47 protein-coding genes and 1 pseudogene are annotated in these 48,392 nt (G+C 68.9%); 17 read left to right on the top strand and 31 right to left on the bottom strand.

Going from position 1 to position 48,392, the window contains the following annotated elements; genetic code table 11:
• Positions 1 to 16 precede the first annotated feature (16 nt).
• Positions 17 to 1,294: an Rv3212 family protein gene (locus tag GOHSU_RS13200; RefSeq protein WP_005942635.1), complete on the top strand. Its 1,278-nt coding sequence runs from the start codon at positions 17 to 19 to the stop codon at positions 1,292 to 1,294.
• A gap of 65 nt (positions 1,295 to 1,359) precedes the next feature.
• Here GOHSU_RS13200 and GOHSU_RS13195 read toward each other — a convergent pair whose 3' ends face one another.
• Complete coding sequence (locus GOHSU_RS13195; protein WP_005942633.1) at positions 1,360 to 2,151, bottom strand: ParA family protein; 792 nt, start codon at positions 2,149 to 2,151, stop codon at positions 1,360 to 1,362.
• Positions 2,152 to 2,258: 107 nt separating this feature from the next.
• The gene (locus tag GOHSU_RS13190; protein WP_024332971.1) at positions 2,259 to 2,684 is read right to left on the bottom strand and encodes a membrane protein; all 426 of its coding nucleotides are present in this window, start codon (positions 2,682 to 2,684) and stop codon (positions 2,259 to 2,261) included.
• Positions 2,685 to 2,749: 65 nt separating this feature from the next.
• On the opposite strand from GOHSU_RS13190, the gene GOHSU_RS13185 reads away from it, so the two are divergent.
• Positions 2,750 to 3,706, top strand: a complete 957-nt coding sequence (locus GOHSU_RS13185; RefSeq protein WP_005942628.1) for a diacylglycerol/lipid kinase family protein — start codon at positions 2,750 to 2,752, stop codon at positions 3,704 to 3,706.
• A 301-nt stretch (positions 3,707 to 4,007) separates the two neighbouring features.
• Positions 4,008 to 4,262 carry a WhiB family transcriptional regulator gene (locus GOHSU_RS13180; protein WP_005942626.1) on the top strand — a complete coding sequence of 85 codons (255 nt, stop codon included), beginning with the start codon at positions 4,008 to 4,010 and terminating at the stop codon, positions 4,260 to 4,262.
• Positions 4,263 to 4,372: 110 nt separating this feature from the next.
• Here GOHSU_RS13180 and GOHSU_RS13175 read toward each other — a convergent pair whose 3' ends face one another.
• Both GOHSU_RS13175 and GOHSU_RS13170 read right to left on the bottom strand, forming a co-directional pair.
• Positions 4,373 to 5,905: a sensor histidine kinase gene (locus tag GOHSU_RS13175; RefSeq protein ID WP_005942624.1), complete on the bottom strand. Its 1,533-nt coding sequence runs from the start codon at positions 5,903 to 5,905 to the stop codon at positions 4,373 to 4,375.
• Positions 5,905 to 6,123, bottom strand: coding sequence for a biotin/lipoyl-binding carrier protein (locus GOHSU_RS13170; RefSeq protein ID WP_024332970.1), 219 nt, complete (start codon positions 6,121 to 6,123; stop codon positions 5,905 to 5,907). The genes GOHSU_RS13175 and GOHSU_RS13170 overlap by 1 nt, the downstream gene beginning before the upstream one ends.
• A 92-nt stretch (positions 6,124 to 6,215) precedes the next feature.
• Between GOHSU_RS13170 and GOHSU_RS17420 the strand changes: the two genes are divergently transcribed.
• Entirely contained in the window at positions 6,216 to 6,290 is a 75-nt protein-coding gene (locus tag GOHSU_RS17420) for a 50S ribosomal protein bL37 (RefSeq protein WP_428829743.1), read from the top strand.
• A 98-nt stretch (positions 6,291 to 6,388) separates the two neighbouring features.
• Here GOHSU_RS17420 and rsrA read toward each other — a convergent pair whose 3' ends face one another.
• Both rsrA and GOHSU_RS13160 read right to left on the bottom strand, forming a co-directional pair.
• A complete protein-coding gene (gene rsrA, locus GOHSU_RS13165) occupies positions 6,389 to 6,691 on the bottom strand; it encodes a mycothiol system anti-sigma-R factor (protein ID WP_005942620.1) in 303 nt (100 codons plus the stop codon).
• Positions 6,688 to 7,407, bottom strand: a complete 720-nt coding sequence (locus tag GOHSU_RS13160; RefSeq protein WP_005942616.1) for a sigma-70 family RNA polymerase sigma factor — start codon at positions 7,405 to 7,407, stop codon at positions 6,688 to 6,690. Before GOHSU_RS13160 ends, rsrA begins: the two co-directional genes overlap by 4 nt.
• A gap of 150 nt (positions 7,408 to 7,557) precedes the next feature.
• Here GOHSU_RS13160 and GOHSU_RS13155 point away from each other — a divergent pair, with 150 nt between their 5' ends.
• Together GOHSU_RS13155 and GOHSU_RS16930 are read left to right on the top strand one after the other, a co-directional pair.
• A complete protein-coding gene (locus GOHSU_RS13155; protein ID WP_005942613.1) occupies positions 7,558 to 8,298 on the top strand; it encodes an SOS response-associated peptidase in 741 nt (246 codons plus the stop codon).
• Positions 8,295 to 8,879, top strand: a complete 585-nt coding sequence (locus GOHSU_RS16930; RefSeq protein WP_005942610.1) for a DUF5313 family protein — start codon at positions 8,295 to 8,297, stop codon at positions 8,877 to 8,879. Before GOHSU_RS13155 ends, GOHSU_RS16930 begins: the two co-directional genes overlap by 4 nt.
• Before the next feature lie 20 nt (positions 8,880 to 8,899).
• Here GOHSU_RS16930 and GOHSU_RS13145 read toward each other — a convergent pair whose 3' ends face one another.
• Together GOHSU_RS13145 and GOHSU_RS13140 are read right to left on the bottom strand one after the other, a co-directional pair.
• The gene (locus GOHSU_RS13145; RefSeq protein WP_005942606.1) at positions 8,900 to 10,435 is read right to left on the bottom strand and encodes a flavin-containing monooxygenase; all 1,536 of its coding nucleotides are present in this window, start codon (positions 10,433 to 10,435) and stop codon (positions 8,900 to 8,902) included.
• Positions 10,436 to 10,549: 114 nt separating this feature from the next.
• On the bottom strand, positions 10,550 to 10,807 hold the full coding sequence (locus tag GOHSU_RS13140; protein ID WP_005942603.1) for a GlsB/YeaQ/YmgE family stress response membrane protein: 258 nt from the start codon (positions 10,805 to 10,807) through the stop codon (positions 10,550 to 10,552).
• 103 nt (positions 10,808 to 10,910) lie between these two features.
• Between GOHSU_RS13140 and GOHSU_RS13135 the strand changes: the two genes are divergently transcribed.
• Together GOHSU_RS13135 and GOHSU_RS13130 are read left to right on the top strand one after the other, a co-directional pair.
• The gene (locus tag GOHSU_RS13135; protein ID WP_005942599.1) at positions 10,911 to 11,834 is read left to right on the top strand and encodes an NADP-dependent oxidoreductase; all 924 of its coding nucleotides are present in this window, start codon (positions 10,911 to 10,913) and stop codon (positions 11,832 to 11,834) included.
• Between the two features lie 309 nt (positions 11,835 to 12,143).
• Positions 12,144 to 13,166, top strand: a complete 1,023-nt coding sequence (locus GOHSU_RS13130; RefSeq protein WP_245551749.1) for a hypothetical protein — start codon at positions 12,144 to 12,146, stop codon at positions 13,164 to 13,166.
• On the opposite strand, the gene GOHSU_RS13125 is transcribed toward GOHSU_RS13130, so the two are convergent.
• Positions 13,144 to 13,335, bottom strand: coding sequence for a hypothetical protein (locus tag GOHSU_RS13125; RefSeq protein ID WP_005942593.1), 192 nt, complete (start codon positions 13,333 to 13,335; stop codon positions 13,144 to 13,146). The genes GOHSU_RS13130 and GOHSU_RS13125 overlap by 23 nt on opposite strands.
• 102 nt (positions 13,336 to 13,437) lie before the next feature.
• Between GOHSU_RS13125 and GOHSU_RS13120 the strand changes: the two genes are divergently transcribed.
• Positions 13,438 to 14,271 carry an aldo/keto reductase gene (locus tag GOHSU_RS13120; protein ID WP_005942590.1) on the top strand — a complete coding sequence of 278 codons (834 nt, stop codon included), beginning with the start codon at positions 13,438 to 13,440 and terminating at the stop codon, positions 14,269 to 14,271.
• Between the two features lie 75 nt (positions 14,272 to 14,346).
• Complete coding sequence (locus GOHSU_RS13115) at positions 14,347 to 15,516, top strand: aminotransferase class I/II-fold pyridoxal phosphate-dependent enzyme (protein ID WP_005942587.1); 1,170 nt, start codon at positions 14,347 to 14,349, stop codon at positions 15,514 to 15,516.
• 6 nt (positions 15,517 to 15,522) lie between these two features.
• On the opposite strand, the gene GOHSU_RS13110 is transcribed toward GOHSU_RS13115, so the two are convergent.
• The gene (locus GOHSU_RS13110) at positions 15,523 to 16,914 is read right to left on the bottom strand and encodes an APC family permease (RefSeq protein WP_005942584.1); all 1,392 of its coding nucleotides are present in this window, start codon (positions 16,912 to 16,914) and stop codon (positions 15,523 to 15,525) included.
• Positions 16,915 to 16,949: 35 nt separating this feature from the next.
• Positions 16,950 to 17,420, bottom strand: a complete 471-nt coding sequence (locus GOHSU_RS13105; protein WP_005942580.1) for an NUDIX hydrolase — start codon at positions 17,418 to 17,420, stop codon at positions 16,950 to 16,952.
• Between the two features lie 140 nt (positions 17,421 to 17,560).
• On the opposite strand from GOHSU_RS13105, the gene aroA reads away from it, so the two are divergent.
• A complete protein-coding gene (gene aroA, locus GOHSU_RS13100) occupies positions 17,561 to 18,877 on the top strand; it encodes a 3-phosphoshikimate 1-carboxyvinyltransferase (protein WP_005942577.1) in 1,317 nt (438 codons plus the stop codon).
• On the top strand, positions 18,874 to 19,932 hold the full coding sequence (rsgA, locus tag GOHSU_RS13095; RefSeq protein ID WP_005942574.1) for a ribosome small subunit-dependent GTPase A: 1,059 nt from the start codon (positions 18,874 to 18,876) through the stop codon (positions 19,930 to 19,932). The genes aroA and rsgA overlap by 4 nt, the downstream gene beginning before the upstream one ends.
• A 13-nt stretch (positions 19,933 to 19,945) precedes the next feature.
• Here rsgA and GOHSU_RS13090 read toward each other — a convergent pair whose 3' ends face one another.
• The 13 genes from GOHSU_RS13090 to GOHSU_RS16355 all read right to left on the bottom strand — a co-directional run bounded on the left by GOHSU_RS13090 (position 19,946) and on the right by GOHSU_RS16355 (position 36,344).
• Entirely contained in the window at positions 19,946 to 21,187 is a 1,242-nt protein-coding gene (locus GOHSU_RS13090) for a fatty acid desaturase family protein (protein WP_005942571.1), read from the bottom strand.
• A gap of 39 nt (positions 21,188 to 21,226) precedes the next feature.
• On the bottom strand, positions 21,227 to 22,519 hold the full coding sequence (locus tag GOHSU_RS13085) for a fatty acid desaturase family protein (RefSeq protein WP_005942568.1): 1,293 nt from the start codon (positions 22,517 to 22,519) through the stop codon (positions 21,227 to 21,229).
• A gap of 83 nt (positions 22,520 to 22,602) precedes the next feature.
• Positions 22,603 to 23,724, bottom strand: coding sequence for a ferredoxin reductase (locus GOHSU_RS13080; protein ID WP_005942566.1), 1,122 nt, complete (start codon positions 23,722 to 23,724; stop codon positions 22,603 to 22,605).
• A gap of 111 nt (positions 23,725 to 23,835) precedes the next feature.
• Entirely contained in the window at positions 23,836 to 24,333 is a 498-nt protein-coding gene (locus tag GOHSU_RS13075) for a DUF6912 family protein (protein ID WP_005942562.1), read from the bottom strand.
• Positions 24,333 to 25,814: a wax ester/triacylglycerol synthase family O-acyltransferase gene (locus GOHSU_RS13070; protein WP_024332969.1), complete on the bottom strand. Its 1,482-nt coding sequence runs from the start codon at positions 25,812 to 25,814 to the stop codon at positions 24,333 to 24,335. The genes GOHSU_RS13075 and GOHSU_RS13070 overlap by 1 nt, the downstream gene beginning before the upstream one ends.
• Before the next feature lie 83 nt (positions 25,815 to 25,897).
• The gene (locus GOHSU_RS13065; protein ID WP_155828524.1) at positions 25,898 to 26,446 is read right to left on the bottom strand and encodes an Rv3235 family protein; all 549 of its coding nucleotides are present in this window, start codon (positions 26,444 to 26,446) and stop codon (positions 25,898 to 25,900) included.
• A 402-nt stretch (positions 26,447 to 26,848) separates the two neighbouring features.
• Positions 26,849 to 29,605 (bottom strand): preprotein translocase subunit SecA, encoded by a 2,757-nt coding sequence (secA, locus tag GOHSU_RS13060; RefSeq protein WP_005942554.1) that lies wholly within the window; start codon positions 29,603 to 29,605, stop codon positions 26,849 to 26,851.
• A 144-nt stretch (positions 29,606 to 29,749) separates the two neighbouring features.
• On the bottom strand, positions 29,750 to 30,487 hold the full coding sequence (gene hpf / locus GOHSU_RS13055) for a ribosome hibernation-promoting factor, HPF/YfiA family (protein WP_005942550.1): 738 nt from the start codon (positions 30,485 to 30,487) through the stop codon (positions 29,750 to 29,752).
• A 284-nt stretch (positions 30,488 to 30,771) separates the two neighbouring features.
• Positions 30,772 to 31,476, bottom strand: coding sequence for a ComF family protein (locus GOHSU_RS13050; protein WP_005942547.1), 705 nt, complete (start codon positions 31,474 to 31,476; stop codon positions 30,772 to 30,774).
• Positions 31,477 to 31,568: 92 nt separating this feature from the next.
• Positions 31,569 to 33,296, bottom strand: a complete 1,728-nt coding sequence (locus GOHSU_RS13045; RefSeq protein WP_005942545.1) for an LpqB family beta-propeller domain-containing protein — start codon at positions 33,294 to 33,296, stop codon at positions 31,569 to 31,571.
• Positions 33,293 to 35,035 carry an MtrAB system histidine kinase MtrB gene (gene mtrB, locus GOHSU_RS13040; RefSeq protein WP_005942542.1) on the bottom strand — a complete coding sequence of 581 codons (1,743 nt, stop codon included), beginning with the start codon at positions 35,033 to 35,035 and terminating at the stop codon, positions 33,293 to 33,295. The genes GOHSU_RS13045 and mtrB overlap by 4 nt, the downstream gene beginning before the upstream one ends.
• Before the next feature lie 71 nt (positions 35,036 to 35,106).
• Entirely contained in the window at positions 35,107 to 35,793 is a 687-nt protein-coding gene (gene mtrA / locus GOHSU_RS13035) for an MtrAB system response regulator MtrA (RefSeq protein ID WP_005942539.1), read from the bottom strand.
• Between the two features lie 122 nt (positions 35,794 to 35,915).
• A complete protein-coding gene (locus GOHSU_RS16355) occupies positions 35,916 to 36,344 on the bottom strand; it encodes a hypothetical protein (RefSeq protein WP_005942536.1) in 429 nt (142 codons plus the stop codon).
• Positions 36,345 to 36,532: 188 nt separating this feature from the next.
• Between GOHSU_RS16355 and GOHSU_RS13025 the strand changes: the two genes are divergently transcribed.
• Positions 36,533 to 36,928: a hypothetical protein gene (locus tag GOHSU_RS13025; protein ID WP_005942532.1), complete on the top strand. Its 396-nt coding sequence runs from the start codon at positions 36,533 to 36,535 to the stop codon at positions 36,926 to 36,928.
• Between the two features lie 24 nt (positions 36,929 to 36,952).
• Here the strand turns inward: GOHSU_RS13025 and GOHSU_RS13020 are convergent, their stop codons facing one another.
• Together GOHSU_RS13020 and GOHSU_RS13015 are read right to left on the bottom strand one after the other, a co-directional pair.
• A complete protein-coding gene (locus tag GOHSU_RS13020; RefSeq protein ID WP_005942529.1) occupies positions 36,953 to 38,872 on the bottom strand; it encodes a dynamin family protein in 1,920 nt (639 codons plus the stop codon).
• Positions 38,869 to 40,296, bottom strand: coding sequence for a dynamin family protein (locus tag GOHSU_RS13015; protein WP_005942527.1), 1,428 nt, complete (start codon positions 40,294 to 40,296; stop codon positions 38,869 to 38,871). Before GOHSU_RS13015 ends, GOHSU_RS13020 begins: the two co-directional genes overlap by 4 nt.
• Before the next feature lie 207 nt (positions 40,297 to 40,503).
• Between GOHSU_RS13015 and GOHSU_RS13010 the strand changes: the two genes are divergently transcribed.
• The 4 genes from GOHSU_RS13010 (at position 40,504) to GOHSU_RS12995 (ending at position 42,775) form a co-directional block, all read left to right on the top strand.
• Positions 40,504 to 40,884: a hypothetical protein gene (locus GOHSU_RS13010; protein WP_005942525.1), complete on the top strand. Its 381-nt coding sequence runs from the start codon at positions 40,504 to 40,506 to the stop codon at positions 40,882 to 40,884.
• A gap of 64 nt (positions 40,885 to 40,948) precedes the next feature.
• Positions 40,949 to 41,542, top strand: a complete 594-nt coding sequence (locus GOHSU_RS13005) for a hypothetical protein (protein WP_005942523.1) — start codon at positions 40,949 to 40,951, stop codon at positions 41,540 to 41,542.
• Between the two features lies 1 nt (position 41,543).
• Complete coding sequence (locus GOHSU_RS13000) at positions 41,544 to 42,086, top strand: RNA polymerase sigma factor (RefSeq protein WP_005942521.1); 543 nt, start codon at positions 41,544 to 41,546, stop codon at positions 42,084 to 42,086.
• Between the two features lie 56 nt (positions 42,087 to 42,142).
• On the top strand, positions 42,143 to 42,775 hold the full coding sequence (locus tag GOHSU_RS12995; protein WP_005942519.1) for a dTMP kinase: 633 nt from the start codon (positions 42,143 to 42,145) through the stop codon (positions 42,773 to 42,775).
• Between the two features lie 226 nt (positions 42,776 to 43,001).
• On the opposite strand, the gene ahcY is transcribed toward GOHSU_RS12995, so the two are convergent.
• The 5 genes and pseudogenes from ahcY to GOHSU_RS12970 all read right to left on the bottom strand — a co-directional run.
• Positions 43,002 to 44,471, bottom strand: a complete 1,470-nt coding sequence (gene ahcY, locus GOHSU_RS12990) for an adenosylhomocysteinase (RefSeq protein ID WP_005942517.1) — start codon at positions 44,469 to 44,471, stop codon at positions 43,002 to 43,004.
• Between the two features lie 141 nt (positions 44,472 to 44,612).
• The gene (locus GOHSU_RS12985; RefSeq protein ID WP_005942515.1) at positions 44,613 to 46,256 is read right to left on the bottom strand and encodes an amino acid permease; all 1,644 of its coding nucleotides are present in this window, start codon (positions 46,254 to 46,256) and stop codon (positions 44,613 to 44,615) included.
• 37 nt (positions 46,257 to 46,293) lie between these two features.
• Positions 46,294 to 46,482, bottom strand: coding sequence for a MetS family NSS transporter small subunit (locus tag GOHSU_RS12980; protein WP_005942513.1), 189 nt, complete (start codon positions 46,480 to 46,482; stop codon positions 46,294 to 46,296).
• Positions 46,479 to 48,032 carry a sodium-dependent transporter gene (locus tag GOHSU_RS12975; RefSeq protein WP_005942511.1) on the bottom strand — a complete coding sequence of 518 codons (1,554 nt, stop codon included), beginning with the start codon at positions 48,030 to 48,032 and terminating at the stop codon, positions 46,479 to 46,481. The genes GOHSU_RS12980 and GOHSU_RS12975 overlap by 4 nt, the downstream gene beginning before the upstream one ends.
• 144 nt (positions 48,033 to 48,176) lie before the next feature.
• A pseudogene (locus GOHSU_RS12970) lies at positions 48,177 to 48,392 on the bottom strand (cation diffusion facilitator family transporter); the annotation flags it as partial.

Raw genomic sequence — 48,392 nt, 5'->3', positions numbered from 1 at the left:
CGAATAGTCAGCGCTGTTGGCCGGCACCCCGCCACCGCGCACCCGCGTGGCCCCCGAGCGGCGCACCCGCCTCGATCTCGCCGTGACCGCGGCGATCGTGGTGCTGGTGGTGGTCGCCGGGGTGCTGCTGTGGTGGACCGCGCCGGCACGCAGCACCGAACTGACCACCGCCGACGAGGAACCGTCGGCGCCCCTGCCCACCGAGTCGCTGCCGACCGAGCTGCACGAGCTGTGGCGGGCGCCCTCCCCGGCCACCGCGGTACCGGCGGTGGCCAGGGCCACCGTCCTCACCGGACACGAGGGCACCATGACCGGCCGCGACCCGCAGACCGGGCAGCCCCTGTGGCGCTACACCCGGACCGCACCGCTGTGCGCACTGGCCGCGGCCTGGCCCGGCGGTGAGAACGACGCTCTCGGGGTGTACCGCAACCGGCGCGGCTGCAGCGAGGTGACCGCGCTGAACGCCGGGACCGGTGCGCGCAAGGGCAACCGGACCTCCGACGCCGACTCCCGCATCGCCCTGTCCTACGACCGCTCCTATGCGCTGGCCGCCGGCGACACCCGGCTGGAGACCTGGGGCACCAATCTGGTGCGCGGGATCGAGTACGGGCGCATCGAGGCACCGGTGAATCCGGAGACCGCCCCCGACCGGCACGACTGCACCCTGCACTCGGCGATCTCCGGCGCCGACCGGGTCGCGGTGGTCGAACGCTGCAGCGGTGACACCGGCTACCGGCTGACCGTCCTGAGTAGCACCATGACCAGCGAAGAGAAGATCCGCCAGTGGGGGTCGGAGCTGATCACCGAGAGCACCGCGGCCGCCCCGCCGGCGGTCATCTCGGTCACCGACACCACCGTCACCGTCTACGACGGCGGCGGCGATCCCGGGTCGGGTCATCCCGGCCCGACCGTCCGGATGTTCGGGCACGACGCCCTGCAGCGCGCCGCCCGCTCGGTCAGCGGCGAGGTGACCCCGCCGCCGGGCAGCCGCCCGTTGACCGCCAGCGGTCTGACCACCTATTGGACCGGCCGGTCGACCCTGGTGCTCGACGCCAACTCCGGCCAGGCGCGGGTGCGGATCGAAGACACCATCGGCCCCGGTGAGGTCGCCACCGCGCTGATGATCCCGGTCCCCGGCGCCATCAGCCTGCGCGATCCGGTCAGCGGTGAAGAACTCCGGAAGCTGCCCGTCGACCGCGGCGACTACCGCGGCCTGGTGTCCCTGTCGGTGCTGGGCCCGTATGTGATCGAGCAGCGCGGCGACCAGATCGTCGTCCTGGGCCCCCGCGGCTGAGGCGGCACCGCGCCGGGCGCCCACCGCCTGGTTACCCGCACCTCCTGGTTACCCGCACCGCCTGGTTATACGCCCAGTTCGAATGTGCGCAGCGGTGCGCCGTTCCAGTACGACCACAGGTTCTGCGCGAGCTCGCGGTAGGCGGTCGCACCCTTGTTCTTGCGCCCACGCAGCACCGAGGCGCCCGAGGCCGAGGCCTCGGCGAAGCGCACGGTCCGCGGAATCGGCGGATCCAGCACCGGCAGGTCGTACCGGTCGGACACGTCCGAGAGCACGTCCCGGCTGTGCGTGGTGCGCGCATCGAACAGGGTGGCCACCGCTCCAAGCATCTTCAGCTCGGGGTTGGTGATCTGCTGGACCTCGGTGACGGTGCGCAGCAGCTGCCCGACGCCGCGGTGGGCCAGGGTCTCGCACTGCAGCGGAACCACCACCTCGTCGGCGGCGGTCAGGCCGTTGAGGGTGAGCACCCCCAGCGAAGGCGGGCAGTCCAGCAGAATCACATCGAAGTCCTGAGCCACCTCGGCCAGCGCCCGCTTGAGCGCGTATTCGCGTCCGGGCCGCATAAGCAGCAGCGCCTCGGCGCCGGCCAGGTCGATGGTCGCCGGCAGCAGCGTGATGTTGTCGTCGGTGTCCAGCAGCACATCGGCGATATCGTGCGCGCCCAGCAGCACGTCGTGCACCGATTTGGTGAGGGAATCGGGGTCGTGTCCCAGGGAGAAGGTCAGGCAGCCCTGCGGATCCAGGTCGACCACCAGCACCGAGACGTCCAGGTCGGCCAGTGCGGCACCGACGGAGGCGGTCGTGGTGGTCTTGGCCACGCCACCCTTCTGATTCGCGATGGCGAGTGTGCGCGTCATATCCCCACCCTAATGGGCCGCTCACCGGCGCCGCCGTTGCGGCGCGCCTAGTGAGGCCCGCGGCCGTATGTGCGGGGCCCGCCGTCCACAGTCACCGCGTCCAGGCGCTAGGCATCCGGGGGCAGCCCCTCGGCGGCCAGGTACTGCATCGAGACCGGCGCGAACAGCAGCCCGAGCACCAGCAGCGCCACCGCCAGCAGCGGAGCACCCAGCACCGGCAGGTGACTGTCGGTCAGCAGCGACCAGGCGACCGGAATCAGCAGGATCTGGGCGATCACCCCGATCGCCCGGCCCCAGCGCCGTCCGCGGTAGATCGCCAGACCGCCGGCCAGGACACCGCCGAAGATCAGCACGAACCACAGCGCGGTTCCGTAGCCGCTGATGAAGCTCTCCTGGTGTCCCCCGAGGGCGCGGATCACCAGGTAGATCGCCACGCCGATGCCGATCAGGCCTTCGCCGGTCACCACCCCGCCGGCAATACGCAGGGTCCGGGGCACCGCTGACAGGGCCTGGTCGGGGTCGGAAACGTTCACGGGGCACAGCCTATTGCCGATACCGTCACCGGTCACGTCCGGGTTCACGGGTAAGCTCACATCTCGTGCGCGTCATGCTGGTCACCAATCCGTTTGCCACCTTCACCACCCCGGCCGGCCGGGACACCCTGGCGAACACGCTGAGCGCCCGGTACGACGTCGACGTCGAGCACACCACCCACCGTGGTCACGCCGGCGAACTGGGTGCGCGGGCCGCCGCCGACGGCTACGACGCGGTGGTGGTGCACGGCGGTGACGGCACCGTCAACGAAGTGGTCAACGGCATGCTCGGCACGCCGGATTCGGTCCCGCGCGATCCGGCCTCGCTGCCGGCCCTGGGCGTGGTCCCCGGAGGCAGCGCCAACGTCTTCGCCCGCGCTCTGGGTATCGACCGCGACCCGATCGTGGCGACCGCCCAGCTCATCTCCCTGCTCGATGCCGGCAGTCGCCGCCCGATCAGCCTCGGGCACACGCTCAACCGCTGGTTTCTGTTCAACGCGGGCATGGGAATGGACGCGATCGTGGTGCGCCGGATGGAGGACAAGCGCCGGGCCGGCAAGCGCGCCACCGCGCAGCGTTACTTCTTCACCACCGTCAGTTCGTTCTTCTCCTCCTCGGTCACGTCGCCGGTGTTCACCGTGACAGTGCCCGACCGCGAACCGATCACCGGAGTGCGGTTCGGCTTCGTCAGCAATACCGGCCCATGGACCTATCTGGGCACCCGGCCGATCGCCACCAACCCGGGCACCGACTTCAACCACGGTCTGGGGGTGTTCGCCGCCACCAGCGTCGGCGTGATGCGCAACATCATGCTCGGTTCGCAACTGCTCAACGGGTCCGACGATCCCAAGGCCGCACACCTGTACCGCGACGACGACGTCGCCTGGGTCCGGTTCCGCAGCGAGGAGCCCGCCGACGTGCAGATGGACGGCGACTACCTGGGTCGCCACACCGCGATGGACTTCGGTTGCCGGCAGAATGTGCTGCATGTGGCCGCTCACACACCGGAGTCCCAGGCCTGAGACGACCATCACGCTTCTACACATAATGGCAGGTCAGACCGGTTCTACTGGCTGGTAAGCAGATATTCGCCGACTTGCCAACCCCCTGTGATGTATTCGGCAATCGCGAAATTACTCTAGCCAAAGCCGTGTGCAGGCTAGTACAACGGTTACAGACAGCAAAACAGCACCCCCCGGGTAGTCCCCACAGGATTACGTCTGATAGGTGAGGCACCTGCTGTTTCACAGCCCGTAGTGAACCCGCGAGCTCCAAGGCGCGCACCATCTGGTGCGCCTGGAGTCATGCCCGAAGGAGTAAGACATGGATTGGCGCCACAAAGCCATCTGCCGCGACGAAGACCCGGAACTGTTCTTCCCGGTGGGCACCAGCGGCCCGGCGATCGCTCAGGTAGCCGACGCCAAGCTGGTGTGCCAGCGCTGCCCGGTGACCGCCGAGTGCCTGGCCTGGGCACTGGAGACCGGTCAGGACGCCGGCGTCTGGGGCGGCATGAGCGAGGATGAGCGGCGCGCGCTCAAGCGTCGCAACGCCCGCACCCGTGCGCGCAGCATCGTCTGACCTCTTTCTCAGATTCGTCCGGCCCACGAGGCCGGTACGTCGCAAGACGCAGGAAGCCCGGCCGTTCTCTTCACGGCCGGGCTTCTCGCATCCCAGTCTCGGTCCCGGCCTCAGTGCAGGGGGACGTAGACGTCGACGCTCGTGCCCATCCCGTCGGGGCCGGGCCGGTACTCGATCCGCCCGCCCAGGTCGTTGGAGACCAGCGTGGACACGATCTGCAGGCCCAGACTGTTCGGCGACGCCGGGTCGATACCGGCCGGCAGTCCGACGCCGTTGTCGGTGATCCGCACGGTCAGCCCGCGCAGATCCCGCTGCCCGCCGACCACGATCGACGCGCCCTCGCGGTCGGCGGCAAAACCGTGTTCGATCGAATTCTGGATCACCTCGGCGAGCACCTGCACCAGCGGCATCGCCAGATCCGCGGGCAGCACCCCCAGTCGGCCGCCTCGGCGGACGGCGATCTGCGCTGCACCGCCCGAGGGAGCCCACACCTCGATCAGGGTGGGAACCAGCCGGTCCACCACCGCATCCAGATCGACCTCTTCGTCGACGCTGCCGGAGAGCATCTCGTGGACCAGCGCGATCGACGACACCCGACGCACCGCCTCGCCGAGAGCCGCCGCGGTCTCGGGGTTGTCGCTGCGCCGGGCCTGCAGCCGCAGCAGCGCCGAGACGCTCTGCAGATTGTTCTTGACCCGGTGGTGAATCTCCCGGATGGTGGCGTCCTTGCTGATCAGCGCCAGATCCCGGCGTTTCACTTCGGTGACGTCGCGGATCAGGACCACCGCACCGCGCCCGACTCCCCCGCTACGCAGCGGCACCACGCGCAGCAGCACGCTGGCCCGGCGCGCATCCAGTTCCATCCGCAACGGCAGCTCCTCCGGCATCGGCCCGGTCTCGTCGCCGCAGGCCGCCGCCAGCACCGCACCCACGTCGACGGCATCGAGCGGGTCGGCCAGCAGCCCGGCGATCAGATCGGCCAGGCGCACCGTTCCCAGTTCGGACTGCCACCCCATCCGGTGCACCGCCGACACCGCGTTCGGGCTGGCGTAGACCACCCGCCCGTCCCGGTCGAGCTGGATGAAACCGTCTCCGGCGCGCGGGGTGGACAGGCCCAGGGTGTTGGCCTCCTCCAGCGGGAAGGCGCCCTCGACCACCATCGTGCACAGCGCCTCGGCCGCCTCCCGGTAGGCCGACTCCAGCGGGGACGGGGGCAACTCGCCGCGCGCCGCCCCCGCCCGGGTCAGCACCGCGATCACCGCGCCGTCGACCACCACCGGCACCGCGATCGTCTCCACCGGCAAAGCACCGAGCTGTTGCCGAGCCGCTGCGCGCTCGATCCGCCCGCTGACGAAGGCCGCCTCCGCCGGCGCCCCGACGCCGGGTCCGCCGACCCCGTGCGTATCGCCCGCCGCATCGATCCGCCGGCCCACCTGGTCGTGCGGGAACAGTGTCGAGGCGGTGTTGGGCCGCACCTGGGCCACGTACACCAGCGCCCCGGTGGTCTCCCGGACCGCCAGCAGATAGTCCGCGAACGACAGGTCGGCGAGCAGTTGCCACTCGGCGACCAGCCGTTGCAGGTGCTGGCCGCAGCGGTCGGAGAGCCGGGTGTGTTCGGCGAGCAGATCGTGCAGGGTCGCCATCAGCGGCGATAGGTGGCCAGCACGTCTCCGGCCCGCACCTGATCACCGGCGACCACGGTCACCGTGTCCAGCACACCGTCGTACTCGGCCAGAACGGGGATCTCCATCTTCATCGAATCCAGCAGCAGCAACGTATCGCCGACGACGACGGGCTGACCCGGCCGCGCCGACACCTCCAGGACGGTAGCGACGATTTCGGCGACCACGTCTTCGATCATGGGCTCATGGTAGGGCATCGGATTACCGCTGATCGGTACGCGCGTGAGAGAATCGGCGATGAACTTATGCCTAGACGATGAGGAGGTCCGTCATGAGTAAGCGCGGACGCAAGCGGCGTGCACGTAAGAAGAACAAGGCCAACCACGGCAAGCGCCCGAACGCCTGATTCTTCGGCACTGCGCCAAGACTTCGGCCCGGCCCCCTTTTCGCAAAGGGAGCCGGGCCGAAATGCATCGGTGGTCCGGGCCTGACCGGCCCGGACAGTCAGTCGTTGTTCTCGATACGGATCGTGGTCTGCCGGACCACCACGGTGCGGCGGATCTCCACCCGCAGCCGGTCGGCCAGCCCGGCCGGTGCGGCCTCGGCGCACTTGCGGCGCAACAGCGCCTTCAGTTCGCGCTGCACGTCGTAATGCTCCAGGCAGGTCGGGCAGCGCTCCAGATGCAGCCGCAGCCGGGCGCGCGCGTCCAGGTCGCACTCGTTGTCCAGCAGCAGGAAGATATCGGCCAGGACGGCCGAACAGTCGAGCTGCTCGTCGTTGGTCGGGGTCAGATCGCCGGTGGTCATCGGCTCACCTCGCTCTTGGCGCGGCCGATACCGCGCTCGCGGGCCACATCGGCCAGCAGTTCGCGCAGTTGTTTGCGGCCGCGGTGCAGCCGCGACATCACGGTGCCGATGGGCGTATCCATGATCTCGGCGATCTCCTTGTAGGGCAGACCTTCGACGTCGGCGTAGTAGACCGCCATCCGGAAGTCCTCCGGCAGCTGCCCCAGGGCGTCCTTGATCTCGTTGTCGGGCAGCGCATCGAGAGCCTCCACCTCGGCCGACCGCAGTCCGGTCGAGGTGTGTTCGGCGCTGGCGGCCAGCTGCCAATCGGTGATCTCGTCGGTCGGATACTGCGCGGGCTGGCGCTGCTTCTTGCGGTAGGAGTTGATGTAGGTGTTGGTCAGGATGCGGTACATCCAGGCCTTCAGGTTGGTGCCGGCTTTGAACGACGAGAACGCCGTGAACGCCTTGATGTAGGTCTCCTGCACCAGGTCTTCGGCATCGGCCGGATTGCGCGTCATGCGCAGGGCCGCGCCGTACAGCTGATCCAGCAGTGGCAGCGCATCCCTTTCGAAACGGGCGGTGAGCTCCTCCGGAGTCTCCTCCGGGGTCGGCTCGGCTGGCGAATCGGCTGGCGACACCGCTATCCCTTCGCTGGTGATGTGCTCGACTAAGTCTAGCGAGCCGCGCAGCGCACCGTTGCGGGCCTCCCGTGGCAGGGTCTGGGCTTCCGCCATTGCTGAGCCACCTCTCCGTTTCGTTCCCTTCACCGATCCCAACAACCCCGGGCCCGGCGTTGTTCCATTCCGGCACCGATTCCTGCGGTCCGTCCAGGTGCCGAACGACGCCGTCTGCACCGGCCGCCGGTTGCGTGGGACAATCGAAGAATGTGCGGACGGTATGCGGTGACCACGGATCCGGTGAGACTCGCCGCCGAGATCGGGGCCCGCAACGAGGTCCCCGACGATGACGACCCGACACCGAACTACAACATCGCGCCGTCGACCACCGTGCTCACCGTCGTCGACCGGCACGAGGCCAATGATGTGCACCAGCCGATCGACCGGCGGGTCCGGGCCATGCGCTGGGGCCTGATTCCGCCGTGGTCCACCGAACCGGGCAGCGGGCCGCTGCTGTTCAACGCCCGGGCCGAGACCGCCCAGACCAAACCTGCCTTCCGCGCCGCCGCCGCGAACAAGCGCTGCCTGTTCCCGATGGACGGCTGGTACGAGTGGCGGACCGGACCTGCCGGCCCGGACGGTCGGCCGGTCAAGACCCCGTTCTACATGTCTGCGCGGGACGGCTCGCGCCTGTACATGGCCGGACTGTGGGGCGCCTGGCGATCCCCGCAGGCGCGGGCCGCCGGCGACGACACCGCGTGGATCTCCTCGGCGACGATGCTGACCACCGAGGCCGTCGGACCGCACCGGCAGATCCACGACCGCATGCCGTTGATCATGCCGGTGGAGCACTGGGCGGACTGGCTGGATCCGGACCGCCCGGCCGACCCCGCTCTGCTGGCTCCGCCCGACACCGTTCTGGCCGAGGCCATCGACATCCGGGAAGTATCCACCCTGGTGAACCGGGTCGCCAACAACGGCCCCCGACTGTTGGAGCCGATCTCATGAGCACCGCCCGCCCCGGACCCCTGCAGCGGATCGGCTACCTGCTGGGCCGACCCCTGCCGCCGCAGATGCAGGACTGGGTGGCCAACGACATCACCGGCAAGGGCAACTACCGCCGGTACCTGATCCGCGGTCTCATCCCGTTCCTGCCGATCATCATCGGCCTGTGCTTCCTGCCGGGTTCGTGGCTGCTCCGCGGCGGGATGGTCCTGATCCTGCTGATCCCGTACATCTACTTCCAGGTGGCGCTGGGCAGCATCTACCGTCGCCACCTGCTGCACAACAACGGTCTGGACCCGGCCCTGGCGACCAAGGTGAAGGTCATCCGGCTCTCGGAAGCCGAGGAGCTCTACCAGCGCACCCACCGTCCCGAACTGATGTCGTCGGCGCCGTACGACATCCCCGAACCGATCGGTCCCTACATCGTCGACGCGGCGGTGGTCGAGTCCCACGTCGTCGAATCACCGGTCCCCGACTCTCCGGCCGGTGCCGGATCGGAGGGCACCGAGTCGGCCGACGCACCGTCAGACGACACAGCGCCGAACCCGACCGATTCCGGCGAGCGCGGGGCCTACGGGCGGTAGCGCCCGGGCCGTCGCAATCATCAGGCCGTCGGGGCCGGTGCGGTGACCGGTTCGCTGACCGGCGCCGCGCGATAGGTGTAGTCCTCGAGCGGGAAGCTGCCCATCTCCCGCAGGGTCGACAGCGTCGAGCTGGGGCGCAACAGTGTCGCCTCCCCATGCTGGTTGAAGTAGTAGCTGCGCGAGCCGGTGCAGTCCCCGGCGTAGAACACCGACGAGTCCAGGGCCTTGGTGGAACGGTCCAGGTAGGCGGTGTTGGCCTCCTCGGTCACCTCGAAGGTGTCAGCCCCGCGCCGGCGCAACTCGCCGAACAGGCGAGCGATGTGCTTCATCTGGCCCTCGATGGTGGTGAAGTAGCTCAGGCCGCTGTACGAGTACGGGCTGTTCAGGCTCAGGAAGTTCGGCATCTTGGGCACCGCGATGCCCTCGTAGGCCTGGAACCGGCCCTCTCGCCACCATCGGCCCAGATCGCGGCCCTGGCGGCCGACGATCTGGAAGGCCGGGAAGTTGGTGTCCCACAGGTTGAATCCGGTGGCCAGCACCAGGGTGTCGACCGGGACCGAGGTGCCGTCGGCGCAGACGATCGCGTCGGCTTCCACGCGCTCGATCGGCGAGGTCTGCAGGGTCACATTCGGCTGGTTGAACACCCGGAAGTAGGTGTTGGAGAAGGTGGGCCGTTTGCAGCCGAAATCGTACGACGGCGTCAGCTTGCGGCGGGTCGCGGCATCGCGGACCTGCGCACGCAGGTGTGCTTTGGACAGCAGTGCGGCCAGTTTGTTGCCCGGTTTGGCCTGTTTGAAGTGCAGCACCCCGAAGACCATGAGCGCCTCGAGCGCCGCGGTGTTCACCAGGCGGGCCGCCTTCTGGGTCAGCGGCACCTTCTGGAACAGGGTCTGCACCGGCGCGGGGATGGCGAAATCGATCTTGGGCACCACCCAGATCGGCGTCCGCTGAAACACCGTCAGCGCTTTAGCCGTGCGGGCGATCTCGGGGATCAACTGCACCGCGGTGGCACCGGTGCCGATCACCGCGGCCCGCTTCCCGGCGAAGTCGTAGCCGTCTTCCCAGTCGGTGGTGTGGATGATCTTGCCGGCGAAGGTGTCCATGCCCGGAAAGTCCGGGGTGTGCGGCTGGGACAGGAACCCGGTCGCGGTCACCAGGTAGCGCGCGGTGCGCGAGCGGCCGTCGTCGGTGTGGACCGTCCAGTACTGCCCGTCGTCGTCCCATTCGGCGCGCTGCACGGCCACCCCGAACTCGATGTGCCGGCGCAGGTCGTACTTGTCGGCGACGTGCTCGGCATACTTCTTGAGTTCGGCGCCGGGTGCGAACAGGCGCGACCAGTGCGGGTTCGGCTCGAACGAGTACGAGTACGTCACCGAGGCGATGTCCACGGCCAGGCCCGGATAGTGGTTGACATGCCAGGTGCCGCCCAGATCGTCCTCGCGTTCGAGGATCGCCAGATCGGTCATGCCCTGACGCGTGAACTCGATGCCCGCGCCCAGACCGCCGAAGCCGGCGCCGACGATCACCACCTCGTGGTCCAGGGTCGTTGCCCCCATGACAGCCGCCTTCCTGTGTCTGTTACTCAGGTTGACGGTAACCGATCGCAGCGCCGCCGTCACGCACGGCGACGACCCGCCCCGTCGGCGGGATGCCCTTCGGTGCTCGCCGGATCAGGCGTGCTTCTTGGAACTGAGGAGGTTGATCAGCCAGAGCAGGATGCAGGCACCGCCCAGGCAGGTGAGGAAACTGAAGAAGAGCCCTCCGCCCTCGACATCCACACCGAAGATCGCCAGCAGGAAGCCACCGACGATGCCGGCGCCGATGTTCTTCCAGATGCCCATCTGGTCGTCCTGCTTCATGATCTTCGAGGCCACCCAGCCGGCGAGGCCGCCGATGATGATCCAGCCGATGATGCCCAGTGACAGCATGTTGGTCCTCTCGATTCGATGTACGTCGTGTGTCTACCGTACGCGGGTACCCGGCCGGTCTCCGGCCGTAACCTGAAGATTCCCGGGCCGTAGGCTGCTCGGTATGGCTCTTCGTATCCTCGCCGCCGACTACGGCGACCCCGAGGCGGTTCTGCAGATCGTCGACCAGCCGGTGCCCGAACCCGACGACGGCGACGTGGTGGTCCGGGTGCGCTCGGCCGGCGTGAACCCGTTCGACGCCAAGCAGGTCCGCGGCCTGGTCGGCGCCGACCCGGCGAAACTGCCGCTGTCGATCGGCGGCGAGGCCGCCGGAGTGGTGCACGCCGCCGGCGCCTCGTCGGGCTTCCGCCCGGGCGAGGAGGTGGTGGTGTACCCGGCGACGGGCGCCTTCGCCGAGTTCCTCGTGGCGCCGGCGGCCCACGTTCACCGCAAGCCCGCGGACCTGGGCTTCAACGAGGCCTCCGCACTGCTGCTGGCCGGTGTCACCGCCGCCGACATCCTGGCCACCCTCGAGCTGACCGCCGACGATGTGCTGCTGGTACACGGTGGCGCGGGAGCGGTCGGCTCGATCGTCGTCTCGCGCGCTGTGACCGCCGGTGCGACCGTGATCGCGACGGCCTCCCCAGCCAATCACGTTCACCTGCGCTCGCTGGGCGCGGTGCCGGTCGCCTACGACGGCGATCTGCTCGCCGCCGTGCGTACGGCGATGCCGTCACCGGTCACGGCGGTGGCCGACACCGTCGGCACCGATCAGGCGATCGACGTCTCGCTGGCCCTGGTGCCGGCCGACCGGATCGTGAGCATCGCCGCGTGGGGGCTGACCGGCGAGGGCATCACGATGGTCGACGGCAGCACCCCCGCCTCCCGCCGGAACCGGCGCGAGGCCATCGCTGGCCTGCTCGACGATGCGGCGGCAGGGCGGCTGGCCGTCGAGATCGGCGGGACCTTCCCGCTGCAGGACACCGCTGCGGCCCTGTCCGCCCTCGGCGGGCACCGTCCGCGCGGAAAACTCATCATTCATCCGTGAGCTGCGAGCGCGCTTGGCTCGAGCAGTCAGCGTCCAAGACAGGGGCCGTGTCCTCGCGTGAGCAGTCCTGTGGCCGGGCGCCCGGCACTGCCGCGGAATCGCCGCAGTGCCGGACGCCGCTCAATAACGCTCACGCGGGAACTCTGTGATCGTAAGGTAGGCGGCACGGCCGCCCCCGGAAGCACTGAACGTCGCAGACTGCCGGCACCTGACGCGCACCGACGCCGCACATTCCCGCGACAGACCGAAAGCACAGGCCCCGACATGATTCGTCGTTCCGACGGAGGATCGCTGGTTCAAGCCGTCATCGTGATTGCCATCGTGACCATCCTGGTCATCCGCGCCTATCTCGCCGCCACCGGCTACCCACAGATCGGCGGAAAAACCCTGCACATCGCCCACGCCCTGTGGGGCGGTGCGGCGATGATCATCGCGATCATCGTGCTGCTGTCATTCGCCGGGCGCCGTGCCCGCGCGCTGGCAGTACTGCTGGGCGGCATCGGGTTCGGTCTGTTCTTGGACGAGGTCGGCAAATTCGTCACTAAGACCAACGACTATTTCTTCGCGCCGGCGGTGTCGATCATGTACGTGGTTCTGGTGGTTCTGCTGCTGGTGAACCGGGCGATCCAAGACACCCGGCGCAGCTCCCCGCAGGGCGAACTGAGTGAAGCGCTGATTCGCACCGCCGAAGCCGTCGTCGGCGGTGCCACCGCGGCCGAACGCCAGGACATCCGGGGCCTGTTGAACTCGGCTGTCGCCGGCGGTGCCGATCCGGCCACGGTCGACGAGGTCTCTCGGGTCCTGGAGGGTGCCCCCGAAGATCCGCCCAGCGCCGCCGACCGGCTGCGGGCACGGCTGCTGCCCGGCGACCTCGAGGCCAAGTTCGGCCGGCACACGACGCAGGCAGCCGCCTGGTTACTGACCGCGTTCAGCCTGGCCGGCCTGATCTCGGCCTCGGTCACCATCGCCGAGGATCTCGACGCCGGAACCGGAATCGCGGTCTCGGCCATCGGCCGGTTCGGCGGGTCGACATTGGCCTTCGTGCTGTGTGTGGCGGCTCTGTTCCTGCATGGCCGGAACCCGCACTCGCTGCGACCATTGCGCATGCTGCGGGCCGCCGCACTGGTGACGATGCTGCTCACCGAGGTCTTCGACTTCGTCGCCGAACAGTTCGGTGCGCTGATCAACGTCGCAATCGGTCTGGCGGCGCTGGCGGTCTTCAGCTATCGCATCAATTTCCTGACCCGGCGAACGCGGCCCGCTGTCAGCGAGTCCGATCCGGCCGCGGCCGTCGACCCGTCCGTAACGGTCAGTCGGACGAGAACGCTTTGATCACGGTGAAGGCGCCGATCACCACCAGCGCCGCCACCAGCAGCCAGAGCGCGGCCTTGACCAGTGCCGAGGCGATGGACAGCAGGATCAGGGCGCCGATCACGACCGCCAGGATCTTCCAGAACGAGGTCCCTGAGGACTGTGTGTTCCACGAATTCTGATTCGTCATGCCTCCACCGTGCCCGAGCCGTGCCCTGCTGTCATCGGCGGCGGCCACAACTCCGGGAGGAAATCGGGGTAGTCCCCCATCGGCGCACCTAGGCTGGAGACCATGACTTCCGTACCCCAGCTTCTGCTCAACAACGGGCGCACCATCCCGCAGCTCGGCTTCGGCGTCTTCCAGATCGAACCGGCCGCGACCAAGGCCGCCGTCCTGGCCGCGCTGGAGGTCGGCTACCGGCACATCGACACCGCGCAGATGTACGGCAACGAACGCGAGGTCGGTGCGGCGATCGCCGAGTCGGGGATCGCTCGCGAGGAGATCTTCGTGACCAGCAAACTCAACAACAACGCTCATGCATCGGACGCTGCTCGGGCGGCCACCGCGCGGTCGGTCGAGGCGCTCGGCGGGCCGATGGACCTGTACCTGGTGCACTGGCCGATGCCCAGGTTCGACGACTACGTGGACACCTGGCGGCTGATGGAAGAGTTCGCGGCGGCCGGAGCGACCCGCTCCATCGGCGTCTCCAATTTCCAGATCCCGCACTTGGAGCGGATCCTGGCCGAGACCTCGACGGTGCCGGCGGTCAACCAGATCGAGGTACACCCGTACCTGCGGCAGGACCGGCTGCGCGCCTTCGACACCGAACACCAGATCCTCACCCAGGCCTGGTCGCCGATCAGCCAGGGCCAGGTGCTCGACGATCCGGTGCTGCTCGCCCTGGCGGCCGAGACCGGCCGCACCGTGGCCCAGGTGGTCCTGCGCTGGCACATCCAGCGCGGCGACATCGTCTTCCCCAAATCCGTCGACCCGGTCCGCATGGCCGAGAACTTCGACATCTTCGACTTCCAGCTCACCGACCACCAGATGTCCCTGATCGACGGGCTGAACAAGGACCGTCGCCGCGGCCCCGATCCCGACGAATTCCACTGGATCCCCGACTGACCAGCCCGCACCACACCCGGGTCCGGCCGCCCGGCACCGGCCACCCCCGCCGGTACGGCGCCTAGGATCGGCTCCATGGAATTCTCCCGCCGCGCACACGCGGTCACGCCGTTCTATGCGATGGAGTACGGTCGGCGTGCCGCCGAGCTGGAGGCGGCCGGCACCCACGTGGTCAAGCTGAACATCGGTGAACCCGACTTCGGTGCACCGCCGGCGTTCTTGTCGGAGATCCGCCGCATCTCCGATGGCCGGCCGATGCCGTACACCAGCGCGCTGGGGACGCCGCAGCTGCGCGAGGCGATCGCGGGGTTCTCCACCGACCGGCTCGGCGCCCCGATCGATCCGCGGCGGGTGATCGTGACCACCGGTGCCTCGGCGGCGCTGCTGCTGGCATGTGCGGCACTGATCGATCCGGGCGACGAGGTGCTGGTCGCCGATCCGTCGTATCCGTGCAACCGGCGTTTCGCCGAGAGTTTCGGCGCACAGGTCCGGCTGCTGCCCACCGGCCCGAACCGGCGTTTCCAGCTCGATGCCCAGACCGCGGCGGCCGCCTGGACAGACCGCACCCGCGGGGTGATGACCGCGTCACCGGCCAACCCGACCGGCACATCACTGCCGTACGAGCAGCTGCTCGCGCTGAGTTCGGCCGTCGCCGACCGCGGCGGCTGGCGCATCATCGACGAGATCTATCTCGGGCTGGCCGATGACGCCCCCGACGGCAGCCCGCCGAAATCGATCGCCGCCGACGATCCCGGCGCCATCGTGGTCAACAGCTTCTCCAAGTACTTCGGGATGACCGGCTGGCGGCTGGGCTGGATGGTGATTCCCGAACAGATGATCCCGGTCGCCGAGAAGCTGGCCCAGAACTACTACATCTGCCCGCCCACGCCGGCGCAGGTGGCCGCGCTGACCTGCTTCACCCCCGAGACCATCGCCGTGGCGCAGGAGCGCCGCGCCGTCCTGCGCCGGCGCCGCGAGCTGGTGCTCGACGGGCTGGCGCAGATCCCGTCGCTGCGCGTTCCCGTCGCCCCCGACGGAGCCTTCTACATCTATCTGGACGTCTCCGGCACCGGGATGAGCGCCACCGAGTTCTGCGACCAGGCCCTGGCCCGGGCGCACGTGGCCATGACCCCGGGCAAGGATTTCGGCGACGCCGACGCCGAACGCTATGTGCGGCTGTCGTATGCCACCGGCGAGCAGGAGCTGCAGACCGGGCTGGAGCGACTCGGGCAGTTCCTGGCCTGACCGTCCCTACCGCGGGGTGGCCGCCGGGAGCACCGGCGGTGTGGCTTTCGGGTAGTGCGGCAGCACCTTCTGTTCGGCCTGCAGCGACTGCGGAGAGATCCGCAGGTGCCGGCCGGTGACCTTGCGGTAGATCGCCTCGACCGCGAAGCTGCCCACCAGCACCACGATCAGGGTGATCCAGGTGCTCGCCGGACTCGAGGTGATCGAGTAGTAGAGCAGAAGCGCGAACAGCACCAGGTTCAGCACCACCGCGGTCACCAGCAGCCAGGCCTTGGCCTCGGTCTCCTTGCGCACCCGCAGGTGCCCCAGGCTGACTGCACCGTAGACGATCAGGAAGGCCAGCGACGCCATCTGGCCGACCGACGCCAGCGGGAAGAAGACGACGAACAGGCAGGTCAGCAGTGCCGCGCCGAACAGCCCCCAGGTGCCGCTGCGCCAGACGCCGCGGGCGAAGTCACTGGGCAACTCACCGTTCTTGGCGACCGTGAACGCCAGGTTCGCATCGCCGTACAGGGTCGCGTTGACCCCCGAGGCCGTCGCCAGCAGCGCGGCCGCACTGATCACGATGAAGCCGACCTCGCCCAGGACCGCCCGGCCGGCGTCGGACAGCACGTGTCCGGCGTTCGCATCGACGTCGTGCAGAGACATCACCATCACGATCATCAGGGCGACGACCACGTACACCACGATCACGATGGCCAGCGCCTGGTACATGGCCCGCGGCAGCTGCTTCTTGGGGTTGGCCATATCCCCGGCGGAGTTGGTCACCACCCCGAAGCCCTCGTAGGTGACGTACAGCAGACCGGCCGCGAACAGGATGCCGATCAGCCCGTCGCCGCCGTGCTGGCTGGTGAAGTTCCCGGGTTCGGCCTTGAACGAGGCGGCGACCACGAAGCCGATGATGATCGCCAACTCGATGGCGATCACCACCATCTCGGAGGTGCCGACCAGTTTGGATCCGATCACGTTCACACCCATCAGCACCACGACCAAGCCCACCCCGATGGCCTTGCCGACCCAGGCGTCGGTCTCCCACGGGAGCAGATGCTGCACGTATCCGGAGAAACCGCTGGCGTACAGCGCCATCGCGATGATCCAGCCGACGAACTGGAAGACGTTCAGGCCGCCGGCCACGATACCGTCGCCGAAGCAGCGGATCAGGAACTCGGCGGCACCGCCGCGGCTGGGATAGCGCGCACCGAGTTTGGCGTAGGAGTACACGCTGAACAGCGACACCAGACCGCCGACCAGGAACGCCACCGCGATCCAGACACCCGCCGACTCGGCCGCCAGCCCGACCAGGGTGTACAGACCCGCACCCATCATGCCGCCGACACCGATGGCGGTCGCGGCCGTCACCCCGATCGAGCCCCGCGCCCGCTTCTGCTGTTCCCCCACTGTTCCTCCCCTGCCTGACAGAAGTGCTCCGTAGATTACTCAGGCCGCCGGTGAATCCGGTCCAGTCGACGCACAAACTCGACCTGCGCGGGGTTCAGCTTCACGGCCGCCTCGGCTGCGGTGAACCACTGCGCCCGGTCCACCTCCGGGAAGGTCGCCGACCGCCCCGAACGCGGCGGCCACTGCATATGAAAGGTGTTGCTGCGCAACGCTGCCGGATCGAACTCGCCTTCCACCGCGAAGCCGGTGACCTGTTTGCCGCTGCGCAGCCGGACCGAGCCGAGTTCGAGCGCCTGGCCCGCGGGCGCAGGCGCGCCGGTCTCCTCGGCGAACTCCCGGCGCGCCGCCGTCAGCGGATCCTCTCCGGCCGTGATGATCCCCTTCGGGATCGACCACGCCCCGGTGTCCTTGTGCCGCCAGAACGGTCCGCCCGGATGCACCAGCAGCACCCGCAGCCCGTCGCCGCGGCCGCGGTAGAGCAGGATTCCGGCACTGTGCTCGACCATGCTCTCGAGAATCCCACGCCCGAGTGAAAATTCTATTCCCTCGAGAATCCGTGGCCGGGAGAATCTCGGCTCGCAGCGCCGGTCGCGGTGCCCAGACCAGCACCGGCGGGCCCGGACCCCGCACGTGAGAGACTGGACGCATGACTGCTTGGCCCGCTCCGCCCGCTTCTGGACCCGTCGACGCCGTGGTGGAGTTGCCCGGCTCCAAGTCGATCACCAACCGCGCGCTGGTCCTGGCCGCCCTGGCCGAGGGACCGTCCCGGATCACCGGCACCCTACGCAGCCGCGACACCGATCTGATGCTCGACGCGCTGGCCGCATTGGGTACCGGAATCGCCTACTCGGCCACCGACCCGACCGAGGTGACCGTCACCCCGGCGCCGCTGCACGGCGCCGAGATCGACTGCGGTCTGGCCGGCACCCTGATGCGGTTCCTTCCCGCCGTCGCCGCCCTGGCGCAGGGGCGGGTGCGTTTCGACGGTGACCCCCAGGCCCGCACCCGCCCGATGGGCATCGTGCTCGACGCTCTGCGCACCCTGGGCGCCCAGATCGACGGCGACGCCCTCCCCTTCACGGTGCACGGTACCGGCGCGGTCGACGGCGGTCCGGTCACCGTCGATGCCTCGGCCAGTTCCCAGTTCGTCTCCGGGCTGCTGCTCTCGGCGGCCCGGTTCACCGCCGGAGCCCAGATCACCCATGCCGGCCGGCCGGTGCCGTCCATGCCGCACATCGAGATGACCGTGGACATGCTGGCCGTCGCCGGTGTCCCGGTCGCTACCGCCACCGACCGCACCGGCGCCGTCACCTCCTGGTCGGTGTCCCCGGGGCCGATCCGCGCGGTCGACTGGGCCATCGAACCGGATCTGAGCAACGCTGCGGCCTTCCTAGCCGCCGCGGCGATCACCGGAGGAACCGTCCGGGTGCCGCGCTGGCCGGACCAGACCACGCAGCCGGGTGCCCAGATCGTCTCGATCCTGGAGGCGCTGGGCTGCCGGACCGGACGCTCGGGCGACGGTCTGCTGACGGTGACCGGGCCGCCGCGGCTGCAGGCCGTCGATCTGGATCTGAGCGCCGTGGGCGAGCTGACACCGACGGTGGCCGCCCTGTGCACGGTCGCCGACGGCACCTCGACGCTGTCGGGTATCGCGCATCTGCGCGGGCACGAGACCGACCGGTTGGCCGCGCTGACCACCGAGATCACCCGGCTCGGCGGCACCTGCACCGAGACCGACGACGGGCTGGTGATCACCGGCCGCCGACCCGCCGACCTGACCGGGGCCACCTGGCGCTCCTACGCCGACCACCGGATGGCCACCGCCGGTGCCGCCCTGGGGCTGGTGGTGGCCGGGACGGCGATCGAGAACGTCGAGACCACCGGTAAGACCATGCCCGACTTCCCTGCCATGTGGACGGCGATGGTCGACGGCGCCGCCGGCCCCGGGGCGTCGGCACGGTGAGCCGCATCGCGCGGTCGTACGACGAATCCGATGTCCGGATCCGCCCGGGCAAAGGCACTCGTCCGCGCACCAAGAAGCGCCCGGCCCACGACGACGCGCAGACCGCGATGGTCGTCTCGGTGGATCGCGGGCGCTGGGGCTGTGTGATCGGCGGCGACCCCGACCGGCGTGTCACCGCCATGCGGGCGCGGGAGCTGGGCCGCACTCCGGTGGTGGTCGGCGACCAGGTGGCGGTGGTCGGCGACCTCAGCGGCCGGCCGGACACCCTGGCCCGGATCGTGCGGGTCGACGAGCGCAGCACCGTGCTGCGCCGCACCGCCGACGACACCGATCCCTATGAACGCATCGTCGTGGCCAACGCCGATCAGCTGCTGATCGTCACCGCCCTGGCCGATCCGCCGCCGCGCACCGGCTTCGTCGAGCGCGCGCTGGCCGCGGCCTATGCCGGCGGCCTGACCCCCATCCTGTGTCTGACCAAATCCGATCTGGCCGATCCCGCCGGCTTCGCCGCACATTTCGCCGACCTGGATCTGCCGGTCCTGATCGCCGGGCGCGACGATCCGCTGGACCGGTTGCAGCAGGTGCTCGACGGCCATCTGACCGCCCTGATCGGGCATTCCGGCGTCGGTAAGTCCACGCTGGTCAATCGCCTGGTGCCCGACGCCGACCGCGCCGTCGGGCGGGTCTCGGGAATCGGGAAGGGCCGGCACACCTCCACCCAGTCGGTGGCGCTGCCGCTGCCCAGCGCACCCGGCGACCCCGACGGACCGACCTCGTGGGTGGTCGACACCCCCGGTATCCGGTCTTTCGGATTGGCCCACGTGACCCCCGACGAGATCATCGACGCCTTCGGGGATCTGCGCGCGGCCATCGACGGCTGCACGCGCGGCTGCACGCATCTGGGTCCGCCCGCCGACCCCGAGTGCGCACTGGACGGGCTCACCGGTGATTCGTACCGGCGGGCCATGGCGGTACGGGAGCTGCTGGCCGCCGTCCGCGACACCGGCCCGGCCGACACCGAACCCGAGACCGCCAACCCCGACGCGCTGGGCTGACCCCGGCCGCGGCCTACTGCAGGCGCCGGGCGCGCAGCGCCCGGGACAGCCGGCGTTCCTTCATCCGCACCAGCGCGGTGCGCAGGCCGGGCGCCCGCTCCCCGAGCCGGTCGAAGCGCCGCTCCGAGGTGGTCTCGGGTGCGTCGTCGACGCCGTCGGACAGGAATCGATCCGGCAGCGCCAGCTTATTGATGGTGCGCAGGGTCCGCAGGTACTGCATGGTGAAACCGCCGGTGTTGTACGGCAGGTCGTACTTGTCGCACAGTTCGCGCACGCTCTCGGAGACCTCGGCGAGCCGGTTGCTCGGCAGATCCGGGTAGAGGTGATGCTCGATCTGGTAGCAGAGGTTGCCGCTCATGAACGCCAGCGCCGGACCTGCCTCGAAGTTGGCGGTGCCCAGCATCTGCCGCAGGTACCACTGGCCCTGCGTCTCGTCCTCGAGCGTCTCCACGGTGAACTTCTCGGCGCCGTCGGGGAAATGCCCGCAGAAGATCACCGCATAGGCCCACACGTTGCGGGTCAGATTCGCGGTGGCGTTGGCGGCCAGCGTCGTCGTCGCACCGCGCAGGGAACGCTGGGCCACCCCGGAGACGGCCGGGAACAGCACATAGTCTTTGCCCAGTTGACGGGCTGCCTTCGCGAGGAACAGTTTGACCTCGGGAATGCCCTCCTCGCGCGGGCGGGTGCCCTTGATGATCCCGGCCAGGTCCAGATCGTGCAGGGCGATGCCCCACTCGAAGGTGGCCGCCAGGAGCAGGTTCTGCAGCGGCTGGAACAGATTCTTCACCCGCCACGGCTGGTCACGGGTCACCCGCAGCACCTTGTACCCGACATCGTGATCCATATCGATCACGTTGGTGTACTTGTGGTGGATGTAGTTGTGCGAGTGCTTCCAGTGCGGGGACGCGCACACCATGTCCCACTCCCACGAGGTCGAGTGGATCTCGGGGTCGTTCATCCAGTCCCACTGCCCGTGCATCACATTGTGCCCGAGCTCCATGTTCTCGATGATCTTCGACAACGCCAACCAGACGGTTCCGGCCAGCCACAGCGATCGGCGGTTGCTGCCCAGCAGCGCCAGGCGCCCCAGGACCTCCAATCCACGCTGGGCAGCGATGGTGCGACGCAGGTAGCGGACATCACGCATACCCAGATCGGACTCAACCCGGCGGCGCAGCACGTCGAGCTCTACACCGAGTGCCTCGACGTCCGCATCACTGAGATGCGCGTACTCGTTGATATCCGAAATCGCCATTACGGTCCATTATGCCCGGGCATCGCTCCCCAGACGATTTCAGGCCGCGGAACGATCGCGCGAGGACGCCGGCAACGGCGCCACACCGCGGCGGCGGTCCCGCAGTCGGCGCAGCGCGGACTTGAGTCCGCGGCGACGGCCGGTGCGCGGATCGACGGTGCCCACCAGCTGCTGCGTGGGCTCGTCCTTGAACCGCAGTTCCGAAGCCGTCTCGGGTGCGTCATGGCTGGTCGCGGTCAGATACTTGTCCGGCAGCGACAGTTTGGCGATGGTGCGCCAGGACTTGGCGTACTGCAGCGGGAACGAGCCGGTGGTGTACGGCAGATCGTATTCGTCGCAGATCGCCTGCACCCGGACCGAGATCTCGGCCAGCCGGTTGCTCGGCAGGTCGGGGAACAGGTGGTGCTCGATCTGGTAGCTCAGGTTGCCGCTCATGAAGGCCAGCACCGGACCGGACCGGAAGTTGGCGCTGCCGAGCATCTGCCGCAGGTACCACTGGCCCTGCGTCTCGTCCTGCATGTCCCGCTTGGTGAACTTCTCGGCCCCGTCGGGGAAGTGTCCGCAGAAGATCACCGCATTGGTCCAGATGTTCCGGATCACGTTCGCGGTCGCGTTAGCGGTCAGCGCCTTGCGCCAGCCGGTGACCGAACGGGTGGCGCCCCCGGCCAGCGCCGGATAGACGACGTAGTCCTTGGCGGCCTGCCGGCCGATCTTGCGGCCGACATCGCGCAGGGCCTGCTGGAACTCGAGCTGCTCGGCTTCGGTCTTGCGTTTGCGGCCCAGCTCCAGGTGCTGGGCGGCCACACCGTACTCGAAGCCGAGCATCAGCAGCGTGTTCCACACCAGATTGCCCAGGTAGAACGGCCGCCACCGCTGGTCGCGGGTCACCCGCAGCAGACCGTAGCCCACATCGTCGTCCATGCCCAGGACATTGGTGTACTTGTGGTGGACAAAGTTGTGCTGGTGCTTCCAGTGCGCACTCGGACCGGCGTTGTCCCACTCCCACGAGGTCGAATGCGTCTCGGGATCGTTCATCCAGTCCCACTGCCCGTGCATCACGTTGTGCCCGAGCTCCATGTTCTCGATGATCTTGGCGACGCCGAGCGTGCCGGCACCGGCCCACCACAGCGAACGCTTCTGCGAACCGAAGATCAGGGTGCGACCGGCCAGTTCCAGTCCGCGCTGCAGACGGACCGTATTGCGCAGATAGCGGGCGTCCCGTTCGCCACGATCGGCCTCGATATCGGCCCGGATCTGATCGAGTTCGACGGCGATGGCCGCCACGTCCTCATCGCTGAGGTGTGCGTACTCGGGAATGTCTTTGATCGCCACCGGCGCTCCTTCACCTACGTTTCCGTAACTTACGTCAGCGTAGGTTACGACGGCGTAGGTTGTCCACCCGGCGGCGACCCGGATCACACGTCGAGCGTGCAGTCCCCGGCCGCGGCGCTGACGCAGGTCTGAATGCGCTCGCCCTCCACATGCTCGACACCGGTGCGCAGATCGCGCACACAACCTTTGTCGAGCATCACCACGCAGGTCTGGCAGATTCCCATCCGGCACCCGTAGGGCATCTGGACACCGGCCTGCTCCCCGGCCTCCAGCAGGGTGGTGGCACCGTCCACCTCGATCGACTTGTCGCGGGTGCCGAAGGTGACGACCCCGCCCTGGGCGCCGTGCGCACCGCGTTCGAGCGCGAACCGCTCGATGTGCAAGGCCTGCGACCGGTCGGCATCGTCGTAGGCGGCGCTGATCATGTCCAGGAAGCCGGCCGGCCCGCACGCCCAGGTCACCCGCTCGGTCCAGTCCGGGCACAGCTCGGTCAGCCCCTGCCGGTCGAGTTTGCCCTGGCTGCGCGTGAGGCGAAGACGCACCGTGGCCAGCCCCTCCCGCGCCAGCTCCGACAGCTCCCCGGCGAAGAGCACGTCCTGCTGCGTGGGCGCCGAATGGACGACGACGACGTCGCACCGCTGTCCGCGCCGGCGCATGGTGCGCAGCATCGACATGATCGGGGTGATACCGCTTCCGGCGGTGGCGAACAGCACCTTCTCCGGCAGCGGATCGGGCAGCACGAACTCACCGGCCGGGGCGGCCAGCCGCACCACGGTGCCCGGCGCCAGACCGTTGACCAGGTGCGAGGACAAGAAGCCCTCGGGCAGCGCCTTGACGGTGATCGCGATGGTCCTGTCCCCGCGCGAGGTCTCCGGATCACTGGTCAGCGAGTACGATCGCCAGGTCCAGCGCCCGTCGACCTCGATGCCGATGCCGATGTACTGACCGGCGTGGTAGTCGAACGAGAAGCCCCAGCCCGGGCGGATGACGATGGTCGCCGAATCCGCGGTCTCGGGGGTCACCGAGACGATCCGGCCGCGCAGCTCGCGGGCCGACCACAGCGGATTGGCCAGATGCAGGTAGTCGTCGGGCAGCAGCGGGGTGGTGATCCTCGCGACCGCTGCGCGCAGCCACTGCGAACCCTTACCCGTCGACGACGCCGCCCGTGCGGGCGCCTCGAACCGATCGCGCCATGAACCCATCATGCTCCTCCGTCCACGAGCGTCCGCCGGGCAGCGGGCGTCCCCGTCGATTCTAGCTACGGTTCCGTAACTTACGGAACCGTAGGGTAGATAGGCAAGCCGGGCGGAGGCCGGTCAGAGCAGCTCCAGCAGAAACGGCAGCTCCTGGGTCGCGTACCACGCCAGATCGTGGTCCTCCGCGTCCCCCAGCGTCAGTTCGGCATCCTCGTCGCCCAGATCTGCCACATCGATGCACTCGGCCGCCGCGCGCACCGCGGGCTCGGCCGCGCCGTCGTCCACGTGTACCGCGACCACCTGATCGGTGCTCACCGGTCCGGAGATCCGCACGACGGCGTCGTCCAGATCCGGCCGCGGACTCGCATCGTCGCGCTCGGCGACCACCACCACGCGCCGCACCGGCAGCTCGCCGTCCTCTTGCGCCGACAGCAGACGCAGGCTCGCCCGCGCCGCATCGCGCAGGGCGATCTCGGCGAGCTCTTCGTCGTCGCCGGACACATAGGCCTCCCGCAGCGCGGGGGTGAGTGCAAAACCGGTGCCGCCCAACGGCATCCACTGACCATCGGCCAGCAGTCGCTGCACATCGGCCAAGGTGGCCGGCAGAAAGACTCTCATCACTCCTCCTCAGGAGAACCAGCGGTGCCGGAGCGGGGACCGGCGCCGGTGTCGGTGATCGCTTCGAATCCACCGGTCGCCAGTTCGTCGATCGAGTCGAGCACGTACCCGGCCATCGCCGGCAGATCGCCCAGGACGTTGCGGTCGGCCAGGAAAGCGAACTCGACCTTCTCGCAGTATTCGTTGACGCTGATCGCCAGTGCCCGGCTGGCCAGCAGCGGGGGCACCGTAAACAGGTCCCTGACCGGGACGCCGTTGACGTACCGGCAGCCGATCCGGCGATCGGCGATGCGGATCGGCACGTTGTACGAACGCTGGAAGATCCGGTTGAACACCCGGGTCGAGACATCGGCGAAGGGCACCACCCCCAGTTCGGGCAGCAGCGGCCGCAGCCCCGGGGTCATCCGGCGCTGCGACTGTGAATAGCGTTCGGCCAGACCGGCGACCTGCATCAACCGCACACTCGGTGAATCCTCGCCGACCGGCAGGTCGGTGATGAATTCAGCGCGCCCCTCGCAGATCCAGCCGCCGCCGGCCCGTTCATCGGCGACCGGTTCGCGGGCGCCCAGCGGCAGCACCGCCCGCACCGTCTCCCCGTGGCTCATCGAGTCCTTGACCGACAGGGTCCAGCGGCGCATGACACCGGTGACGACGGCCAGCACCACATCGTTGAAACTGCATTCGAACCGTTCGGCGATCTCCTGCACCTGGGTGCGCGGCACCCAGACGAACGTGAACAGCCGGGCGGCGCTGGCGGTGGTGTTCAGCGGGCTATCGGGTGCGGCGTTGACCAGCTGCTGCACCGTGTTGCCGACGAACCGGACCGACTGATCGGCCAGCGACAGCAGGTCGGCGATCGGGCCGGTCCCGCTGAACACCGATTCGACCAGTTCCCCGGGCCGGGCGACGGCCTCGGCGAGGGCCCCCATGGTGACCGCCCGCGACCCGGGCGGGCGGCCCGGCATCCACAGATCCTCCTCGTAGTGCCCGACCTCGGGAGTCTCGTCGGTGATGACCTCGCTGATCTCCAGGTGCTGTTCCTCGTCGAGCAGGCAGCGGTGTGTCTTGGTCAGGATGGCGATGCGTCCGTCGGGCAGCCCCTCGATCAGATACATCTCCCAGAGCGGGCGATGCCGGTCCAGCGGCCGCGACATCACCCGGGCGATGAACTCGGAGAGAGCCTCGTCGTCGCCGGGCTGGGGCAGCGCCGAGCGGCGGATGTGGAAGGTGATGTCGAAGTCGCGGTCGTCGACCCAGAGTGGCCGCGCCAATCCGAGGGTCACCTCGGTGACGACCTGCCGGTACCGCGGAACCAGTTGCAGCCGGTTCTCCACCAGCGCGACCAGGGCCGCATAGTCCAGGGCAGCCCCCCGCGGAGCGGCGGCCGGATCAAGGATCAGCAAAGCGCCCAGATGGGTCGTGGTTCCAGACCGGTCCAGGAAGTAGTACATCGCATCGTCCGGCGACAGTCGATTCACCATGTCCCCTCGATGATAGTGCCCCGGACGGTCGACGATACCGCCGGTGAGCGCGTCCCGCCCGGGGGTCCCGACCATCGGCCGGCTCACAGGATCGTGAACTCGGTGAGCACCCATCGACTCGCCTGCCGGGACGGGCCGCCGGCGGCCCGATCGCGGGGCTTCGAACGTTCCAGGCGGCCGGCCAGTGCCCGCACCCGACCTCGGCATTGGATGGTCCCGAAGACCTCGGCGCGCTGGGGCGACCGGAACTGCACATGGACTCGGTGCAGCTTGGCGCAGTCGCCGGCGGTGCCGAGCGCACCGTGCCGGAGCAACGCCGACACCTGCGCCAGCACCTGCTCGGCGACTGCGCCGGCCAGCTGGCTGCGCGGGCGGCGCCCGTCGAGGACCTCCAGGGTTCGCGACAGGATGGCAACCGCGAAGGTGCGGACCTCGGTGACCGCGGCCAGATCCGGACTGCGTCCGGCCGCTCCGGTCTGGGTCTCCTCGGTGAGCCCGCCCGCCCCACCGGGGGCCGAGGCCTTCGGTCGCGAGCGCGCCTGCGCGGACCTCGGCGGCGGCGCGGCCGGCACCGTCGTTCCGGCTGGCCGCAACTGCGTTTCTGTCTGACCCTCGAGCAGTGTCCCCCTCATATGAATCGGACGCACCGGAACGCGTTTGGGTTCCATGACGCGCCGGAGTCCTCCGGAATTGCCACGGAAAATTCCGCATTCTTCACTAACCGGTCATTGGTGAGCCGGTCTTCCGCGCGGTGCAGCAGAAGCACGCTTCGGTCTGGGCGCGGCGGCCCGGTCGCCGTGCCAGAGGCGCGGCGTTCAGCACCCATACGCGGCGCTCGCCCCACAGACGCGGCGCTCGCCACGTTCGCGGCCTTCGCGAGGGCCGCGAACGTCGCCGAACGCCGCATTCGCAAAACCAGTGCCGCGTTCGCAAAACGAACGCCGTGTTCGCAAAACCAGTGCCGCGTTCGCCGAACCAGCACCAGGTTCACAAGAACAGCGGCCCGGTGTCACCCGCCCGGCTAGCGGAAGCCGCTACTTGCTACGCCGGCGGTTGCGTCGCTCGGCGGCGCGGCGTTCCTTGCGCGAACCGGTCACCGGCTCGGGGGTGAGGACCTCGGACGGGGTGCCGGAGAACAGTTCCTCGACCGCCGAATGGATCTCGGGATCGCCGTCCTCGTCCGGCCCACTGTAGGTGATGCGCGGATCGTCGTCGGCCAGCTGCTCGCCCAGTCCTGCACCGGAAAGCATGTCCGAGACCGAGGTGCCCAGGGCCGGGCCCGGAGCCTGGGTCTGGATCTGGGCGTTGAACAGCAGGGAGACGGTCTCTTCCTTCATGGCCTCGAGCATGCCCATGAACATGTCGTAGCCCTCGCGCTGGTATTCCACCACCGGATCGCGCTGGGCCATCGACCGCAGGTGGATCCCCTCGCGCAGGTAGTCCATCTCGTAGAGGTGGTCGCGCCACTTGCTGTCGAGCACCGACAGCAGAATCGAGCGCTCCAGCTGACGCATGGCGTCGTCGCCGCCGAGCGCAGCCAGTTCGGCCTCGCGGCGGTCGTAGGCGGCCAGGGCATCCTCGACGACCATGGTGCGCAGCTCGTCTCGGTCCAGATCCTCGCGCTCCCCGTATTCGTTGACGCTGAAGACTGCCTTCTCCTCCAGCGTGATCGGGTACAGGTTGCCCAGAGCGGTCCAGAGCTCGACGGTGTCCCAGTCCTCGGCGTAGCCTTCGACGGTCGCGGCATCCACGTAGGCGCCGACCACATCGACCACCATCTGGCGGACCTGCTCGCGGTGGTCCTCGCCCTCGAGGATCTCGCGGCGCTCGGCGTAGATCACCTTGCGCTGCTCGTTCATCACCTCGTCGTACTTAAGGACGTTCTTGCGGATCTCGAAGTTCTGCTCCTCGACCTGGGTCTGCGCACTGCGGATGGCGCGGGTGACCATCTTGGCCTCGATCGGCACGTCCTCGGGCAGGTTGAGCCGGGTCATGATCGCATCCAGGGCGCCGGCGTTGAACCGGCGCATCAGCTCATCGCCCAGCGACAGGTAGAAGCGTGAGGCACCCGGGTCGCCCTGGCGGCCGGAACGACCGCGCAGCTGGTTGTCGATCCGGCGGGACTCGTGGCGTTCGGTACCCAGCACGTACAGGCCGCCGGCCTCGACGACGGCGACGGCCTCCTCGGCAGCGTCGCGGCGGGCCACCTCGATGGCCTCGACCCAGGCGGCCTCGTACTCCTCGGGGGTGCCCACCGGATCCAGGCCGGCCTTGCGCAGCCGGGTGTCGGCGATGATCTCCGGGTTGCCGCCCAGGACGACGTCGGTACCGCGGCCGGCCATGTTGGTGGCCACGGTGACCGCGCCGAGGCGACCGGCCTCGGCGATGATCTGGGCTTCCTGCTCGTGGAACTTGGCGTTGAGCACGTTGTGCTTGATGCCGCGCCGATTCAGCAGCTGCGACAGATATTCGGAGCGCTCGACGCTGGTGGTACCGATCAGGACCGGCTGGCCCTTCTCATGGCTCTCGGCGATGTCGTCGACGACGGCGTCGAACTTGGCCTCTTCGGTCTTGTAGATCAGGTCCGACTGATCGTCGCGGATCATCGGTTTGTTCGTCGGGATCGGGATGACGCCGAGCTTGTAGATCTGCTGGAACTCGGCGGCCTCGGTCTCGGCGGTACCGGTCATTCCCGACAGCTTGTCGTAGAGGCGGAAGTAGTTCTGCAGGGTGATCTGGGCGAGCGTCTGGTTCTCGGCCTTGATCTCCACGCCCTCTTTGGCCTCGATGGCCTGGTGCAGGCCCTCGTTGTAGCGGCGGCCGTCGAGGACACGACCGGTGAACTCGTCGACGATCAGGACCTCACCGTTGCGCACGATGTAGTCCTTGTCCTTGTGGAACAGCTCCTTGACCTTGATGGCGTTGTTCAGGTAGCCGACCAGCTGGGAGTTCGCCGGTTCGTACAGGTTGTCGATGCCCAGGCGGTCCTCGACGAAGGTCACGCCGGCCTCGTGCACACCGATGGTCTTCTTCTTGATGTCCACCTCGTAGTGGACGTCCTTCTCCAGCAGCGGAGCGATCCGCGCGAATTCGCCGTACCACTTGCTCGAGGAGTCGGCCGGACCCGAGATGATCAGCGGGGTGCGGGCCTCGTCCACCAGGATCGAGTCGACCTCGTCGACCACGGCGAAGTTGTGCCCGCGCTGCACCAGCTCATCGAGGCTGTGTGCCATATTGTCGCGCAGGTAGTCGAAGCCGAACTCGTTGTTGGTGCCGTAGGTGATGTCGGCGTTGTAGGCCACGCGCCGCTGATCGGGGGTCATGCCGGTCAGAATGACGGCGGTCTGCAGTCCGAGGAAGCGGTGGACGCGGCCCATCTGCTCGGCGTCACGCTTGGCCAGGTAATCGTTGACGGTGACCACGTGCACGCCCTTGCCCGACAGCGCGTTGAGGTAGGCCGGCAGCACGCAGGTCAGCGTCTTGCCCTCACCGGTCTTCATCTCGGCGATGTTCCCGAAGTGCAGAGCCGCACCGCCCATCAGCTGGACATGGAAGTGCTTCTGATCCAGGACGCGCCAGGCCGCCTCGCGCGCCACAGCGAACGCCTCGACCAGCAGATGGTCCAGGGTTTCGCCCTTGTCGAGCCGTTCCTTGAACTCGTCGGTCTTGGCCCGCAGTTCGTCGTCGCTGAGCGCGGCGATGTCGCTTTCGAGGGACTGGACCTGACTGGCGATCCCGTCGAGCCTCTTGACCATCCGGCCTTCACCCAGGCGAAGCAGCTTGTTCAGCACGGTCCCACAGTCCCCATCGGTCGTGAATAAGAAATCCGGTCTGCACGCAAGAGTGCAGACCGGATTCCATGCTACCGGTATCTCCCCGATCCGATCAGGCCCGGCCCTGCCGGAAAACCGCTGGGGCCGGACCGATGGGCACGCTCAGGAGAGCCGGATCAGACCGTAGTCGAAGGCGTGACGACGGTAGACCACCGACGGGCGGTCACTCTCCTTGTCGTGGAACAGGAAGAAGTCGTGCCCCACCAGTTCCATCTCGTAGAGCGCATCGTCGACGGTCATCGGCGCGGCATCGTGGTCCTTGATGCGGACCACCTGGCCGGGCTCGTACGGTTCGACGCCGTCGTCCCAGTGCTGTTCGGCCTCGGCGGGGGTCTCCGGCGCCGGATCGTCGACCAGGGCACCGGCCGCGGTGGCTTCCGACAGCGAGACCGGCACACCCGGGCCGGCCTTGCGGATGCGCTTGCGGCTGTGCGCCCGGCGCAGCCGCTTCTGCAGCTTGTCCATCACCAGTTCGGTGGCGGCGTAGAAGTTCTCACCGCTGGCCTGGGCACGCACGACGGGTCCGTCGCATCGCGCGGTCACCTCGACCACCTCGGCCTGCTTCTGCTGACGCCGGTTCGGCTCGTGGTAGAGCACCACCTCAAAGCGCGTCAACGACGGGTCGAACCGCTCGAGCCGGGCCAGCTTGTCACCGACATACACGCGGAAGTGATCGGGGATCACCACGTTGCGGCCGCTGAAGACCACCTCGGCGTCCGGCTCGGCCGGCTGGGCGACCGCCCGCAGCGAGGCCGGCCGCTCGAAGGCAACACTCACATCGCTCTGTGTCGGGGCAGGACCCTTCGGTTCGCGTTGGCCTTTGCGATGGACAACCGACATCGTCAACCTCCTCCGATCGCGCCGCCCAGGCGCTCTGCACCCGGAACAGACGAGAATTCGCTTGTCGCACAAGGTTTTTGCACGACACCTTCACACTGATTTCCCGCAATCGACCGGCGACGGGAAGCCCGGGTCCCAGACCCCTCGGGGCCGGGAAGAGGGCGTCCCACCTCCTGCCGCTGAGGTTCATCACTGACACCCTTGACGTTATCGGTTCGCGTGCCTGTTCTCCACGTTTCGACACGACCTGGGGCCGGTTCGTGTCGGCGTTCACTCCCGCGCCCTCAGACACCGGCCAGCACCGCCACCGCCGTCACCGCGACTGCCTCGGCGGCCAGCACCTTCGCGGCCGCAGCCGCCGTCGCGCCGGTGGTGAGCACATCGTCGATCAACACGGTGGTGACCGCGGCGGCCCCGTCTCGCAGCGCCGGTGGCGGCACCCCGGTCAAGGTCACCGCCCCGGCCAGGTTGGCCATGCGGGCCCCGGCGGTCAGCCCGGCCGAATCGCGGGTCCACGACCGCGTCGCCAGCAGCGGAATCACCGCCACCTTCGGGCCCAGCAGACCGGCAGCCGACCGGGCGACGGCGGTGACCGGATCGCCGCCGCGCCGCCGGGCCGACAGGGGTCGGGTGGGCGCCGGGATCAGGGCGAGCCGCTCGCCGGGCGCCAGCTGCTCCCATTCGGCCAACCGCAGCAGCCCGTGCGCCAGCACCCGTCCCAGCACCGGGATCAGGTCGGTTCGGCGGTGCTCTTTGAGCTCGACGACGGCGCTTTGCAGCGCGCCCCGGTAGCGGCCCATCGCCCACACCGGCGCGCCCACGCGCACGCCCGGGCGCAGCGGAAAGGGATCGTCGAGGACCGTCGCCGCGCAGCGTGGACACCACGGCGTGCCCGGCCGGCGGCATCCGCCGCATTCGGTCGGCAACGCCAGATCCAGGCCTGCGCTCAGCACCGCGCGCAGCGGCCCGGGCCCGGCTCCGGCGTTCATCTGGTCATCGTGACCGTACGACGGCGGTCTCGTCGAGCCGGCCGTCCACAGGTCCGGCGCGCAGCGGCCCGCCTGTGCACAGGACTGTCCGGTCAGCCGGTCTGGGTCACCGGGATCGCCCCGGCCGGGGCCTGCTCGATCGGCAGCCAGTACTGGTCGGCCGAACCCGGCGCCGTGCCCAGCTCCAGCACTCCGCGCATATCGCCGGCGTACACGGTGCTGCGGGTGGCGGCCACCGCGCGCACCGGCGGCTTCAGGTTGCCCGAGACCATCGCGGTGGGCGGCAGCCCCGAGACCGGCACGCGCAGCACGGGGCTCTCGTCGGCCTCCCGCACGGCGTAGACCGTGGTGACATCGGACCAGGCGATGGCGACCACCGCCGGGCCGCGGCCGTAAGAGACCGGGCGCACCCCGGTCAGCGAGGGCACTCCGCGGTCGTTGGTGGCCAGCGCCGCCAGCAGCAGCCGACCGCCGGCGACCAGCGCCACCCGGACGCCGTCCGGGGACACCTTGAACGAGGTGATCGGTCCCGGTGCCACCGGCTCGACGGCGCTGGTGTCCAGGGCCACCACCCGGGCGGGCTGGCCGTCGCCGACGGTCCACATCGAGGGGCGGTCGTCGATGATCGCATAGCCGGTGTCGGTCAGCGCGCCGAAACTCGGGGTGCTGACGGTGGCGCCGGCCGCTACCTCGCCGACCTCCTCGCCGTAGGGCCCCTGCAGCAGGATCTGGCGTCCGTCGCGGTCGGCGACGGCGGCCACGCGCTGCTGATCCAGGGAGATGGCCGCCGACACCAGGTCGGTGGCGGTGCCCAGCGGGCCGCCGACCGGGGAGGCACCGCCGCTGCCGACCCGGAACAGTCCACCGCGCACCACATGCAGGGCCGAGGTTCCGGTGTCAGGTTCGGGATCGAAGGCCTTCACGTCGGCGGTGCGCCAGCCGTCGGCGCGTTCGGCGATCAGCGGGCTGCCGCCGGCCGAGATCAGGTAGGTACCGGTGATGCCGGCCCCGGCCAGCGACCAGATCAGCTGCGCGGCCAGCACGGTGCGCTTACGCGGATCGGGGTCCACCGCGCCGCCCAGGTTGATCGTGACCCGATCGCCGTCGACCACCACCGGCCCGCGCAGCTCGACATCCCGTCCGGCGGCGGCATCCACCGCTCCGGTCAGGTCCGGTGCCGGTCCGGCCAGCAGCCGGGTCACGACCTCGGTGGGGTCGACCGCCGAGCCGAAGATCCAGCGCGGATCGCCGACCAGGCGGGTGGCGGTGCGGTCGGGGAAGTACAGCTCGGCCAACCGGTAGGAGGCGTCGAACTGTCCGTTGTCGGTGAAGGTGCCGGCCGGAATCGAGCCGTCGACCCGCCAGACACCGTTATTGCGGGACAGCGTCAGCGGCACCAGCAGTTCGCCCTGGGCCGGGACCAGCTGGCCGATGGCACTGAGGGTGCCGATGCGCTCGCCGATCACCCGCAGCCGCACGGCGCTCTCGCTGCGTTCGTCGATCACCACCCGCAGGTCTGACACCACCGTCATCGGTCCCTGATCGTCCCAGCGTTCGGCGGCGCCCGAGGACAAGAACTTGCGGGCGGCGCGATGCCCGGATGCGGGATCACTCATCGCCTTGACGAAGTTGCGCACCAGCGTCTCGGGGTCGTCGCTGCGACGCGGGGTGGGCACCAGGTTGGCCGGCCGCGACCGGTTGAAACCCTGGACCGGTTGCGGCGAAGACGAGGTCGGGACGGCCACGCAGCCGGTGGCCACGAGCAGCGCGGCGGCCAGCAGGGCCAGCAGTCCGGTGATCCGGCGGCGCGGTGCGGTCATATCGCCGGGCTCCCGTCGGTGGCATGGGGTGGATGCGCGTCGCCGCTTTCGGCGTCGTCGTCGAACGTGTCGTCCGGGCCGTCGGCGACCGTGTCGTCCGGGCTGTCGGCGACCGGGACCGGCGGTGCGGGAGCCGCCGGTGCGGCCACCGGCTTGAGCGGCAGTGGACTGCCCAGCAGTTTGTGCCCGCGGACCAGCGGCAGCGTCAACCGGAAGCACGAGCCGACGCCCGGGGAACCGGCCGCCTCGAGCCGGCCCTGGTGCAGACGGGCATCCTCGATGCTGATCGCCAGTCCCAGGCCGGTGCCGCCGGAGCGTCGTACGCGGGACGGATCCGAACGCCAGAACCGGTTGAAGACCAGCTTCTCCTCGCCCGGTTTGAGGCCCAGCCCCTGATCGCGCACGGCGATGGCCACCGCATCCCCGTCGGACCGCATCACCAGGGTCACCGGACGGTGCTCCCCGTGATCGATCGCATTGGCTAGCAGGTTCCGCAGGATCCGCTCGATGCGGCGCGGATCGATCTCGGCGAAGACCGGCTCCACCGGCAGGTCGACGACCAGTTCGGTGTCGGTGTCGGCGGCCAGGCTCTCCACGGTGGCCAGCGCCGCCTCGATGGGAATGGCCATATCCATCCGCTCGGCGGCCAGCTCGGCCTGCCCCGCGTCGTGGCGGGAGATCTCCAGCAGTTCGGTGAGCAGGGTCTCGAACCGGTCGAGTTCCTTGTCCATCAGCTCGACGCTGCGGCGCTGCAGCGGATCGAACTCGTCGCGGCTCTCGTAGAGCATGTCGGCGGCCATCCGGACGGTGGTCAGCGGGGTGCGCAGCTCGTGGGAGACGTCGGAGGTGAACTGCCGCTGCAGCCCGCCGAACTCTTCCAGATGGGTGATCTGCTTGGACAGGCTCTCGGCCATATCGTTGAACGAGACGGCGAGTTTGGCGAACTCGTCCTCCCCGCGCACCGGCATCCGCTCGGTGAGGCGTCCGTCGGCGAAGCGCACCGCCACCCGCGAGGCCGCCCGCAGCGGCGCCACCACCTGCCGGGCCACCAGCCAGGCGATCGCCGCCAGCAGTCCCAGCAGCACCACCCCGCCGACCAGCATGGTGCTGCGCACCAGCGAGATGGTGTTCTGTTCGGCGGCCATCGGGAAGACCATGTACAGCTCCAGGTCGGGCACCGCCGACTCGACCGGTGTGCCGACCACCAGCGCCGGCACTTCGGTGCCGCCGCGCTGCACCTGGGTGTACTGATAGGCCACCTGGCCGCGGGAGACCATCTCCTGCAGTTGCGGGGAGACCTCGGCGACAGGTCCGGCGCCGGCGACCGGCGGCTCCCCGTCGCGGCCGGGCACCAGCAGCACGGTGTCGAAGGAGCCGCCGGTGGACGAGCTCTGGCTCGCGTCCACGTCCTGATCGGTCATCAGCGACCGGGCCCGGGCCAGCCGGGTCTGGGTGGAGGCACTCGAATCGGTGTTGGTCAACACGCGTTCGACCAGGTTGCGCGAACGCTCGAGCTGACTGAGCGCCATGGTCTGCTTATCGTCGAGCAGCCGGCCGGCGATCTGGCTCATCAGCAGAAAACCGACGATCAGCAGCACCACGAACGAGAGCGCCATCGTGGAGACCACCACCCGCAACTGCAGGGAACGGCGCCACAGCGAACCGAACGCACGGCCGATGCCTGCGGCGGCGCGCTGGAAGGAGGCGATGGAGCGGTTGATTCTCCGCCGATTGAACACTGTGATGATTCGAGACTACGGGGCTGATTCGCGACTGTCGGGGACGATCCGAGCCTACTCCGGTCGCAGACCTACGGCGGTCCGGCCTTGTAGCCGACACCGCGCACGGTGAGCACGATCTCCGGATTCTCCGGATCGTTCTCCACCTTGGCGCGCAGCCGCTGCACGTGCACATTCACCAGGCGGGTGTCGGCCGGGTGACGGTAACCCCACACCTGCTCGAGCAGCACATCGCGAGTGAACACCTGGCGGGGCTTGCGGGCCAGCGCGACCAGCAGGTCGAACTCCAGCGGCGTCAGCGAGATCGGCACCCCGTCGCGGGTGACCTTGTGTGCCGGCACATCGATCTCCACCGGACCGATGGCCAGGATCTCGGCGGGCTCCTCGTCGGTGCGCCGCAGTCGGGCCCGGATGCGGGCGACGAGCTCCTTGGGTTTGAAGGGTTTGACCATGTAGTCGTCGGCGCCGGACTCCAGGCCCAGCACCACGTCGACGGTGTCGGATTTGGCCGTCAGCATCACGATCGGGACCCCGGATTCGGCGCGGATCGCCCGGCACACGTCGATGCCGTTCATCCCGGGCAGCATCAGATCCAGCAGCACCAGATCGGGCCGCAGTTCCCGGACCGCCGGCAGCGCCTGGGTGCCGTCGCCCACCACGAACGGGTCGAAGCCCTCGTTGCGTAGGGCGATGGTCAGCATCTCGGCGAGTGACGGGTCGTCGTCGACGACCAGGATCCGCGGCTTCATATCGACCATCGTGGCACCAGAAACCCCTGTTGGCGAGGATTGACGCGCCGGACCTGGTCACACGGGGCGCCCCGGGGCCGTCGAGTGCGGCGGCCCGGTGACCGGTCGTCTGGTCGGCGCCGGTCTTCCGGTCAGCTCAGCCAGATCCCGTTGAGTGCACTGTTGTGGTCGTTGAGGTATGCCTGCCCCGGGCCCGGGTTGGATCCGCCGACGATCATGCTGCCGGAGTGGACACTGTCGGTGATGTCCTGACCGGTGTTCGGGTCGATGATCGTGTAGCCGGGTCCGCTGTTGCCCCCGACGATCGTCGGCGCCGGCACGTAGGGGTGCGGGTCCGCCGGCGGTCCGGCAGGTACCGCCGCGTCGATGATTCCGTCGCCGTTGTAGTCGTAGGCGACCGTGTCGATGATCCCGTCGCCGTTGGTATCGGCTTGCATGATGTTGAAGTTCCCATCGCCGTCGAGGTCGGTCAGATAGACATCGAGGCGGCCGTCGCCGTCGGTGTCGTATCCGGTCGTCTCGTTGATGCCGTCCCCGTCCAAGTCGAAATCGAAGAACATCACTGCCTCCTGGGCCGCTGGTTTTTCCTTCTCACTCCTTCAGAGGCCGCCGGCGGTGAAAAGGTTCCCGGACAGTGCCGACTGGTTCGCTGGAGCCGTTTTGGCTGACCGGTCCGTCGGTGCGACGACGAACCGGCCGCAGCGCACTAGAATCGACGGTGAGCCAGCCGGTCAGGAGGCGAGCGGAGATGACCGACCCGCAGGATCCGAGCCGATCGCAGTATCCGAATCCGTCGTTGCACGACGTCGATGCAGGCTTTCTGCTGCCGTATTCGTTCAGCAGTATGAGCGGCCAGGGTACGCACGGCTCGGTGCGGTGTGAGCAGAGCTGCCTGAGCGTCGAAGCCCTGGCGACCCGACTGCTCAACCGGTATCTGGCGCACCAGATTCCGCCCGATCGGGTCGATCTGGAACGTGGGCCCTCCGGCCTGGCCGTGACCATCCGGTTCGGCACCCCAGGCCCGGGCAGCGCGGTGACCGATCTGCGGATCGGCACCGAACCGTTCGGCCCCGGTGCACCCAGCCATCCGGTGCATCGACAGACGCGCTCCTTTGTGACGACGACCTTCTTCGCCTCCGTCTGAGCGGACCGCGCGGCCGGGAACCGTCTACGACGAGGCCGCTGTGTCCCCGCCTGCGGGCTGTTCAGACTGGGCGCTAGGGGCGGCGGGGACGGCCGGTTTGGCCGCACCGAACACCGTCAGCATCTCCAGCGCCCGCTCGATGTCGGCCAGTTGCGTGTCCACCTTGGCGACCTCGGCCTCCCGGGTCGCCGAATCGGTGCGGACCTGTTCCTTGGCGACCTCGTGCAACCGTTTGGCCTCGCGCAGCGACTCCTCCAGCTGATCGCGGTAGGCCAGCCGCAGTTCCGGCTCGAACTCGTTGTAGACGTCCCGGATCACCGCGGTGAGATCCTCCTGCGCCTGTTTGATGTTCTCGTTTAGCCACGAGGTCAGGTTCTGGTGACCGGCCCGCTTGGCGTGCGGCCCCAGCAGCAGTGCCGCCCACGCCGGGAAGGCGAAGACCGCGACCACACCGGCCACCACACCGGTGACCCCGAGTAGACCACCCAGCACGGCGGCGATCGGGCCGCCGGTGGAGGCCATGGCGATGGTGCGCGGGTCGATGTAGCCCTTCCACCGGTGGTATTCGCGGGCCGGCCGCAGTTCCATCGATTCGAGCAGGCTCACCGCATCGTCGGCCCCGGTCGGCTGCAGCCGCGCATCGCCGAGCCATTCGGCGGCGAACTGACTGAGCTCGCTGTGCAGGCCGGCGGCCATCGACTCGATCAACGCGGTCAGTTCGGTGTTCATCGCTCCGGTCATCGCCTGTCCCTCGCGCGCGATCTTGAGGGCACCGCGACTGGAGATCTGGTTCATCCAGTGATCCCGGAAGGCGGTCAGCTCCAGGCGCAGCCGTTTCTCCGCATTGAGTTTCAGACGGTTGAGTGCCTGGCGCTGCCGCTCACCCCATTCACGCTGGGTGGACTGCAGCTGTTCGAGGCGTTCGCGCTCCTCCCCCATCTCCGCCTCCAACCGCGGGGCGTCGACGATCGCCCGCTTGCGGATCAGCAGATCCTCGCGCAGCGCACCGAGGGAGACCGCTGCGCACGCAGCGGTGTTACGACGGACGATCTGTTCGGGGCTGCCCAGCACCGCCTCCAGCTCCTCGGCCAGCGCGGTGATCCCCGAGGCCTCCAGCCGGGCCTGGGCTTTGGCTTCATCCGGGCTGCGCAGTGCGGCGGCGGCGAACGCATTGGACACCCCGACCACCGGGACGTTGGCGAAACGCGGCGCATACTGCGTCAGCAGACGACGATTCTCCTCGACCAGGGTGCGCCACTGCCCGGGGGTCTTGTCGATCTTGGTCAGCGCCAGCACGACGGTCCCGACCTCGGCGCTGACCCGGTTGAGGAACTCCAGTTCGGCCGCACTGATCGGGGCCACCGCATCGCAGACCATCAGCAGCGAGCAGGCACCGTCGGTGGCCGCGACGGTGGCCGCGATGTGCCGATCGTCGAGTCCGTTGACGCCGGGGGTGTCCACGATCGTCACCCCGGGCAGCCGCTGCGCCTGCGTGTGGATCTGTGCCCCGATCGGCAGCAGACCGTCGACGCGCGCATCGGCGTGTGCGCCGTCGACGGTCACCCAGTCGTAGACCTGGTCGGGTTCGATCGCGCGACGGCGGCCGTCGGGCAGCAGCAGCGCTGCGGTGCCTTCGGGGTCCTCCGGGCTCGGCGGCACATAGCGGACCTGCGCGGAGGTGGCGATCATCGTGTCGACCTTGGCCAGATTCTGTCCGAGCAGCGAGTTCACCAGCGAACTCTTGCCGCGTTTGACTTCGCCGACCACCACGACGGCCCGCTCCGGGGGCGCGGTCGCCGCGATCTTCTCGATCCGCGCCGCCTGCTCCTCGCGGTCGGCCCGGCGCAGCAGGATGGCGGCGTATTCGACCGCGTTGACCCGCTTCTTCCCCTGGCCCGCAGCGGCCGCCGGCGTCGGTGCGTCCCCCCGCTTCGGTGTCGTCACCGTCGTTCCTCCTGCCGGTGCCCGCGGCGCAGCGCCGCCGGGACCGCCCCGTCAGCAGCCATCTGATAACTGCGTTCGAGCACGTTCAGCGCCTCCCGCTCGGCCCCGAGCATCAGCGTCAGCCGTCGGGTGCGGCAGTCGGCGAGCAGTTCCCGTGCCCGCGACTGCACCGCCGGCAGCGGGGTGCCGGCCGTCAGCCCGCACGCCGCCGCCCCGTCGACAGCCCAGAACACCCGGTCGAGTTCTGCGGTCAGCGGACTCTCCGGTGCGCGGCGCATCACCTGCTCCAGTGCCTCGGCCACCTGCAGCGAGCCGGTCGCCGGATCGATCTGGAAGCGTTCGATCGCCGCCTCGACGCGGTCGCGGTGCGCCGAAACGGTCGCGATCCGCCGGATCCCGGCCAGCGCTGTGCGAGCGGTGGAGACCTCGGTATACCCGGCGAGCTGTCCGTCGATGACCCGGCGCAGGCGCTGCAGTCCCGAACGCTGCAGCAACCACTCCGACAAGGTGACGGCACCGCGTTCGGCGGCCTGCCGGCCGTGCAGGACGGTATACACACCGAACCGGTCGGCCAGGTCGAGCAGCGTCGGATCGGCCTCGGTGAACAGGTCCAATTCCAGATCGTCGGCGGCGGCCCCGGCCAGTGCCGCCAGCGCCTCGGCGTCGGTTTCGGAAACCCCCACCTCGGCGGCTTGGGCCATCAGACCCGAGACCGGCACCACCGCCCGTGCCAGCTCCGGGTGTTCGGCGGCCAGATTGCGGGCCAGCTTCTCGGCGGTGTCGAACGGATCTCCCGAACCGTCGGCACCGGCCCCGGCGTTGTCGGCATGGGCCACCACCAGGATCGTGTTCAGCCGTGTCGCCCCCGCCTCCCGCAGGAAGGCCACCTCGTCCGAGCGCAGATGGCCGCCTTCGACCAGGAACAGCAGGATGTCCGGCGACGGCAGCCCGCCGCCGTCGATCAGGGCGCGGCGGGTGGCGTCCTCGGAACTCTGGGTGGTGGTGCTCAGACCGGGGGTGTCGATGATCCGGTAGCGGTCGCGCAGGTGCGCCTGGGACAGGTAGACGACCTCGTAGTCGACCTCCCCGGCGGCCCGCCCCAGATCGCGGGAACCGTCGCCGGCGGAGTCGTCGGTGGTCCCGTCCAGCCCGACCACCTCGCGGCGGGCCGGGGTGCCGAAGGCGTACATCGTTGCCACCAGGGTGCACTCGCTGCGGTCGGTCGGGGCGATCTCCTCGGCGACCAGCGCGTTGACCAAGGTGGACTTCCCTGAGCTGATACGCCCGGCCAGCGCGACCGTCGAGTGTCCGGACAATCCACCGGCCAGCTGCGCGACCGCGGCCTGCTCGTCGGGTCCGACGGCGGCGACCTCCTCGAGCATCGTGCGCACGGCGGTCCGCAACGCCTTTCCCTGGTAGACCACGAACCGCTCCTCCTCTTGCGCCGCGCCCTATCACGATAGTCTCCCGCACGGTGCCCGGACAGAATCCGAACGACCCGGGAACTTTCCGGCGCCGGCCCCCCTCTTACCTTCCGAACCCGAGAGAACGTCCCGGCACGCCGAAGAACAACGCCCCCGGGCGAGCGAATACCTGACACCATGACTGGTGAGTTGAATGGAGGCATCGCGATGAGCGAGGACGACCTGACCCAATGGTGGTCGGCCTACGACGAGCCGGCCGGCACCCCACCCCCCGACGGCGTCTGGGCCGCGGCGGTCGAGGTCGCGCTGGCCCCGGCCAGCGAGGTGGACGTCTCCCTGTACGAGCAGGCACCGGCGCAGGTGAGCGGACCGGTACCCGAAGACGCCGGATACGACGGTGCCGGCGTCGAGGTACCCGACGAGGATCAGGAACTGTTCGTGGTGATCGACGAGCCGTCCGGCGCCGACGGCCTGGATCTTGATCCGGCGACCGACACCCTGGCCAGTGACCCCTTCGGCGACGATCCGTTCGACATCGACGCTGCCGGCACCGACGACTGGCAGCTCGACGACCCCGGCGACTTCTGAGCGGCGCGGCTGTGACCGGCAACGTCACTTGCGGACCCACCCGTCTCGACGATTGGATGTGACCATGGATCTGGATCCCGTCGTCGCGGCGCTGATCGCTGTGGCGATCGCGCTCGTCGGCATGCTGACCGGGTATCTCCTCGGTGGCCGGACCGCACCGCGGTTCCCTGCCGGTTCACCGCACGCCGGTGTGCCGCAGCGGCCCGGCGCACCCGAGGCGTTCACCCCCGATCCGGCACCGCCTGGTCCCTCGCCCGCCGGCGGTGTGCTGGCGTCCCAGATCGCGGTCACCGAACCGGTACCGGTGTCTGCGCCGTCCGGCACCGGACCGCTGGGCGCTGGACCGCTCGGCGCTGGACCGGCCCCGGTTCCCGACGGGAAGATGGTCCACGCCCTGATCGGCGCCTATGACACCAGCACCGAGGCATCGGTGCGCGGCTACATCGCCGACCAGCTCGGCGGCGTGGGCATCCGGGCCGTCGAACCCGAACCGGGCACCCCGTTCGTGCCGGACAGTCAGCGATGCGTGGCCACCGAACACCTCGCCGACGCACCGGCGGGCACCATCATCCGTACCGAGCGTCCAGGCTGGCGGGGGCCGAACGGGCCGGTGCGCATGCCCGACGTCACCGTCGTGGCCGCACCGGATCGGAGCTGAGATGACCGACATCGAGGTCGTGGTCGACGAGCGGGACGAAGCCGAGCTCGTGCGGGCCGCTACCGCGGGCGATCAGCAGGCCTTCGCCGAGTTGGTGGGCCGGCACCGCAATCGGCTGTGGGCGGTCTGCCTGCGCATCGCCGGTAATCCGCACGACGCCGAGGATGCGCTGCAGGAGGCGCTGGTCGCCGCCTGGCGCGGCCTGCGCAACTTCCGCGGCGACGCCCAGTTCTCCACCTGGATGTACCGGATCGCCTCGAACGCGGCCATCGCCCAGTCCAAGAAGCGGCCGCTGGTGGTCGACCCGGCCGACCGGGAGGCACCGGCCCCGGGCGACTTCACCGCCGATGTGGTCTGGGCCGACCGCATCGAGCTGGCCCTGGCGGCGTTGCCGGAGGTCTTCCGGGTGACCTTCGTCCTGCGGGTCTACGGTGACCTGTCCTATCAGGAGATCGCCGACCACCTGGAGATTCCGGTGCAGACGGTACGCAGCCGGCTCAACCGGGCCAAGAAGGCACTGGCCGAGCAGCTCGGCGAACCCTGACGCCGGCGACCAGCCCCGGAGTCGTCGTCCGGGCCCGGCGTTTAGGATCGGTGCCCATGGGCATCCTCGTGGCGATCGAAGGTCTGGACGGCGCCGGTAAGAACACGATCGTCGGCCGCATCCGGGAGCAGGCGCAGCACCGCGGGATCACCCTGGAGACCGTCGCCTTCCCCAGCTACGGGCGGCACGTGACCGCCGACATCGCCGCCGAAGCCCTGCACGGCCGGCACGGTGACCTCAGCCAAAGCGCCTACGCCATGGCGATGCTGTTCGCGCTGGACCGACGCGAAGCTGCGGACGATCTGCGTGCGGCACTGGCCCGCAACGATCTGTTGCTGTGCGACCGCTACGTCGCCTCCAACGCCGCCTACAGCGCCGCCCGCCTGCACCAGGGCCCCGACGGCGAAGTGGTCGATTGGGTCGGCGACCTGGAGTTCGGCCGCTTCGGCCTGCCACTGCCCGCCCATCAACTGCTCCTCGGGGTCCCGCCGGAGATCGCGATCGACCGTGCGGCCGGTCGCGCCGCCGCCGATGCCACTCGCGCCAAGGATGCGTACGAGCGCGATGCCGACCTGCAGTCCCGCGTCTGGCGTGCCTACCTGGACCTGGCCCGGGTGCAGTGGATGTCGCCGTGGACCGTCGCCGACGGCGACGACGCCGTCGAACAGGTACTCGCGCTCGTCGCCTGAACCCTGGACCGCGTCGTTCTCGGGGAACCAGACACCCTGATCTCGTTCTGGCCCCCTCTGCTGGGGGCGCGAGAACGAAGTCAGGGTGCGAGGCACCCTTAGTAAGGGGGCGTGAGTTCCGGCAGGGGGTGGGTGTCGGGGGTGTCGGCGATGCAAAAGGCCCCCGAACCAGGCGAGGGCGCATGCGCCCGCCTGGGCCGAAGGCCTCAGCAGCAGGACAGGAAGATCAGTACCGGTAGTGCTCCGGCTTGTACGGGCCCTCTACATCGACACCGATGTACTCGGCCTGCTCCTTGGTCAGCTTGGTCAGCGCACCGCCGAGGGCTTCGACGTGAATCCGCGCGACCTTCTCGTCCAGGTGCTTGGGCAGACGGTAGACCTCGTTGTCGTACTCGTCGTTCTTGGTCCACAGCTCGATCTGAGCGATCACCTGGTTGGCGAAGCTGTTACTCATCACGAACGACGGGTGGCCGGTGGCGTTGCCCAGGTTCAGCAGGCGCCCCTCCGAGAGCACGATGATGCTGTGCCCGTCGGGGAAGACCCACTGGTCCACCTGCGGCTTGATGTTGATCCGGGTCATTCCCTCGGCCGACTCCAGGCCGGCCATGTCGATCTCGTTGTCGAAGTGGCCGATGTTGCCCAGCACGGCCAGGTTCTTCATCTGCTTCATATGCTCGAAGGTGATGATGCCCAGGTTGCCGGTGGAGGTGATCACGATGTCGGCGTTGCCGATGGCCTCTTCCACCGTCACCACGTCGTAGCCGTCCATCAGCGCCTGCAGCGCGTTGATCGGGTCGATCTCGGTGACCTGGACGCGGGCGCCCTGACCGGCCAAGCTCTCCGCGCAGCCCTTGCCGACGTCGCCGTAGCCGCAGACCAGCGCCTTCTTGCCGCCGATCAGCACATCGGTGCCGCGGTTGATGCCGTCGATCAGCGAGTGACGGGTGCCGTACTTGTTGTCGAACTTGCTCTTGGTGACCGAGTCGTTGACGTTGATCGCCGGGAAGTCCAGTTCCCCGGCGGCGGCGAACTGGTAGAGACGCAGCACGCCGGTGGTGGTCTCCTCGGTGACGCCCTGGACCGATTCGGCGATCGTGCGCCACTTGGTCGGGTCGGCCGCCAGCGTCTGGCGCAGCAGCTCCAGGAACACCTTGTACTCGGCCGGATGGTCGTCCTCGGTGGGCGGCACCACGCCGGCCTTCTCGAACTCGGCCCCGCGCAGCACCAGCATGGTGGCGTCGCCGCCGTCGTCGAGGATCATGTTGGCCGGCTCACCCGGCCAGGTCAGCATCTGGTCGGCGGCCCACCAGTACTCCTCCAGGGTCTCACCCTTCCAGGCGAACACCGGCACACCCTGCGGCTCCTCGGGGGTGCCGTACGGGCCGACGACGACGGCCGCGGCGGCGTGGTCCTGGGTGGAGAAGATGTTGCACGAGGCCCAGCGGACCTGCGCACCCAGGGCGACCAGGGTCTCGATCAGCACGGCGGTCTGCACCGTCATGTGCAGCGAACCGGAGATGCGGGCACCCTTGAGCGGGGCGACGTCGGCGTATTCGCGGCGCAGTTCCATCAGGCCGGGCATCTCGTGCTCGGCGAGGCGGATCTCCTTGCGTCCGTAGTCGGCGAGCGACAGGTCGGCGACCTTGAAATCGATTCCGTTGGCGACGTCGGCAGTCATGGTGGACGCGGTGGTCATCTAGTCCCTCTCGAAGTATTCCCCCGGGCGGTGCCGCGGAAGGCTTCCGCGGCACCGAGTGCAATGTTCGACCATCAGGCTAGCGCGTGAGTGGGCTGTGCAGCCGCGCACCCGCCGCGCATCGGCGTCGTAGCGGCGCACTCACTGCGGCGGCGGTGAGTCGATGATCACCCGGTCCTGCCCGGGAGCCACCTGTTCGACCGGCGTTCCGGCGGATGCGTCGGGCGCGAGGACCTGGGGTCCGGCCAGATCACCGGCATCCAGCAGCGGCGGCATCTCCCCGCGTTCACGCAGGCCGACCACCGAATGCCGCATGCCGTACGCCAGATAGACGACGAAGCCCAGCGCCATCCACGCCAGGAACCGGTACCAGGTCAGTGCGGTCAGGTTCAGCATCAGCCACAGGCACGCCAGCACCGACAGGATCGGCACCAGCGGCACCCACGGCACCCGGAATCCGCGTGTGAGGTCGGGGCGGGTCCGTCGCAGCACCACCACGCCCACCGAGACCAGCACGAAGGCGAACAGGGTGCCGATGTTGACCATCTCCTCCAGCTCGCCCATCGGCAGGAACGCGGCCAGGAAGCCCGAGACGACGCCGATCAGCACGGTGATCCGGACCGGGGTGCCGCGGCGGCCGGTCTTGGCCAGCCCGCGGGGGAACAGCCCGTCGCGGGCCATCGCGAAACCGACACGGGTCTGCCCGAGCAGCATCACCATCACCACGGTGGTCAGACCCGAGAGGGCGCCGATGACGATCAGCCATTGCGCCCAGGTGATGCCGTGCAGGCCGAAGGCGGTGGCCAGGGTCGTCGCCTCCCCGCGCAGCTCGGTGTACCTGACCATGCCGGTCAGCACCAGCGTCACCCCGACGTACAGCACGGTGACGATCGCCAGCGAACCGAGGATGCCGCGCGGCAGGTCCTTCTGCGGGTTACGCGCCTCCTCGGCGGTGGTGGCGACGATGTCGAAACCGATGAAGGCGAAGAAGACCAGTGAGGCCGCCGCCAGCAGCCCGTACCAGCCGTAGTTGGAGCCACCGGCGCCGGTCATCAGCGAGAACAGGGTCTGATGCAGGCCCGTCGCCGCATCCGCGCCGTCGGTGGCCTCGGCCGGCGGGATGTAGGGCGAATAGTTCTTCGGGGAGATGTAGAACGCGCCCACCACGATCACCAGCAGGACCACGGCCACCTTGATCGCGGTGATCACCAGCGACACCATCGAGGAGAGTTTGGTGCCGGCCACCAGCAGGGCGGTGAGTACCCCGATCAGCAGGACCGCACCCCAGTCGAAGCCGGCGAACGCGCCGCCGCCCTCGCGCAGCGAGATCGTGGTGAAGGTGGTCTCGGCCGGATCGCGACCGGCGATCAGGCACAGGAATTCGTTCAGGTAGTGCGACCAGCCCTTGGAGACCACCGAGGCGGCCAGCGCGAACTCCAGGATCAGGTCCCAGCCGATGATCCAGGCCACGAACTCACCGAAGGTGGCGTACGAGAAGGTGTAGGCGCTGCCGGCCACCGGCACGGTGGAGGCGAATTCGGCGTAGCAGAGGGCGGCCAGGGCGCAGGCCAGGGCGGCCAGCACAAAGGCCAGCGACACCGCCGGACCGGCGACGTTACCGGCGGTGCGGGCGGTCAGCGTGAAGATCCCGGCGCCGACCACCACCGCGACGCCGAAGACCGTCAGGTCCCAGGCGGTCAGATCCTTGCGCAGCCGTGTATCCGGCTCGTCGGTATCGCGGATGGACTGTTCGACGGACTTGACCCGCACGAACGGGTTACTCACTGATCGGCACCTTTCGCCGGACCTTCGGGGTGCGGGCTCAGGTATCGCGGGTGGGCTGGGGCTGGTCGGCCCGAGCCGCATCGGCGGCGGCCAGATCCTCCGGCAGCGGCGGCAACTGGCCGGGATCGACCTCCGGGCGTGCCCGGATGTAGGCGATGCTGGCCACCAGGCCACCCCACACCAGCATCACCGCCACGACGAGCAGTGTGATCGCAGGACCGGTCATCGTCGTTCTCCTTCCAAGAATTCCACCGACGGCCACGCCTCGAAATCGGCTTGGTCGCGCCCCTTCCAGCGGGTCGCGGTGCCGATGATCGCACCGGCCAGCGCGAAGCCGAGGGTGCCCCAGCCGAAGGTGTAGATGTACCAGTTCGGATAGTCCTCGTACCCGTTCTCGATCACGTCGATGATCTTCTGGATCATCATGACCAGCAGGAACGTCGGCGCGAAGACTCCGATCAGCGGCAGCCACCAGCTGCCGAGTTTGAAGGTCGAGATGGCGTTGAGGTGCAGGCGCAGCACCCGGCCCTCACGGGCCAGCCACACCACCGCGATACACATGGCGATCGCCGAGCTGACCACACCGATGTTGTTGGCGAACATGTCCACCGTGTCCAGGGTGAACAGCCCCGTGGTGGTGGCGAACAGCCCGAACGACAGTGCTGCCGAGACGACGCCGACGACGACAGCGGCCACCCGCTGACTCAGTCCGAACTTCTCCTGCACCGCCACCGACACACCGACCACCAGTGACACCAGCGAGGTGAAACCGGCGATCACCAGCGAGCCAAAGAACAGGGCACCGAACACGGTGCTGCCGGGCATCTCGGAGATCACCGCCGGGAAGGTCACGAACGACAGGATCGGCCCGGTGAGCCCTTCGAGCTCACCGACGGCGACACCCTCCTGGTGGGCCAGGAAACCCAGCGCGGAGAAGACACCGATCCCGGCGAGGATCTCGAACGAGGAGTTGGCGAAGCCCACGACCAGACCGGAACTGGTCATATTGGCCCGGCGCCGCTGGAAGGAGGCGTAGGCGATCATGATGCCGAAAGCGATCGACATGGAGAAGAAGATCTGGCTGTACGCGGCGATCCACACGTTCAGGTTCGTCAGCTCACTCCAGTCGGGAGTGAACAGGGCGTTGAGCCCGTCGGTCGCCCCGGGCAGGGTGACCGCACGGATGACCAGCGCCCCGAACCCGAGCACCAGCAGCGGGATACCGACGACGTTGACCTTCTCCACACCCCCGGCGATTCCGGCGGCCAGCACGATGATGATCAGGACCCAGACCAGCGCCAGGGGCCAGGCGACACCGGCGACCAGTTCGCTGGAGATCCCCGGTTCGGAGGCCTTGAGGTAGTCGTTGACGAAGAAACTGGCCGTATCGTTGCCCCACTTGTTGCCGAACGAGAAGTAGAAGTAGCTCAGCGCCCAGGCGATGACGGCGGCGTAGTAGACCGAGATGATGAACAGCAGCATGGTCTGGAACCAGCCGATCACCTCGGCTTTGCGCCACAGCCGCCGCAGCGCCAGCGGCGCCGAACCGCGGAACCGCTGCCCGATCGCATAGTCCAGGAACAGGATGGGCAGACCGGCGGTCACCAGCGCGATCAGATACGGAACCAGGAAGGCGCCGCCGCCGCTGTCGTAGGCCACGCCGGGGAAACGCCAGATGTTGCCGAGGCCGACGGCCGAGCCGATCGCCGCGAGGATGAACCCGCGGTTCGACGTCCACGTCTGGCGTTGACTGCCGGTGGGTCCGGTCGTCGTCATTGAACACCCCTCTTCTCACCCGTCGGTTGGGTGTTCTGACGGTAACGCACGGGGGCCCGCGCCGACTGCAAGCCCGCGATGCGGCCGGCGAAGTCCGGTGTCGATGGGCGACGACGCCGGCCTGCCGCACCCCGGCAGGGATGATCAGCGGTCGTCGCCGCGGTCGATATCCGGTTCCAGGTAGATGATCCGCGTCTGCGGCAGGGCCGCCCGCACCCGCGCCTCGGCCGCGTCGATGGCGGCGGCGATCTGCGCAGCGGTGGCCCCGGGAGAGATCGCGATCTTGGCGGCCAGCAGCAACTCGTCGGGCCCCAGGTACTGGGTCTTCATGTGGATGACGCGGTCGACGCCGTCGCCGGG

Source organism: Gordonia hirsuta DSM 44140 = NBRC 16056 (assembly GCF_000333015.1).
Lineage (GTDB): Bacteria > Actinomycetota > Actinomycetes > Mycobacteriales > Mycobacteriaceae > Gordonia > Gordonia hirsuta.
Note: the sequence above shows the minus strand (reverse complement) of the source record. Positions and strands in the feature narration are given on the sequence as shown.

Excerpts from the sequence above, each read along its gene's own strand:
- GOHSU_RS13195 (WP_005942633.1), bottom strand. The coding sequence starts at position 2,151 with ATGACGCGCACACTCGCCATCGCGAATCAGAAGGGTGGCGTGGCCAAG.
- GOHSU_RS13180 (WP_005942626.1), top strand. The coding sequence starts at position 4,008 with ATGGATTGGCGCCACAAAGCCATCTGCCGCGACGAAGACCCGGAACTG.
- GOHSU_RS13175 (WP_005942624.1), bottom strand. The coding sequence starts at position 5,905 with ATGGCGACCCTGCACGATCTGCTCGCCGAACACACCCGGCTCTCCGAC.
- GOHSU_RS13170 (WP_024332970.1), bottom strand. The coding sequence starts at position 6,123 with ATGATCGAAGACGTGGTCGCCGAAATCGTCGCTACCGTCCTGGAGGTG.
- rsrA (WP_005942620.1), bottom strand. The coding sequence starts at position 6,691 with ATGACCACCGGCGATCTGACCCCGACCAACGACGAGCAGCTCGACTGT.
- GOHSU_RS13160 (WP_005942616.1), bottom strand. The coding sequence starts at position 7,407 with ATGGCGGAAGCCCAGACCCTGCCACGGGAGGCCCGCAACGGTGCGCTG.
- GOHSU_RS13155 (WP_005942613.1), top strand. The coding sequence starts at position 7,558 with ATGTGCGGACGGTATGCGGTGACCACGGATCCGGTGAGACTCGCCGCC.
- GOHSU_RS16930 (WP_005942610.1), top strand. The coding sequence starts at position 8,295 with ATGAGCACCGCCCGCCCCGGACCCCTGCAGCGGATCGGCTACCTGCTG.
- GOHSU_RS13145 (WP_005942606.1), bottom strand. The coding sequence starts at position 10,435 with ATGGGGGCAACGACCCTGGACCACGAGGTGGTGATCGTCGGCGCCGGC.
- GOHSU_RS13140 (WP_005942603.1), bottom strand. The coding sequence starts at position 10,807 with ATGCTGTCACTGGGCATCATCGGCTGGATCATCATCGGCGGCCTCGCC.
- GOHSU_RS13135 (WP_005942599.1), top strand. The coding sequence starts at position 10,911 with ATGGCTCTTCGTATCCTCGCCGCCGACTACGGCGACCCCGAGGCGGTT.
- GOHSU_RS13125 (WP_005942593.1), bottom strand. The coding sequence starts at position 13,335 with ATGACGAATCAGAATTCGTGGAACACACAGTCCTCAGGGACCTCGTTC.
- GOHSU_RS13120 (WP_005942590.1), top strand. The coding sequence starts at position 13,438 with ATGACTTCCGTACCCCAGCTTCTGCTCAACAACGGGCGCACCATCCCG.
- GOHSU_RS13115 (WP_005942587.1), top strand. The coding sequence starts at position 14,347 with ATGGAATTCTCCCGCCGCGCACACGCGGTCACGCCGTTCTATGCGATG.
- GOHSU_RS13105 (WP_005942580.1), bottom strand. The coding sequence starts at position 17,420 with ATGGTCGAGCACAGTGCCGGAATCCTGCTCTACCGCGGCCGCGGCGAC.
- aroA (WP_005942577.1), top strand. The coding sequence starts at position 17,561 with ATGACTGCTTGGCCCGCTCCGCCCGCTTCTGGACCCGTCGACGCCGTG.
- GOHSU_RS13090 (WP_005942571.1), bottom strand. The coding sequence starts at position 21,187 with ATGGCGATTTCGGATATCAACGAGTACGCGCATCTCAGTGATGCGGAC.
- GOHSU_RS13080 (WP_005942566.1), bottom strand. The coding sequence starts at position 23,724 with ATGATGGGTTCATGGCGCGATCGGTTCGAGGCGCCCGCACGGGCGGCG.
- GOHSU_RS13075 (WP_005942562.1), bottom strand. The coding sequence starts at position 24,333 with ATGAGAGTCTTTCTGCCGGCCACCTTGGCCGATGTGCAGCGACTGCTG.
- GOHSU_RS13070 (WP_024332969.1), bottom strand. The coding sequence starts at position 25,814 with ATGGTGAATCGACTGTCGCCGGACGATGCGATGTACTACTTCCTGGAC.
- GOHSU_RS13065 (WP_155828524.1), bottom strand. The coding sequence starts at position 26,446 with ATGAGGGGGACACTGCTCGAGGGTCAGACAGAAACGCAGTTGCGGCCA.
- hpf (WP_005942550.1), bottom strand. The coding sequence starts at position 30,487 with ATGTCGGTTGTCCATCGCAAAGGCCAACGCGAACCGAAGGGTCCTGCC.
- GOHSU_RS13050 (WP_005942547.1), bottom strand. The coding sequence starts at position 31,476 with ATGAACGCCGGAGCCGGGCCCGGGCCGCTGCGCGCGGTGCTGAGCGCA.
- GOHSU_RS13045 (WP_005942545.1), bottom strand. The coding sequence starts at position 33,296 with ATGACCGCACCGCGCCGCCGGATCACCGGACTGCTGGCCCTGCTGGCC.
- mtrA (WP_005942539.1), bottom strand. The coding sequence starts at position 35,793 with ATGGTCGATATGAAGCCGCGGATCCTGGTCGTCGACGACGACCCGTCA.
- GOHSU_RS16355 (WP_005942536.1), bottom strand. The coding sequence starts at position 36,344 with ATGTTCTTCGATTTCGACTTGGACGGGGACGGCATCAACGAGACGACC.
- GOHSU_RS13025 (WP_005942532.1), top strand. The coding sequence starts at position 36,533 with ATGACCGACCCGCAGGATCCGAGCCGATCGCAGTATCCGAATCCGTCG.
- GOHSU_RS13010 (WP_005942525.1), top strand. The coding sequence starts at position 40,504 with ATGAGCGAGGACGACCTGACCCAATGGTGGTCGGCCTACGACGAGCCG.
- GOHSU_RS13005 (WP_005942523.1), top strand. The coding sequence starts at position 40,949 with ATGGATCTGGATCCCGTCGTCGCGGCGCTGATCGCTGTGGCGATCGCG.
- GOHSU_RS13000 (WP_005942521.1), top strand. The coding sequence starts at position 41,544 with ATGACCGACATCGAGGTCGTGGTCGACGAGCGGGACGAAGCCGAGCTC.
- GOHSU_RS12995 (WP_005942519.1), top strand. The coding sequence starts at position 42,143 with ATGGGCATCCTCGTGGCGATCGAAGGTCTGGACGGCGCCGGTAAGAAC.
- ahcY (WP_005942517.1), bottom strand. The coding sequence starts at position 44,471 with ATGACCACCGCGTCCACCATGACTGCCGACGTCGCCAACGGAATCGAT.
- GOHSU_RS12980 (WP_005942513.1), bottom strand. The coding sequence starts at position 46,482 with ATGACCGGTCCTGCGATCACACTGCTCGTCGTGGCGGTGATGCTGGTG.
- GOHSU_RS12975 (WP_005942511.1), bottom strand. The coding sequence starts at position 48,032 with ATGACGACGACCGGACCCACCGGCAGTCAACGCCAGACGTGGACGTCG.